Raw genomic sequence first — 57671 nt, forward strand, 5'->3', positions numbered from 1 at the left:
AGGCCACCCGGCCCTGGCCGCCGATGCAGGACGCCTTACAGGATTAACTTGCCTTCCCGCCCCGCGAACAGTCTAAATGAGCAAAAGACTTTCGGGGGATGGGATGAAAGACGTTTCCGCGCGCAGGCGTATCTGGGGATGGTGGGCCTTTGACTGGGCCAGCCAGCCCTATAACACGCTGGTTCTCACCTTCATCTTCGGTCCTTATTTCGCGCAGGTCGTGACCGAGTCGCTTGTGGGTCAGGGGCTTGAAAGCGGCGCTGCCAAGGCCCAGGCCCAGGCCTATTGGGGCTATGGGCTTACCATTTCAGGCGTGATCATCGCGGTCATGGCGCCCGTTCTCGGGGCCTTTGCCGACAGCACGGGCAAACGTATGCGCTGGGTCTGGCTGTTCTCGGTCATGTATGCCTTTGGCGCATGGATGTTGTGGTACACCGCGCCCGGCAGCTTTGACATCACCATGACGCTGATCTTCTTTGGCATCGGCCTGATCGGCATGGAATTCGCCACCATCTTCACCAATGCCATGCTGCCTTCGCTGGGCAATCACGAAGATATCGGCCGGATTTCCGGCACCGGCTGGGCCTGGGGCTATGTCGGCGGCGTGCTGGCGCTGGCGATCATGCTGGTCGCCTTCCAGGCGGGCAGCACCGGCAAGACAATGATCGGCATCGATCCGATCCTGGGGCTGGACCCGGCCACCAAGGAAGACACCCGCGTCGTGGGGCCGCTGACCTCGCTGTGGTACGTGGTGTTCATGATCCCGTTCTTCCTGTGGGTGCGCGAACGCCCCGATCCCAACCATACTCCCTACAAGGTAGGCACCGCGCTGCGCGACCTGTGGGGCACCATCACCGGCCTGCCGCGCCACCCCAGCCTGCTGGCCTATCTGGGCGGATCGATGTTTTATCGCGATGCCCTGAACGGCATGTACACATTTGGCGGCATCTATGCGCTGGGCGTGCTGGAGTGGTCGATCATGGAGGTTGGCATCTTTGGCATCGTCGCCGCGCTGACGGGCGCGCTGTTTGCCTGGATCGGCGGCAAGGCCGATCATGCCTTTGGCCCCAAGCCGGTGATCGTCACCTGCATCCTGACCCTGCTCTTTACCGCGATCCTGGTTGTCGGCATCTCGCGCGAAACCATCTTTGGCCTGAGACTCTCTCCCGGCTCCGCGCTGCCCGATATCCTCTTTTATGTCGCCGGCGGGCTGATCGGCGCGGCGGGAGGTGCGCTGCAATCGGCCAGCCGCACCATGGTCGTGCGCCAATCCAACCCGACCCGCATGACCGAGGCGTTCGGCCTTTACGCGCTGTCGGGCAAGGCCACCACATTCCTCGCGCCTGCGCTGATCGCGCTGGCCTCGGACATGAGCGGAAGTCAGCGGTTCGGCATCACGCCGCTGATCGCTCTCTTCCTAATTGGCCTGATCCTGTTAGTCTGGGTGAAACCGGATGGAGATCCCAGCAAATGGTCCGCCTCTTCCTGATCCTGGGCATGGCCGCGGCGCTGACCGGGTGCAAATCGGACCAGCAGACCCAGTCGCGTGTCTCGTCGCACTCGACCGAGGTTCCGGCAGCCATGAAAGGTGTCGAGGCACGCCGGCTGTTTGCCGCAAAGCCCAATGGCTCGGCCCAGTCCCCCGCCCCCTATGGCGGCTATTCCAAAGGCTGTCTTGCCGGCGGGGTGCAACTGCCGGAAACCGGCCCCACATGGCAGGCCATGCGCCTGTCGCGCAATCGCAACTGGGCCTATCCCGAAACCGTCAGCTATATCCGCGACCTGTCCACCTTTGCCGCCCGGCAGCCGGGATGGAAGGGGCTGTATGTCGGGGATATCAGCCAGCCGCGCGGCGGGCCGATGATGACCGGGCACCGCAGCCACCAGCTGGGTCTGGACATGGACATCTGGATGCTGCCGCCTGACCGGCTCGATCTTTCGGTGGCCGAACGCGAGTCGATCTCGTCGGTCTCGATGCGCCGCGCAGGAGGCGCCTTCGTGAACGACAAGTGGACACGCCAGCATCACGAAATCCTCAAGGCCGCCGCCAGCGACCCGCGCGTGGCGCGTATCTTTGTCTTTCCCGGCGCCAAGGTGCAAATGTGCAACGACGAAAAAGGCGACCGGGCATGGCTGCGCAAGATCCGCCCGTGGTGGGGGCATCATTATCATTTCCATGTGCGGCTGAAATGCCCGTCGGATGCCGCCGGTTGCGTTGATCAGGCGGCACCCCCCGCCGGGGACGGATGCGCCGAAGCCGAAGACTGGGTACAGAACATCCTGAACCCGCCTCCGCCCGATCCCGATGCCCCGAAACCCAAACCACGCCAGGAACTTCAGATGGCAGACCTGCCCCGCCAATGCGTCAACGTCTTGCAATCGCAGTAATCGCCGGACTGGTCATCGTTGGGTTGCAGATGGGCCGCGCCGGCGGACCGGAGCCCGGCGCCCAGCTTGTCTCGGTCTATCGCTGGCAGATCCCCGCCGGCTGGTTCGGCGGGTTTTCCGGGCTGGAACTGTCGCCGGACGGTACCCGCATGGTCGCAATGTCGGATCGGGGTCTGTTCGTGCAGGCCCGGCTGGTGCGCGATGACGGCACCATCACCGATGTCACGGACGTGGTGCAAAAACGCATCCTGAACGAACAGGGCCATTTCGCGCATGGCACCGGCCAGCGCGATTCCGAGGGGCTTGCCCAGTTGCCCAACGGCGAGCTGATCGTGTCCTTCGAGGGCGATCACCGGGTGGAACGCTTTTCCCGGCCCGGTGCGTCGGCACAGCACATGCCCTGGGCGCGCGCCCTGTCCGACATGAAGCCGAATGGCGGCTTTGAGGCATTGGCAGTGGATGCGGCGGGCCGCCTTTATGCCTTTCCCGAAGCCCCCATCGGCCCGCCCGACCGCCTGCACGGCTATCGGCTGGAAGGCGATACCTGGCGCCAGCGGTTTGTCGTGAAACGCGATAAACAGTTTCAGCCCGTGGGCGCGGATTTCGGCCCCGACGGGCGGCTTTACCTGCTGGAACGTGGCTTCAACGGGCTGGGCTTTCGCGTGCGGGTGCGCAGCTTTGCCGTGTCCGGCAACGCGCTGACCGATGAAAAGCTGTTGTTGCGCAAGGGCATAGGCACATATGACAACCTCGAAGCCCTGTCCGTCTGGCGCGATTCACAGGGAAAAATCCGGCTGACCATGATCTCGGACGACAATTTCCGCCTGCTGCAACGCACCGAGATCGTCGAATACGTGCTGCGCGAAACCTCTTGATCTGCGCCTTTTGGCCCTGTAATTGCCGCCCGTCCCGCAAACACGCGGGGCCAAGTCTCCGCTACCTTGCAAAAACGGAAAAACACCATGCAACGTATCCACATTCCCGGCATTCTTGCCATGGCCGCGATCGTCGTCGCGTCCAATATCCTTGTGCAGTTCCTCTTTGGCCAATGGCTGACCTGGGGCGCCTTTACCTATCCGCTCGCCTTCCTTGTCACCGACGTGATGAACCGCGTCTACGGCGTACAGGCCGCGCGCCGCGTGGTGTTTGCCGGTTTCATCGTCGGCGTGATCTGTTCGGTCATCGGCACCCGCATCATGCTGCAGGGCGATGGCTTTACCTATCCGGCGGTGACGCTGCGCATCGCGCTTGGCTCGGGCCTTGCCTTCCTCACCGCGCAGCTCCTGGACGTGGCAATCTTCGACCGCTTGCGCGAGGGCCGCTGGTGGCGCGCACCGCTGGCCTCGACCCTGATCGGCTCGGTCGTGGACACGACCCTGTTCTTCACCATCGCCTTCTCCGACACGCTCGTCTTCCTGGAACCGGGCAACGATGTGTCCTGGGCCGGTGAAATGCTGCCGTTGCTTGGCATGGGCCCGGTTGTGCCGCTTTGGGTCAGCCTGGGTTTTGCCGATTGGCTGGTAAAGCTGTCGCTGGCATTGCTTGCTCTTGTGCCATTCCGCATCATCGTGGGGAAACTGTCGCCTTCGACCACATGATTTTGTTTGACATCTCCCCAACCTGTGGCAGGCTGAGGATACGCGAAACAATCTGAAAGGAGGTGCCCATTGTCTAGAGAACGTATGGAGAGCAGTGTTGGAACAGTTCGGAAGGAGTCCAGCTGAGGCAGCCCTTGGCTGAAACACCACCCGGATTGGTGCTCACCTAACCGATGCACCTCCTATCATCTCGAAGGGCCGCCCCACGCGAGGAGCGGCCCTTTTCGATTCCTCAGGCGGCCACGTCCAGCGCCGCGCGGGTCTTCACAAGGGCCAGCGCCGCCCGCGCCGCCTCGCGCCCCTTTTCCAGGAAATGCGCGGCATAGATCGCCCGGTGATGCGCCGTATCCTGAAACTGATGCGGCGTCAGCGATACCGACAGAACCGGCACGCCCGTATCCAGCCCCACGCGCATCAGCCCGTCCACCACGGCCTGCGCCACGAATTCGTGCCGGTAGATGCCGCCATCCACCACCAGCGCCGCACAGGCAACCGATGCATAGCGCCCGCCGGCCGCCAGATCGCGCGCCAGAAGCGGCATTTCAAACGCGCCGGGCACGTCGAACACGTCCACCTGACCGGCCGGAATGATCTCGCAAAATCCGGCCAGCGCCTGATCCACGATCCCGCCATGCCAGTTGGCCTTGATGAATGCGTATCGGGTGTGTGTCATCACATGATCTCCTTTCGTAACAGACACGTCACCCAAGGCGATCACGAACGGCATCCCCCACCCCTTTCCGGGGTGTGGCATCCGTACGTTCTCTTCCATCCGGACTGTCACCGTCGGCTCCGGCCTTGCACCGGATCTGCTGACACTTTTCATTGGCTCCACGGCCTGGTCCGAAAACCGGGTCCCACTTTTCGGGCCGTGGAAGCGACCAAATCCAAGCCGCTCGCGGGCTCGCGGGCACCGCCCGCATACCGCCGGTGGGGAATTTCACCCCGCCCTGAGAACAGAGCTACCTTGCCATTCCGCCGCGCCGCCTGCAACATCCCGCGCAACGTCATCCAAGGCCCGCCCATGCACCCGAACCCCACCTTTCGCACCGCCACGCGCGACGAAAACCTTGCCTTCGCCGCCGAACGCGGGTTTGGCATCCTGACGATAGCGGGCGACGGCGCGCCGCTGATGTCGCACGTGCCTTTCGTGCTGGACGACGACGGCACCTGTGCCGACCTGCATCTGGTGCGCTCCAACCCGATGTCAACGGCGGTATCCGGCGACATGCCGGCCCGGCTCGCCGTATCGGGGCCGGATGCCTATATCTCACCCGACTGGTATGGCCTGCCCGATCAGGTGCCGACATGGAATTACACCGCCGTGCACCTTGTCGGCTCGCTTTCCCCCCTGCCGGACGGCGATCTGCCGGATCTGCTGGACCGGCTGTCGGCCCATTTCGAAGACCGCCTTCTGCCCAAACCTCCCTGGACCCGCGCCAAGATGGACGGCGACGCATTCCGGCGCATGTGCCGCATGATCCGCCCTTTCCGGCTGTCGATCTCACAGGTGCAGGGCACTTGGAAACTGGGCCAGAACAAACCCGATGCCGCACGCCGCGCCGCCGCCGACGAGATTGACGCACAGGCCGTCGGCAGCGATCCCCGCCTGCTGGCGGCGCTGATGCGCGCGCCGCTTTCAGACCCCAACCAAGGATGACCCCATGCAACTGATCTTCTCGCCCCCCTCGCCCTTCGTGCGCAAGGTGCATGTCACGCTGATCGAAACCGGCCAGCTTGACGATGTCGAACTGGTGAACGTGGCAACCACCCCGCTCAAGACCGATGCAAGGGCCGCGTCGGCCAATCCGCTGGGCCGCATTCCGGCCCTGCTGCGCCCCGACGGGCCGGCCCTCTATGACAGCCGGGTGATCTGCCGCTTCCTGGCCGCGCGGGCCGGGGCCGATCTTTATCCCGACGACATCCTGTGGGAGATTCTGACGCTGGAGGCCACCGCCGACGGGCTTCTGGATTCGGCGGTGTCCATGGTCTACGAACACCGCCTGCGCCCGGCGGAAATGGTCTATGCCCCTTGGGTCGAGGCGCAATGGGGCAAGGTCAGCGGCGCCCTGGATGCGCTGAACGAACGCTGGACGAGCCATCTCAAGGGGCCGCACAACATGGGCCAGATCGCCGTGGGCTGCGCCCTGGGCTATCTCGATTTCCGGCACTCGGATCGCGACTGGCGCAAGGGCCGCGATGCGCTGGCGGCATGGTATGCCGACTATGCTCAACGCGAGGCGATGCAGGCAACCATGCCCTCCTGACAGAAACACCCGGCCCCGGGCCTGATCCGGGGCGGGGGCACCTGCCGCGAGGAAAGCCCGCAAGGGCTTGAGGAGCGGCGCGGCTACTCTGCCGCCACCGCCCCTTCAGCCTTTTCCACCTTCACCGCCGAAAACTTGAACTCGGGGATCTTGCCATAAGGGTCCAGCGCCGCGTTGGTCAGGATATTCGCCGCCGCCTCGACATAGGCAAAGGGCAGGAACACGTTGTTCTCGGCCACCGCCCTGTCGGCGCGCGCCATCACCGTCACCGCGCCGCGCCGCGTGCTCAGCCGTACATACTCTCCCGGTGCCACGCCCAGCGCCCGCAGCGTTTTGGGATGCAGCGAACAATTCGCCTCCGGCTCCACCGCGTCCAGCACCTTCGAGCGCCGCGTCATCGACCCGGTATGCCAATGCTCCAGCTGCCGTCCCGTGATCAACACCATGGGATAGGCCGCATCCGGCACCTCGTCCGGCGCGATCACCTGCGCCGGGGCAAACCGTGCCCGCCCCTCGGGGCGCGGGAATCCGTCGCCAAACACAATGGCCTGCCCCGGATCCTCGGGCGAAAGCGACGGATAGGTCACGGCAGTGTCTTGCAGCCGGTCCCAGGTGATATTGTCCAGCGATTTCATGGTCCGCTTCATCTCGGCAAACACGTCGCGCGGATGGTCATAGGACCAGTCCAGCCCCAACCGTTTTGCCAGTTCCACCTCGATCCACCAATCTTCGCGGGCCTCGCCGGGCGGCGCGCATACCGGCCGCCCCATCTGCACCTGCCGGTTGGTATTCGTCACCGTGCCCGACTTTTCGTACCACGCGCTCGACGGCAGGATCACATCCGCGTAATTCGCGGTTTCCGTCAGGAAAATATCCTGCACCACCAGATGCTCCAGCCTGGCCAGCGCGGCGCGGGCATGATCCACATCCGGGTCCGACATGGCCGGGTTCTCGCCCAGAATATACATGCCACGAATATCGCCATCATGGATCGCGTGCATGATCTCGACCACGGTCAGCCCTTTTTCGGCGCTGAAATCGCCCGATTGCCACAGCTCGCGGAACGCCGAGCGCACCCCGTCATCCGTCACGCTTTGGTAATCCGGCAGGAACATCGGAATCAGCCCCGCATCCGAGGCCCCCTGCACATTGTTCTGGCCCCGCAGCGGGTGCAGCCCCGCGCCGGGTTTACCCACATTGCCTGTCATCAGGGCCAGGTTGATCAGGCAGCGCGCGTTGTCCGTGCCGTGGATATGCTGGCTGACACCCATGCCCCAGAAGATCATACCCGCCTTGCCCGCCGCAAACGTCCGCGCCGCCGCGCGCAATGCGTCGGCGTCGATCCCGCAAACCGGCGCCATCTTCTCGGGGCTGAAATCCTTCAGATGCGCGGTCATCGCCTCCCAGTTCTCGGTGAACCGCGCGATATAGTCGGCGTCATACAATTCTTCCTCGACGATCACATGCATGATCGCGTTCAGCATCGACACGTCGCCCCCGGCCCTGAACTGCAACCGGTGGGTCGCGAACCGTCCCAGCCCCACGCCGCGCGGGTCCATCACGATCAGCTTGCCGCCCCGCTTGGCGAACTGCTTGAAATAAGTCGCCGCGACGGGGTGGTTTTCCACCGGATTGGCCCCGATCACGATCGCCACGTCGGCATTCTCGATCTCGTTGAACGTCGCCGTCACCGCGCCGCTGCCGACATTCTCCAAAAGCGCCGCCACCGACGACGCATGACACAGCCGCGTACAGTGATCCACGTTGTTATGGCCAAACCCCTGCCGGATCAGCTTCTGGAACAGATAGGCCTCTTCGTTGGAACATTTGGCCGATCCGAACCCGGCCACATAGCTGCCCTTCTGATCCCGCAACTTCGCCAGCCCCCCGGCGGCCACGTCCAACGCCTCGTCCCACGACGCCTCGCGGAAATGCGTCATCAGGTTGCCCGGATCCACGTTCAGCCCCTTCGCCGGCGCATCCGCGCGCCGGATCAGCGGTTTCGTCAGCCGATGCGGATGCTCGATATAGTCAAACCCGAACCGCCCCTTCACACACAGCCGGTTTTCATTGGCCGGTCCGTCGATCCCCTCGACATATCTGATCCTGTTGTCCTTGACCTTGAACCGGATCTGACAGCCCACCCCGCAATAGGGGCAAACCGAATCCACCTCGCGGTCATAATCCTTGCTGTCCCCGGCCTGCGCGTCATCTAGCACGTTTGCAGGCATCAGCGCCCCCGTCGGACAGGCCTGCACACATTCACCACAAGCCACACAGGTGCTGTCGCCCATCGGGTCATCCTGATCGAACACGATCCTGGCACCGGCGCCGCGCCCGCCCATGCCGATCACGTCATTCACCTGCACTTCGCGGCAGGCCCGCACACACAGGTTACAGTGGATACAGGCATCCAGATTGACACGCATCGCCACATGGCTCGCATCCAGCAGCGGCACAAACTCCGGCTCTTTCTTCGGAAACCGGCTCTCGTCCACCCCGGTCAGCGCCGCCATGTCCCGGAAATGGCTGGATGCGTCATGCGCCACCTCGGGCTGATCGGCGGCCAGCAACTCCACCACCATTGCACGCGCCTTTTTCGCCCGCGCACTCTCGGACTGCACCACCATACCCTCGGCCACCGGCCGGATGCAGGATGCCACCAGCGTGCGCTCGCCCTCGACCTCCACCATGCAGGCCCGGCAATTTCCGTCCGCCCGATAGCCCTTGGCCGGCTTGTGGCACAGATGCGGGATCACAAGCCCACGCCCATGCGCCGCCTCCCAGATCGAGGTGCCTTCGGGAACCGTCACGTCCTCGCCGTTGAGGGAAAAGGTAACGGTTTTGGTGTCGCTGGCATCAAGCATGGCTGACCTCCGCGCAGAAATTCAAGGTAAGGGGCGCGCCCGACCCTGGGTGGGCGCGGCCCGGCGATGCCGGACCACAAGGCATTGAGCGAGCCATCAAATCTCCTCCCCGAAATGCTTCATCACCAACCTGATCGGGTTTGGCGCTGCCTGCCCCAGCCCACAGATCGAGGCATCGCCCATCACCTGGCACAGCTCCTCCAGCAGCGGCTGGTCCCAACGGTCCGCCTGCATCAGCTTCACCGCCTTCTCACAGCCCGCACGGCACGGCGTACATTGCCCGCAACTCTCATCCTCAAAGAACCGCAGCATGTTCAGCGCCGCCCCGCGCGCCGAATCCCGGTCCGACAGCACCACAACAGCCGCCGACCCGATAAAGCTGCCATGCGGCTGCAACATGTCGAAATCCAGCGGGATGTCATCCATCGACGCGGGCAACAGCCCCGAAGACGGCCCGCCCGGCTGATAGGCCTTGAACACATGGCCCTCCAACATGCCACCCGCCGCCGCGATCACATCCCGGATCGTCGACCCGGCAGGCAACAGGTACACACCCGGCGCCGCCACACGTCCCGACACCGAATAGCTGCGCAGCCCCTTGCGCCCGTTCTTCTCGACCGCGAACACCTCTGGCCCCTCGCGGCAGATGCGTCCCACCCAATAAAGTGTCTCGACATTGTTCACCAGCGTCGGGCGGCCAAACACGCCCACCTGCGCGACAAAAGGCGGACGGTGGCGCGGCAGCCCCCGCTTGCCCTCGATCGATTCGATCATCGCGCTCTCTTCGCCACAGATATAGGCCCCGGCCCCGCGCCGCAGATCGATATAGCCCGGCGCGACAATCCCGGCCTCTTCCAGCGCGCCAATCTCGCGCCGCAAGATCTCCAGAACCGCCGGATACTCATCGCGCATATAGATGAAACAGGTCCGGGCCGCGATCGACCAGGCCGCGATCAGCATCCCCTCCAGGAACAGGTGCGGCGTACGCTCCAGGTAATGGCGATCCTTGAATGTGCCCGGTTCGCCCTCGTCGCCATTCACGGCAAGGTATCGCGGTCCCGGCTCGGCGCGCACAAAGTCCCATTTCCGGCCCGAAGGGAACCCCGCCCCGCCCAAACCGCGCAGCCCCGACTCCAGCACCTTTTGCGCTTCGGCCGCCGGGTCGCCCCCGGCGCGCAGCCGCAACAGCGTGTCATAGCCGCCGTCCGCGCGGTAGCTGGCAAAATCCTCGTATTCCGGCACATGCGCGTGGGTCTCCCCCGCCGCAATCGCCGCCTGCGCCTTTTCAGGCGTGGCATGATCGATATGATGATGCCCGATCTCCAGCACCGGCGCCGTATCGCACCGCCCCATACAGGGCGCGCGCAACACCCGCACCTCCGCCGGGTCCAGCCCGTCCTCCAGCGCCCTGCGCAGCGCCGCCGCGCCTGCCATCTCGCAGGACAGCGAATCGCATACCCGGATCGTCAGCGCCGGGGGTGGTGCCTCGCCCGCGCGCACCACGTCGAAATGCGCATAAAACGTCGCCACTTCGTAGATCTCGGCCTGCGCCAGCCCCATCTCGTCGCCCAGCGCCCGGATATGCGCCGCCGACAGATGCCCATACGCGTCCTGGATCAGGTGCAGGAATTCAATCAGCAAATCCCGCCGCCGGGGCCGATCCCCCAACAGCGCGCGCAGCTCTTCCAACGCAACATCGTCCAGCTGCCGCCCCTTGGGCGTGTGCCGGGACTTGCCCGTACCCTTCTTTTTCCAGATGCCTTTTTGATCGTCCAGCGGTGCCATGGTGCCCTCCCTGCCAGGGCACATGCTGGCATCACCAAATCTGATAATCAATCCAGCAAAACTGAAGGCGCGATCAGCCTTGCTTATCACTCAGCACAACCCGCCGCAACGCCTCGACCGTTCCCAGGCCGGGCGCGCGCACCTGGCTGACCAGGCTCACTTCCTTCTCCACCAAAGGCGCCTCCAGCCGCAGCGCCACCGTCCCGCCAACCCCACCAAGCGACCGCACCAACCCCTCCGGCACCACCGTGGCCGCAACCCCCTCGGCCGCCATCACCACGGACGCCGTGAAACCACTGGTCTCCGCGATCACATTGGGCACCAGCCCCAACTCGCCGAAAACCCGGTCCAGAATGCGCCGGTTCTGCATCCCCGGCTCCAACAGGCTCAGCGGCAATCCCGCGGCCTCGGTCCAGCCGACCGCCCCGGTTGCGCGCGGCGCCAGCGCCCTGGGCACCAACAGCAGGTAGCGCTCATCATACAGCCGCTCCACCCGCAGCATGTCACGCGACACCCCTTCGGAATATGTGATCCCCGCATCGAATGTCCCGTTTTCAAGCCCCTGCTGAATCTTCAGGGAACTGGCCGCCTGGATGTTCAACGTGATTCCGGGATAGACTGTCCGCAACTGCCCCGCCAGCCCCGCCGCATAGGCAATCGCCGTGGGAATCACCCCCAGGGCAAGCTTGCCCGTCACCGCCCCACTGGCCGACCGAAACTCTTCCTCCAGAACCCGCACGCCATCCATGACCTTGCGCGCATGGCGCACCAGCGCCTCGCCCTGCGGTGTGAATCCCTGAAAACGATTGCCCCGCTTGACGATCGCCGTGTCCAGCCGCTCCTCCATCTTGCGGACCCGCATCGAAAAAGCCGGCTGAGTCACGCCACACTCCTCCGCGGCCCGCGCGAAATGCTTGTGCCGCGCCAGTGCCGACAGGAATTCCAGGTCCTTCAAACTGATCAATGTTGCCCCCTTTAAGACCCAAGCCCTACCGCACCGCCTCCCCCCAAACCAGACACCAAACTTCTTTTGGCTCCAAATATCCCGGGGAGTCGCGCCGCGCGCGACGGGGCAGCGCCCCGCACCCCGGCGCAACCGCGCCGGGACATACTGTGCGCCGCAGGCGCCCGATTTGACACCACCCTCCCGACTGCGCCCCAAGCGCGACAGAGGGACGCGACGGGAACGCACACGCGAATGTAAGCTGGACGGCCCGCATCCCCTTCGTTAAATAGCGGCGGGGAGAGGCTGCGGGACACCGCGGCCCTGACGATATTGGCCGGTTGTCGGCTGAAAAATGGAGAGAACCTCGTGTCCCACGCAGAAGATCACGAAGGCACCCGCAGAGACTTCCTCTACTACGCCACCGCCGGCGCAGGTGCCGTAACCGCAGGGGCCGCCATCTGGCCGCTGGTCAACCAGATGAATCCGTCGGCAGATGTCAGGGCGCTGTCCTCGATTCGCGTCGATGTGTCCGGTGTGGACACCGGCACGCAACTGACCGTCAAATGGCTGGGCAAGCCGGTGTTCATCCGCCGCCGCACCCCGGACGAGATCGAAGCCGCCCGGGCTGTGAACCTGGACGAACTGATCGACACGAACGCCCAGAACCGCATGGACATGACGCTGGACGCCTCTGACCAGAACCGGACGCTGGACGAAGCCGGCGAATGGCTGGTCATGATCGGTGTCTGCACCCATCTCGGCTGTGTTCCGATCGGGGACGGCGCCGGCGATTTCGGCGGCTGGTTCTGCCCGTGCCACGGGTCGCACTACGATACCGCGGGCCGCATCCGCAAGGGCCCCGCCCCCGAGAACCTCTGGGTTCCCGTGGCCGAATTCGTCGATGATTCGACGATCAAACTGGGATAAGGAGCGCGCATATGTCCGGTATTCCCCACGATCACTACGAACCCAAGACTCGCGCGGAAAAGTGGCTGCACAGCCGCTTGCCGATCGTTGGCCTTCTCTATGACACCCTGATGATTCCCACCCCCAAGAACCTGAACTGGTGGTGGATCTGGGGCATCGTCCTGGCCTTCTGCCTGGTCCTGCAAATCGTCACCGGCGTCATCCTGGTGATGCACTACACGCCGAATGTGGATCTGGCATTTGCCTCGATCGAGCACATCATGCGCAACGTGAACGGCGGGCACATGATTCGCTACCTGCACATGAATGGCGCGTCCCTGTTCTTCTTTGCGGTCTATATCCACATGTTCCGCGGCCTGTATTACGGCTCTTACAAGGCCCCGCGCGAAGTCACCTGGATCATCGGCATGCTGATTTACCTGCTGATGATGGCAACCGGCTTTTTGGGCTATGTTCTGCCCTGGGGTCAGATGTCGTTCTGGGGCGCAACCGTGATCACCGGCCTGTTTGGCGCGATCCCGTTCGTGGGTGAGGCACTGCAAACCTGGCTGCTGGGCGGACCGGCGGTCGACAACGCCACGCTGAACCGCTTCTTCTCGCTGCACTACCTGCTGCCCTTCGTGATTGCCGCGCTGGTGATCGTTCACATCTGGGCCTTCCACACCACGGGCAACAACAACCCCGCCGGCATCGACGTTCGCAAGGGCTCCAAGGAAGAGGTCAAGAAAGACACCCTGCCGTTCTGGCCCTACTTCGTGATGAAGGATCTGTTCGCGCTGGGCGTGGTTCTGGTGGTGTTCTTCGCTGTCGTGGGCTTCATGCCCAACTACTTCGGACACCCCGACAACTATATCGAGGCAAACCCGCTTGTGACCCCCGCGAATATCGTGCCGGAATGGTATTACCTGCCGTTCTACGCGATCCTGCGTGCCTTCACGTCGGATGTCTGGGTGGTGATGTTCGCAAGCTGGATCACCGGCGGCATCGTCGACGCCAAGTTCTTTGGCGTCCTGGCAATGTTCGGTGCCATCTTCGTCATGGTTCTGGTGCCGTGGCTGGATACCAGCCGCGTACGCTCGGGCAAGTACCGGCCTCAGTTCCGGTGGTGGTTCTATCTCCTGGTGATCGACTTCATCGTCCTGATGTGGGCTGGTGCCATGCCCGCGCAACCCCCGTATTCGATCATCTCGCTGATTGGCGCGACCTACTGGTTTGCCTATTTCCTCGTGATTCTGCCGATCCTCGGCGTCATCGAGAAGCCAACCACACCACCGGCCACGATCGAAGACGATTTCAACGCCCATTACGGCAAACCTGCTGAATAAAGGGAAACAGGATAATGCTCAAGAAACTCAGCATCGCAGCTATTGCCGCCCTGTCCCTGTCGGCAGGGGGCGCCATGTCGGCAGTGGTCGGAACAGAAACCACCGACGTGGACTTCTCGTTCGAAGGTCCGTTCGGCAAGTTTGACCAGGATCAGCTGCAACGCGGCCTTCAGGTCTTCACCGAAGTCTGCGCCTCCTGTCATGGTCTGAAATATGTGCCGCTGCGCACACTGGCCGACGAAGGTGGCCCGCAACTCCCCGAAGATCAGGTGCGCGCCTATGCGGCTCAGCTGGACATCTTCGACAAGGAACTTGACGATGACCGGCCCCGCACTCCGGCCGATCACTTCCCGGAAAGCGGCGATCCCAACGCTCCGGACCTCAGCCTGATGGCCAAGGCGCGCGCCGGCTTCAGCGGCCCCTACGGCTCTGGTGTGAACCAGATGTTCAAGGGGTTGGGCGGGGCAGAGCACATCTACTCGATTCTCACCAGCTATACGGGTGAGGAAAAAGAAGAGGCCGGCACCACCTTCTACAAGAACCCCGCCTTCCCCGGCGGCTGGATCGCCATGGCCCCGCCGCTTTATGGCGAGGATGTCGAGTTTGCCGATGGCAGCTCCAACACGCTGGAAGCCGAGGCAGAAGACATCGCCGCGTTCCTGATGTGGGCCGCGGAACCCAAGATGATGGCGCGCAAGCAGGCCGGTTTCCTGGGGGTGCTGTTCCTGACCATTCTGACCGTGTTGCTCTACCTGACCAACAAAAAGATCTGGGCCCCGATCAAGGGCAAGAAGCTGGAACTCTGATCCGGTCACATCGTGAAATCCAAGGCCCCGCCCGGCATCCGGGCGGGGCTTTTCTTTTGCTTCCGCCAGGCTCTCCCGGGTACAGACGCGAAAGACATCCGGCCAGATGGCTGCCATGCGCTCAATCAAATCAAAAAATGTCGTTTCATGAAAAAGTTGCGGTGAAGCCGCGCCAACCTGCCGGAGATAGGAGTTGTCATGCCCGTCATTCGTTCGCTGATTGCCAGCCTTGCTGTGGTCACCCTGACTGCCATGCCAGTCTCGGCAAATGACTTCACCCTGCGCGATAGCGATGGCTGGTCCTTCGGCGTCGCCGGCGCACTTTACGCGCCGCTCCGGTCGTGGGGGACATCCACGATCGACGGTGTGGGCGCGTCCTTTGATATGGATCTGGGCGAGGCTTTGGAGGTGCTCGATTTCACGCTCGACGGCCGCGCCGAGGCGTGGAACGGACGGTTCGGAATCGTCGCGGAAGGGCACTATCTGGGAATCTCGGCACAAAACGGCAGAACCATCGGCGCGGGCTCGCGGATCGTTCGGGTTGAAGCCACGCAAAGCTGGCTGGGCCTGTTGGGCGCCTATCGCGTGTCTCAGGGGCAACTGGCGAATGGACAACCCTTCGCCTTCGATCTGCAAGGCGGCGCCCGTTATAATCGGATCAAGCAAACCATCGTCGGAACCGGGGGCGCGATCAATCTTGGTGGGACTCAGACATGGTGGGAACCGGTCATCGCGGCCCGCTTTGCCTGGGGTATCGACGACAAATGGTCCGCCAGCGCCCACGCCGATGCCAGCGGATTTTGTGTGAACGGCAATGAACTTGCCTACAGCCTCACGCTGGCTGCAAGCAAGAAGATTAACGACAACACCTCGTTCCTATTTGGGTGGCGCTATTACGCAATCGATTATGCCACCATGTAGCCCAGCGGGCTTTTTGCCTATGACATGCGTCAGAATGGCCCGTTCATCGGTGTCAGCTACATATTCGACTGACGAACCGTTGCATTTGGGCCGATACGCGGCGTTCGCTGTGTTCATCAGGCGATCCGGCCAATCCGAACCGCCGCAATACCGACGCAATACCGACGTAATGCCTACACAGGTTTTTACGTGATTTCAGGGTGTTAAGGTGATTCGGTTGGCAATTTCCGCCGGATGTCGTCATTGACCTCTTTCGCCTGCCTGCTAACCTTGTCGCAATCGTCAAGGAGAGCCACATGTCCAACGCCCTGATCGTGATCGACCTGCAAAACGATTTCTGCCCCGGCGGCGCCTTGGCCGTACCGGATGGCGAGGCCATCGTGCCGGGGGTCAACGCTCTGATGGATGAGTTCGACAGCGTGATCCTGACCCAGGATTGGCATCCCGCCGGGCATTCCTCCTTCGCGTCCAGCCATGCGGGCAAGGCCCCCTACGACATGGTGGACATGCCCTATGGTCCACAGGTCCTGTGGCCCGATCACTGTGTTCAAGGCAGCCCCGGCGCCGCTTTTCACTCGGATCTGGATACCACCCGCGCCAACCTGATCATACGCAAGGGCTACTCCCCTGATATCGATAGCTATTCGGCCTTTTTCGAGAATGATCAGACCACCCCGACCGGGCTCGAGGGGTATCTGCGCACGCGCGGTATCTCCAGGCTGACACTGGTGGGGCTGGCCACCGATTTTTGCGTCAGCTATTCGGCCCGGGATGCCGCAAGGCTTGGGTTTTCCGTGACTGTTCGCCGCGATCTCTGCCGCGCGATCGATCTGGATGGCTCGCTTGCCAATGCGCTCGAAGGCATGGCCGCAAATGGGGTGACGCTGGCGTAGCACTCCGCCCTGTATTGCATTTTTCTTAAGGATTCCAAGCCTAGAACGGGTCATCTGCAAGAAGGGATGACCGCCAGACATGGGCGCCGAGATCCTTGAAATCGACCGTCGGCTCTCGCGCTTCGACCAGCGCAATACGCCTGCCGGATTGCTCTGCCGCTACGCTGCCGGCCGGGTCAAGCATTTCCTCAGCCGCCAGGTATTAACCTTGTCCGGGGCGGTGTCGCTGGTGGTGCTGGCCTCGCCCTCGGTCGGGTTGGTGGCGGTGGCGCTTGCGTTATTGGGCGAGGCCGTGGATTGCCTGTTTCTCCGCCACGTTCCCGCACGGCTGGAAAACGGTGTGCCGTTCCGGCGACTTTGGATCGCCTCCACCATGACCGCCGTTTTCCAAAGCGCCACGATCGGTGCCTGCGTCTATCTGGCCTGGTTCACCGCACCGGGCAATTCCGGCATGTTCTTCAGCCTAGCCTATGCCACGGGCGCGGCCATCAATGGCGGCATTGTCCTGCCGTTTCACAAGGGCGCGGCGCTTGGACGGCTGGCGGTCTATGCCATGACGCTGCTGGGCCTGTTCATGTATGAATTTACCGGATCATCGACAACCACCAGCGAGCTTTCGTACAATGTTTTCGGCGCTGCCATAATGGCTTACATGGTTTGGGTCTTCATTTCTTATGTAAGGTCCGGACACAATCGCGAAACAGCCAATAGCCGAAATCTGCTGGCGCAGGGGCTGCAACTGGCCAAGGCGAACAGTTCTATGAACGCCCAGCAAACCGAGCTTCGCCGCCTCGCTCTGGTCGCCCAGCGCGCCCTGGACAGCGTGATCGTTTCGGACGTGAAGGGGCGCATTCTTTGGGTCAATGACGCGTTTACCCGGATCACCGGCTTCGCCCCCGAAGAGGTCCTTGGCCGCCGCCCTGCCAGCATCCTGAACGGACCGGATACGTCGGAAAAGACCAGCGACGAAATCGCCCACGCAATCCGGGAAGGCCGCACCCATCGCACGGAAATCATCAACTACACCAAGGATGGCCGCCGGATCTGGGTCGAGACGAATCTGGCACCGGTATTCGACGCCTGCGGAAACATGGAGATGGTGATCGCGATCGAACGCGATGTGACCCTGGCCAAACAACATCAGGAAGAACTGGCTCAGGCCAAACGCGCCGCCGAGGAAGGCGAGCGCGCCAAGGCCGATTTCCTGGCCAGCATGAGCCACGAGATCCGAACCCCGATGAACGGCATCATCGGCATGGCCGACTTGCTCAGCGACATGGAATTGAGTGGGGATTCAAGGCTTTATGTCAACACGATCCGCCACTCGGCCGAGGCCTTGCTGACCATCATCAACGATATTCTCGACTTCTCCAAGCTGCGCGCGGGCAAGATGCGGCTGAACCCGGTCGTGTTCGATCTTTCGGAATGTCTTCGCAACGTGACAGACCTTTTGCGCCCCCAGGCCAGCGGAAAGGGCCTGTATCTGGAGCTCGGCCCCGCAGATCTGCCGGGGATTGTTCGCGGGGATGACGTGCGGCTGCGGCAGATCCTGCTGAATGTCATCGGCAACGCCATCAAGTTCACCGAACGCGGCGGCGTAACCGTGCGGGTGTCCACCGATCAGACACCGGATGATATCCTGTGCCGGATCGACGTTGCCGATACCGGCATCGGCATCCCGGCGGACCGGCTTGATCATGTATTCGAGCAGTTTGCCCAGGCGGATGCCGCAACCACCCGCCGGTTCGGTGGGACTGGTCTGGGCCTGTCGATTTCGCGAAAGCTGGCACAGAACATGGGTGGAGATATCGTTGTCACGTCGACGCCGGGCGCTGGCTCGTGTTTCTCCATCACCATAAGGCTGCATACCGCCCGGGCCGAAAACGGCGCGCAAGGAGGCCCAAGCGAGAACGCGTCGCCTTCGGCCCTGAAAGGTCTGACGGTCCTGCTGGCAGAGGACAACAAGACCAACCGTCTGGTGATTGCCAAGTTCCTGCGCGACGCCCCGATCACCCTGAAATCGGCCCATGACGGGCGACAGGCGGTGGACATGGCCGCCCGGCTCAATCCCGATGTCATCCTGATGGACATGAGCATGCCCGAGATGGATGGTCTGGACGCCACCCGCGCCATCCGCGCCCTGCCCGGACCTCAGCCACGGATCATCGCGCTGACCGCCAATGCCTATCACAGCGACCGTGAGGCCTGTCTTGAGGCCGGGATGGATGCCTTCCTGACCAAACCCGTGCGCAAGGCCCAACTGATTCAGCAAATCGCGCAACTGGCGCGACACAAGGCCGATTGATTTTCCGCCTTTCCTGAAAGGGGTTGGAGGTGTCCGCAATAATCGGTATCAACGGCGAAACCGCGCAATCCGGGGACCAAAACACATGGTCGATATCGCCACCCGAGTCTGGAACCACAAGTGGAAGATCGATCCGATTGTGCGTTCTCTGATCGACAATGACTTTTACAAGTTGCTGATGTGCCAGTCGGTGTTCCGCAATCGTCCGGATGCGACCGTCACGTTCAGCCTGATCAACCGGTCCAAACACATAAGGCTGGCCGATCTGATTGACGAGGGCGAGTTGCGCGAGCAACTGGATCACATTCGCTCGTTGTCGCTCAGCCGGGGCGAAAGCACGTTTTTGCGCGGCAACACATTCTATGGCAAACGCCAGATGTTTCGCTCTGACTTCATGGAATGGTTCGAAAACCTGCGCCTGCCGGATTACCATCTGGAAAAACGGGACGGCCAGTACGAACTGACTTTCGAAGGCAAATGGCACGAGGTGATGTTGTGGGAGATCCCCGCGCTTGCCGTGTTGATGGAGCTGCGCGGGCGCGCTGTATTGCACGACATGCGGCGGTTCGAATTGCAGGTTCTCTATGCCCGCGCCATGACCAAGCTTTGGGAAAAAATCGATACGCTTCGCGATCTGCCAAACCTGCGGATCGCGGATTTCGGCACCCGCCGGCGCCATTCCTACCTGTGGCAGGACTGGTGCGTTCAGGCCATGGTCGAAGGGTTGGGCGACAAGTTCGTTGGGACATCGAACTGTCTGATTGCCATGAAGCGTGATCTCGAGGCGATCGGCACCAACGCACACGAGTTGCCCATGGTCTATTCGGCTCTGACCGAAACCGATGCCCAATTGCGTCAGGCCCCCTATCAGGTTCTGGCGGACTGGCACGAAGAACACGAAGGCAATCTGCGCATTATCCTGCCCGACACTTATGGCACCGAGGGCTTTCTGGAACATGCGCCCGACTGGCTGGCGGGCTGGACCGGCCTTCGCATCGATTCCGGCGATCCGGTTGCGGGTGCGGAGACCGCAATTCGCTGGTGGAAATCGCGCGGCGAGGATCCGACTCAAAAGCTGATCATCTTCTCGGACGGGCTTGACGCAACCAAGATCACGGAATTGCACCAGCGGTTTGTGGGGCAGGTCAAGGTGTCGTTCGGCTGGGGCACTCTGCTGACAAACGATTTCCGCGGCTTGACCCCGGATGACGGATTGGCGCCCTTTTCGCTGGTTTGCAAGGCGGTCAGGGCCAATGGGCGCCCCACCGTGAAATTGTCTGACAACCCCAACAAGGCCATGGGTCCGGCGGATCAGATCCAGCGGTACAAGAGGGTCTTCGATGTGGGCCAACAGGCCAGTATGGATGTCATTGTCTGAACACCCCGCCCTGAATTACACGCAGCGGGGCGCCAGAGCGGCCGCCGTGTCGCGCGCGTTCAATTCAGGCGGTTGAGTCAAGCCAACGCTCTGCCATCGCCACCGCGCGGGCCGCATAAGCGCGCGTATCCGGGTGGCCCTTGCGGTATCGGCCAATGACCCAACCGCATGACGCAAGGCCCCGCATCAGCGTAAAGGCTTCCAGCAATGAACCAGCGTTGTCCGGCAGCGACCGAATGCCGGCATAGCCCTTCAGCAACGCGCGCCCAAGCGCCCGGCGATTTGGCTGATCCCAGTTTTGTGACATTGCGACCCCAAGTTCGTACATGCGATAGCCATAAACCCCGTCGTCGAAATCGATCAGGCGCACGGCCTCACCTTCCACCAACACGTTTTCCCGCAGGGCATCGGCGTGAATCAGGCCAAAATCCGCCAAGTCCTGTGAGTGGTCGGCCAGCAATTCGCGCAATCTGTCGCGCGCGGTCAGCAGCAGGTTCGCCTCGTCCCGGTCAAGCGACGGGTTCTCCCAGAAGCGGCCCCAGGCCGGAGAGTCCCCCAGCAAAGCCTCGCCATCAAGCGTGGGCCGTACAAAACCCGCAGGAAACGTGGCGGCGTCACTTGATCGGTGCAGCCGCGCCAGTTCCTCACCCAATGCAAAATGCAGCGCCTCCTGCCGGTCTTCGGGCATTGCCAGTGGTACACCCCCTTCTCCAAGCGGCGCGCCTTTTATCCAGCTGACCATGGAAACAACCCTGCCACCCGGCATTTCAACAAGCAGATCGCCCGCCAAAGTGGGTACGGGGCGGGGCACTAGCATCCCCGCCGTCGCCAGCGCCTCGGCCCACCAAAGCTCGCTGCGGATCGCGGGCGCGGATTGATAACCCCGACGATGCAGCCGCAAGGCCGCCCCGGCGCCATTCGGTGCCACACATTCGAACACGATATTCTCTCGGTTCCTGATCAGACGCGGGGCCACTGCCACGCCCCAGTGCCGCAGGGCCGCCCGGGCCAGTTTCATCGCATCGGCATTGGCGGTCATGCCACGACCTTCAGCGCCGCATCCATCACCTCGGCCAGATGCCCGGCATTATCGCGGTCGAAGACACAGGGCGGACGCACCTTCAGCGTATTGTCATGCCGCCCGACCGAATGCAGCAGCACATGGCGGCGGCGCATTTCTTCCACCATCTTCGCGCACAGGTCAGTGGCCGGTTGTCCATCCCGCCAAAGCTCGACCCCCAGAAACAGCCCGGCCCCCCGCACATCCGCGATCACCTCGTGGCGAGTCTGCACCTCGCAAAGCAGGTCCAGCGTAAAGGATCCAACACTCGCGGCATTCTCGACAAGCGCCTCGTCCTCGATCACTTGCAATACCGCCATCGCCGCGGCGGCGCTTACCGGATTTCCCCCAAATGTGTTGAAATAGCGAAACGATTCCTGAAAGCATGCCAGGATTTCCGGCCGTGTCACAACTGCGGCCACCGGATGCCCGTTGCCCATGGGCTTGCCCAGCGTGACGATATCGGGGCCGATGCCAAGCCGTTCGTGGCCCCACCAGTGGCTACCGATCCGGCCAAAGCCGGGCTGCACCTCGTCGGCGATGATCACCCCGCCCGCCCTGCGCACCGCTGCCACGGCCCGATCCAGAAAGCCGCGCTCCAGTGCGGGAAAGCCTTCGTTTGCGAAATAGGGGCACAGGATCATTGCTGACACGCCATGACCGGCGTCTTGCAACTGGGCGATTGCCCGATCCACGCCATTGGCAAAAGCCTCGGCCTGGCTGGCCAGGTTGCCCTCCGGCGGCGGCATGGTATCGGGGGCTGGTACCTGACGAACATGGCCCAGATAGCCGCCCACAGGCCGCTTCGTGGCGTTCAACTGCGACACGGCAGCGGTATTTCCGTGATAGGTGTTGTCAGTGCCGATCAGCCCGGTGTTCCCGCTCATGGCCTGCGCCATTCGCAGGGCGACATCATTGGCTTCCGAGCCGGAACAGACCATCACCATGCTGTCCAGCCCATGCCCGAATTTCGCTGTCAGCCTTTCCCCGTAGTCCAGGATCAGGTCATGCACATAGCGGGTGTGCGTGTTCAGGGTTGCGGCCTGCCGGCTGATCGCCTCAACGACCCGTGGATGACAATGCCCCACATGCGGGACATTGTTGTAGCAATCCAGATATTTCTGGCCTGACTTGTCCCACAACCACACTCCGCGCCCACGGACGACATGCACCGGGTCGTCGTAGAATGTTGTCATGTGCGGCCCCAACAGCCGTGCACGCCTTTCCATTGTCGTCTTCATCGCGACCATGCTCCTGGGTCTTCACATCCGAACGGGCCGGGCCGAACCATCAGTCATCCTCACCAACCCGCCCCCGCCTTGCCTTGATTTCTCCCCGTTCCTTCTTGGCCTTGATCCGTCGCTGCTGAGACCCCCATGTCGGTTTTGTCCGAACCCGTTTCTTCGGCGCAACCAGCGCCTTGCGGATCAGCTCGGCCAGGCGCGTGCGCGCAATCTCGCGGTTGCGGGATTGGCTGCGGGTTTCGTCGCACTGGATCACGATGGCGCCGTCACGTGTCCATCTGCGCCCGGCCAGCCGTTTGAGCCGGGCCTTGACCTGTGGCGCCAGCGACGGCGAGCGTTCTGCCTCGAACCGCAGTTCAACCGCCGTGGCCACCTTGTTGACATTCTGCCCCCCCGGCCCGCTGGCACGCATGAATTGCTCGGTCAATTCCCAGGACTGCACGCTCAGCTGGTCGTTGATCACAAGGTCGCTCATACATTCCAGCCCGCAACGAATTCACTCACCAGGGAACCCCCTGACCGCCTGTATCCTGCCGCAAACGATATCACGCCGGTTCGAGATCGGCGCATCAATGTATTGCCCTGCAACCGGATGCGTGGCGTCCAGCGCGCCCAACTCGATCAGGAGGGCGGTAATGGCCGCTTCGGAGGCAACCGTTGATCCATCGGCAATCTTGAGCGCCACGCCCAGTTCCGGATCCGGCAGGATCGCAATGAAATACCCGTCGGCGCCGGTTTTCACAGCAACCTTGTGATCCATCGCGCGCATCAGTTCGGTGCAGGCGCGCCCCTCGCCGGCGACGTATTCGGGATGAGCCATCATCGCCGCGCGCAGCCGGGCCGCCGCCGTTGCGCGGGCGCCCTGGCCGTCGCGGGCGCTTGCGAAATACGCCATGGCGCGCGCCATACCGTGCATCGAGCAGGCCAGATTCGGCGCCGAGCAGCCGTCAATGGCAAAACCGGGGCTGGTTTCGTTAGTAACATCCTCGAACGCCTCCCGCACCGCAATCTGCACGGGATGATCCGGGTCAATGTATTCCGGTCCGGCCCCCAGGTGGCGCGAAAGGGTCAGGAAACCGGAATGTTTTCCCGAACAGTAGTTGTGCACCTGACAAACCGGATCGCCACAGCGGATCAGCGCATCACGGGCGGGAATGTCGCGCGGCTCCTGCGGACCGCAGCGCAGATCGGTCTCTCCCAAACCCAAAGCCGCAAGCCATGCCCGCACCATGTCATTGTGGATCTCCGCGCCGTTGTGCGAGGCACAGGCCAATGCCAGATGGCGCCCTGTCAAACCCAGTGCGTCGGCCGCCCCACTTTCCACCAGCGGCAGAGCCTGGATCATCTTGGAAGAGCTGCGCGGCAGCACAATGGCGCCGGGATCGCCCCATGATCGCACGATCTCGCCGCCCGCATTGCACACCACAGCATGGCCGAAATGGGTGGTTTCAAGAAAATCCCCCCTGTGCATTTCGATCATCAAAGCCGGTTGAGTCATGCTTCCTCACAGTTTCACTGGCAATTTTGTGCCAACAGGTCTTTCGTCCCGCATTCAAATCAGGCTAAACTGAGGCTATCGGGATAGAAATGTCCAGCCCACCAAAAAAGGCGACAGGCCGGGGCGGACTGATCGAGGCAAATGACAGCTTGGAGGCTGTGAATTATGGGATCACGTTTCATTGGCGCGATTGCCGCGGTTGGCCTTTCGCTGATCGCATTTGGCGCGACGGCACAACAGGTCAGCGACAACCAGGTTGCCGCCATGACCGACTGGAGTGTGTTTGAATACAAGGATGGCGAGAAGCGCGAATGCTGGGCCGTCAGCACCGCCAAGGAAAGCGTCAACACGCGCGAGGGCCGCGTCGTCGCGGTGCGGCGCAGCGATATCCTGTTGATGGTCAGCTTTCTGCCGCACATGAAGGTCGCGGGCCAGGTCGGATTCACCGGCGGGTATCCGTTTGCCGGCGGTTCCAATGTTGATGTGAAGATAGATGGCCAAAACTTTGTTCTGATCACCGAAGGCGAATGGGCGTGGCCCGCCTCTGCGGGAGATGATGCCAAGATCGTTGCGGCCATGAAGCGCGGCACCGAAGCCACGCTGTCCGCGCGGTCATCCCGCGGCACCAAAACAGAAGACACGTTTTCCCTTCTGGGCTTTACCGCCGCCGTGGAAGACGCCGAGAAACGCTGCAAGTGATGACATCTCGCCCGACAGGGCGAGAATCTGCCCCTGCCAGGGCTCCAAGCTGCCGTGACCACCTGGGGAAGCCGACCGGATAAACCGGGCGGTAAACCGACATGTGGAGCAGATCATGGCGACGCCGAATTTCACACAGATCGGGAGCAAAGGAAGCACCCCGAATACGACCGCCCAGATTGACGAAAACGGCAAACGACCTTGTGCCGACCGGAACGAAGGCACGATCCCCTGTTTTCTGCGCGGCACCCTGATTGCAACGCGTCAGGGTGAAGTCGCCGTGGAAGACCTGCGGCCGGGCGACACGGTGGTGGTCCGTGACGGCGGGTTTGCGCCAATCAGGTGGATCGGTTCTTATCGGGCCAACGCGCGCGGCGCCGGGCGGGAATTATGTGCGCCGGTCCGTATCCCGCAGGGCGCAATGGGGCGCGGTGTTCCGGCGCGCGATCTTTATGTGTCACCCAACCACCGGATCTGGATGCGCGATCCCAGCTTCGAGACACTATTTGAAGAGCGCGAAGTGCTGATCCCGGCCAAACAGTTGGTGGGCTGGAAAGGCATCGAGCAGGTCTGTTATGTACCCGATCCCGAGTATTTTCACCTCTTGTTCGACCAACACCAGATCATCATTTCCGACGGGATGCAGACCGAAAGTTTCCATCCGGGAGAATTGACCTTCGATCAGTTCGAGCATGAAGCACGCGATGAGATTCTTCGCATGTTTCCCGAGTTGATCAACCTGGCCGCCTATGGCGATACCGCGCGACGCTGCTTGAAGAGCCACGAGGCGCAGCAGGCGGTACAGGCCGTATGGGTGGCCTGAGCGGCGGCGCCCCTTGTTTTGTTTGCTTTCGCGGCCAAATGGTGTAATGCACCCGTCTGATTTCCTAGCCCGGACACCAAAGCCATGACCGCCAGCGCCCCTGTCACGCAGGACGTGATCACCGTTCCCCGCAAGCTGCCCGAGGGTGGCAGGATCAACCTTGTCGGCCTGACCCGGGACAAGCTGCGCGCGGTGCTTGTTGAAAACGGTACGCCGGAAAAGCAGGCCAAGATGCGGGTCAATCAGATCTGGCAATGGGTGTACCAATGGGGCGTGCGTGATTTTCATGCCATGACCAACCTGTCCAAGGCCTATCGGGCGCAGCTGGACGAAAAGTTCTGCATCGAAATTCCCGAGATGGTCAGCCGCCAGATCAGCGCGGACGGTACGCGCAAATATCTGGTGCGGATCGCGGGCGGACATGAGGTTGAGGTTGTGTATATCCCGGAAACCGATCGGGGCACGCTGTGCGTGTCTTCGCAGGTCGGGTGTACGCTGACCTGTTCCTTTTGCCACACGGGTACGCAAAAGCTGGTGCGCAATCTGACCGCCGCAGAGATTGTGGGGCAGATCATGATGGCGCGCGACGATCTGGATGAATGGCCCCAGCCGGGTGTCGGCACGGGCGACGCGGGGCCAAGGCTGGTATCCAACATCGTTCTGATGGGCATGGGCGAGCCGTTGTACAACTTTGAAAACGTGCGGGATGCGATGAAGATCGCCATGGACGGCGAAGGCATTTCCCTGTCGCGGCGCCGCATCACGCTGTCCACGTCCGGCGTTGTGCCCGAAATCGGGCGGACCGCCGAAGAGATCGGATGCATGTTGGCCGTGTCATTCCATGCCACCACAGACGAGGTGCGGGATACGCTGGTACCGATCAACAAGCGCTGGAACATCGACGCGCTGCTGGCCGCGTTGCGCGCCTATCCCAGCCTGTCCAACTCCGAGCGGATCACGTTTGAATACGTGATGCTCAAGGGTGTAAACGACAGCGATGCGGATGCACGCCGGCTGGTCAAGCTGATCAGCGGTATTCCGGCCAAGATCAACCTGATCCCGTTCAACGAATGGCCGGGATCACCCTATCATCGCTCGGATTGGGACCGTATCGAAGCATTTGCCGACATCATCTACAAGGCAGGCTATGCCTCGCCCATCCGCACCCCGCGCGGCGAAGACATCATGGCAGCCTGTGGTCAGTTGAAATCCGCGACCGAGCGCGCCCGCAAATCGCGCAAACAGATCGAGGCCGAAGCCGGATTGAAAGAAACCTGACGTTCCGGCTTAACGAAACGTGAAAAACCTGTAGGCTTTGCGCGAGTATTCAAAAGGAAGGACGCGCATGCCCCGGTTTATCATTTCGACAGGCGCTCATCTGATTGCCAATGCCATTGGCCTGCTACTGGCCACAATTTTGCTGGACGGATTTTCCATCGGGCCGCTGGCCCTGATTATCGTGACGGTAATTTTTACCGTGATTCTGATGATCCTGACCCCGATCATCCGCAAGATCTCGGAAAAGAACATGCCGTCGCTGCTGGGCGGGCTGTCCCTTGTGACAATCTTCTTTGGCCTGCTGATTACACAGCCCTTTGTACAGGGCTTTAGCATCGGTGGCACGGCCAACCTTTTGGCGGCGACCCTGCTGGTCTGGCTTGGGGCACTGATTGCCGGTATCCTGCTGCCCAAGTACGTATTTACCTCATTGAATCAGTCAAAATCGTAAACAATCTTTTTCCACGCCCAGAACTTTCCACATTTGAGCGCCAATTTGGCCCCGATCAACAGTCAGTTTCCAATGTGTCAACAAACTCAGAAGGGACTGACAGATGGCACATGCAGATATTGGCGGCGCAATCATTGATACGCCTGTACTGGACATCCTCAAGCGCGAACGCTCCAAGGCGCTGAGCGTGCGGGAATGGAAATTCCGCCTTGCCGGCTATGGCTATGCGATCAAGGACGTAGCGGGCGCCCAGATCGTAACCAAGCTGCCGCAGGGCACCGAGCTGGGCGTTCTGCCAAGCCACATTCACTGAGGGATCAAGGCGATTGCAAAGCGCCTTGAAAGCGATTTCAGAATCGCGTCCTGCACCCGGATTATCGGATCAGCGCCCGGGGATTTCGCCCCGGCGCCCGCAATCCCCCCAAGTGTCGATCACCTCGATCGCCTCTTGCGCGGTTTCGACGAACCGGAACAGTTCCAGATCCTTGGCAGATATTGTGCCGGCCTCGGCCAGCGCCTCCCAGTTGATGATCTTCTCCCAGAATTCGCGGCCGAACAGAAGAAATGGAACACATTCCATGCGTCCGGTCTGGATCAGCGTCAGGGATTCAAACATCTCGTCCATCGTGCCAAACCCGCCGGGGAACACACAGATCGCGCGGGCACGCATCAGGAAATGCATCTTGCGGATAGCGAAATAGTGAAAGTTGAAGCACAACTCCGGCGTCACATACTCGTTTGGCGCTTGCTCGTGAGGCAAGACGATATTCAGCCCGATTGATTTGCCGCCCGCATCCACGGCACCACGATTGGCGGCCTCCATCACGCCCGGCCCCCCGCCGGAAACAATCACGTTTTCACGCCCGTTGCTGCGCTCTGTCATCAGGCGTGCAAAATTGCGGGCCTCTTCGTAATATCGCGACAGACCAGCCAGGGTTTCGGTTCGCGCCGTTGTCTTCTTGGCAGGTTCGGGAATCCGCGCACCGCCAAACAGAACGATCGTGCTTTCGATACCGTGCTCATCCAGGATCAACTGTGGTTTGAGCAATTCCAGCTGCAATCGAACCGGTCGAAGCTCCTCCCGGCACAGGAAATCATCATCCGCAAAGGCCAGGCGATATGCCGACGAGCGCGTTTGCGGCGTATCCGGCACCTGGCTGGCCGCGTCGCGATCACTATGGGCGTCAGACAGGGGATGCAGGCGGTCGTCTTTCATGAGGCATGTCCTTTGATGCGCGTTTTCACACAGACGTACTGTGTTTGGGCGGCAGGTGCCAGTCACGCGATTGCGAGGGTGACGCGGGGGCGCGATGTCGCTATGAAAGCCCGAATCCTCTTTGATCGGAGCAAAAAGACATGTCGAACGCCCAATTGGAAAATGCCATCGAAGCCGCGTGGGAGGCCCGCGATACGATTACGCCTTCGACCGGCGGCGAAACCCGCGAAGCCATCGAAGACACGCTGAACGCGCTGGATTCGGGCGCGCTCCGCGTGGCGGAGAAAATGGAAAACGGCGATTGGCATGTGAACCAATGGGCCAAGAAGGCCGTGCTGCTTGGCTTTCGCCTGAAGGACATGGAACAGCAGGACGGCGGCCCGCAGGGCGGCCATTGGTGGGACAAGGTGGACAGCAAGTTCAAGGGCTGGGGCGATAGCGAATGGACCGGGGCCGGTTTCCGCGCCGTACCCAATTGCATCGTGCGCAAGTCGGCCTATATCGCGCCCGGCGTGGTGCTGATGCCGTCCTTCGTGAATCTGGGCGCCTATGTGGATGAAGGCACGATGGTGGATACCTGGGCCACGGTGGGCAGCTGTGCACAGATCGGCAAGAATGTGCATTTGTCGGGTGGTGTGGGCATCGGCGGTGTGCTGGAGCCAATGCAGGCCGGGCCGACGATCATCGAGGACAACTGCTTTATCGGGGCCCGTTCGGAAGTGGTCGAGGGTTGTATTGTCCGCGAAGGGTCGGTCTTGGGAATGGGCGTGTTCATCGGCCAGTCCACCAAGATTGTTGATCGTGAGACAGGTGAGGTGATGTATGGCGAAGTCCCGTCCGGGTCGGTTGTGGTTGCAGGCTCTATGCCCTCCAAAAACGGGGTAAACCTTTACTGTGCGGTCATCGTCAAACGCGTTGACGCACGGACCCGCTCCAAGACATCGATCAACGAGCTTTTGCGCGATTGATTCAGCACATCGCTTTCGTGCAGAAGGCGCGGTCGGTTGGCCGCGCCTTTTCCTTTCACTGGTCAGGCACCAGCCTGAACCGCACTGACTTTCTTCTTTTCCGTCAGACCTTTGACAGCATCAAACATGCCAGCCTGTCACGCCGCCCGAAACAACGCCTCTGCCTCGTATTTGCGTAAGGATACCCGGGCGGCAGGGCCATAACCATAGCCCATCATCGCATCAAGACTGGGCATCAGGCGCAGGATTTCTTCTCGCGTTTCTGGGTCGAAACTGTCAATGGTTTCCCGGCCCGGATGATAGCTTTCGCTGTCCATACCATTGCCCCGCACGATTTCATGTCGATCAAACAGCAGGTGAACATATGTCACCGGTTCGCGCGTTTCGCGCACAGTGATCGTGGTGCCGTTCACAAGATCCTTGGCCTTTACCAACACTTCGGATTCACCGAACAAAAGGGCCGCCTTGGGCGAATGGAACAGGACACGGTGGTTGGGCGAGAACTCGACAGCGCCGTGATTGCCCAGCGCCCCGGCCTCAAACCGGATAGGCGCGTCTGCGCCGCGTGCGATGCGCGTCGTCTTGCCGATCCAGCGCAAAGGCTGAAATCCGTTATCCCGCGTCAGGATCATATGACCAGGGGTCAAATCCTCCACCCTGACCATACCGGTCTGCGTTACGATTTCGGTTCCGGCGACAAAACAAGGCGCCGTCGCTTCGGTTGTCTCCAACGTGACAAAGCCGACATCGGTGTTCCCTTCGTCATCTTCGACGGTGTAGGTGAAGACATTGCTGCCCACATCGGCATCGGTTTGCGCCGTGATCGTGCCATCGGCATTCAGCGTGATCACTTCGCCGGTAGGCAACGCAACGCTGTCCCCGGCGGAAACAAGCTGACCGTTGATATGGGTGATCGTCAATGTGCCGCCGGAATTGGCATCGTCATTGGCAAGGATGTCGAACGTGTCGGAATCCTCCGCCCCAACGGCGATCTCGTCATCGCCGGCAACAAGAGCACTTTGTACTGAATCCCCGGCGATCAGCAGGTTGGAATCATAATACCGGTCGCCCCCATCCGCGATGGCAATCTTGATCGTGTTGACTTCGCCGGGGGTGACGGGCGCCTTGAGCGTCAGCGTGACGGTGAAGCCATCCATCTCGGTATTGGCGATCTCGGCATTGGCGGGATTGTCGATATAGAGGTTGGAATTCGATGAATCGTTGATGTTGTTGATGGTGATATCGCCATCGCCCACAGTCAGTTCGGCCTGTTCGCCATTGACCCAGATGCCCACGGCATCGTTAAAGCCCGATCCCACATATTCCAGATACTCCTCGGACGAAAACACCACCTGCATCGTCAGCGTGCTGCCATCCGGCACAAACTGCGCTTCGAACACGGCGGCGTCATAGGTGCGCACCCCGGCGATCTCGTCCAGATCGTCATCCCCGGCAGTTCGCATGTTGCCCGACGTGCTGGAACTGTCATTCGCGTCACCGGAACTGTTGGTGATCGAACTGGCGCGCCCGGTCGACAGGATAACGCCGGTATCGGACGGCGTGACACCAGGCGCAACGCTGTCACCACTGGAGAACACTCCCGAGGCAGCGTTGGCACCCGTGTATGTGGCCGACGTAATCTCGATGCCCGAACCAAACATCGCGTTTGCCATGTCCATGGCACTGGCAGATGTGTCAATTGGCAGCTCTGATGCCGTTGGCATATCGATCCCCTTTTCCTTACTAGTCACTCAAAAACACTTATGATCAGGCACCCACTCAATCTTGGGATTCCCGGCCAGAATTTTAGGAGAAAATGCCAATTGCATTCCCCTTTGGGATAGCCGTGACTATCTTGATTCACGAAACCCGGCATCAGGCGCCCGCCCTTCGTGCGTCATCCAAGAGGTAAGCCGAACATATTTGAATTCAGTTTCCGCCAAGGCTCATTCTGCATCGCAATCGAAACAAATTCGCGGGATCAGGAACCGCCCAGGTTGACGGCCCAATACCAAGCGGGATAAGGCCAGCGGCATGGACAAGCCCCCCAAGAAATCCCGCCAGCAAGTTTTCACGCTGCTTGTGCAGGTCGGCCGCAAGGACGGCGATGGTCTGCCTGACGGCGCGACCGGTGGCGCCCTGATGATCTATGCCAGCGGTGTGGACGAGGCCGAGGCCGTGCGCGAAACCGTGGCTATCCTCAAGCAGGCTGAACTGAACCCACTGGATGTCACCGGATACGGAACCATCCAGGAGCGCGAAGCCCAGGGGCACGACATCGACACAGAAGAGCGCGCGCTCATGCAAAGAGCCTTGGATGAAAACTCGGTGGTTGTTGCCCAGTTGACGCCGTTCTTTCATGGCGAGGAAAGCGACACCACAGAACCCCGGCAATAGACCTGGTGTCAGGCTGCCGCTCGGGTCGCGGCCAGAGTAAGCGCCTCGAATTCGCCAAGCACAGGGAAGGCGGTACGCGAGTGTTCCGGTAACATCGCGCGCGGGATGTCGCACAGCAGGCTTTGACGCAGTTCCTCGGGCCGCCGACGCACCCGGCCGATATTCAGCGTTTCCACGAATGTCCCGGCGCACAATACCGCCTCGTGATCGGGCAGCAGTACCTGGCAATAGGTGATCAGCGTATCGCCTGCTTTCGATTGCGCCGCACTACCATGCAGCAGATGGCCGGTAGGCACAAGAACGTGCTCGGCGCCAAACATATACTCGACACGTGATCCACCGATCACAAGGTGTTGCGACGGCGCTGTGGTGATGCTTCGGGTCAACCCGAAATACGGGGTACGCAACCGAATAGGCGCGAACAAACCGGCAGCCGGCACTGTGCGGCGCAAATTGGCCAGAACAGGCACCAGCGATCCATCAAGGGTTTGCACGACATCGCCCCGGCGCAGGTTGCCGACAGGGCGGTACCCGGCGGATGTCATGACCGGCGTCGAGACTGTCAAACTGGGCATTGGCCCAACAGGTTCGATCCGGTTGGACGCAGCAATAAAGGTCACGTCAGGCGCCAGAATCCGTGTCTCCTCCCTGGTGGTCAGGTCGCGGATATCGGCAGGGCTCAGGGGCATCGGATCCGGCATCGAACGGGTTGCAATCCGGCGGCGGCCCGGCTGTTCAACAGTCAAGCGCCCTCGCCGGGCGCGCAAGTCCCAGCAGTAAGTGATACGCAAAGTGTCCGTGCGCCCACCGGAATCAAGGTTCACCGCTGCATGAAAGATTTCGCCACCACGGGTCATCACCAGAACAAGCCCGCCGCCTGGCAACGCCTGAAGCGTCAGGCCCGTAGCGCCGCGTCGCTCAGAGTCAAACCCGATCAACAACTGTGGGCGGTCGTAGGGGGAAACCTGGGTCTCCAGAACAAGGCTTCCGGAAGGCATCGGATATTGCAGGTTTTCATCCTCAACGGTCCGGCCTTGACCAGAACGCGCCAGACCGTCCGCGCAAAACAAGCTGCGCCTCCAGTCGGTCAGGGCGATCCAGCTCATCTTGAGTGACCTTTCTCCCGCATGTCGCCCCTCTTATGCCGCCATGGTCAGGGCCGTCAGGGCCGACGCCTCGAACTGCCGAAGGCCGCGCCGCGCCATTGGCCCATAGCCATGCCCCGTGGCCGGATCCAGTTCTGGAAACAGTGACAGGATTTCGGCAAGGATCTCGGGTTCGAAGACTTCCGAAATCTGCGGCCCGGGCAAAAAGCTTTCTGTCGTCAATTTTTCGGAGAACACAATCTGATGCGTATCGAACAGGATATGGAAATAGGTAACATGCCCTCCTGGCTGACGCGTGACTGAAAGATCATTCACAAGATCACGCGCCGCGATCAGAACTTCATCTTCCCCAAACAGCAATTGCGCCCAGGCATTGTTGATCAGAACCCGATGCAGCGGTGACAGCAACAGCTCGCGGTGATCGCCAAACGTGCCGGGCGCAATCCGAATGGGCGCCAGGCCCCCTTGCGCCTCGACACGGCGGTTCCCGATCCACCGCACCGGCTGTGGGCCATTGTCCAGTGTTTCGACAAGATCCCCAGGCTGCAAATGTTCGACAGGCACTTCACCCTGCGGCGTTCTGATCAAAGTGCCTTGAACAAAGCAGGGCGCCTGTGTCAGCGTCACAAAGCCTACATCCGTGTTCCCGGAACCGTCGGCCACCGTGTAGGTGAAATTCACGGTCTCTTCGTCACCGTCGGATTCGATCGTTACCGAGCCATCCGCATTCAGCGTGATGACCTGACCGTTGGTCAGCGTGATGGGCACCCCAACCCCCGCCGCCTGCCCGTTGATTTGGGTAATGGTCAGGGTACCGGTCCCGATATCGTTGCTCAACAGATCGACCGTGCGCGCGCTGTCCAACCCCATCGTCACCGTATCGGTATTGGCGATCAAGGCAGTCTGCACAGACCCGCCGGCAATCAACAAGGCCGAGTCATAACTGCTGTCGGACACGTCGGCGATGGCAATGCGGATAGTGTTGGCGACACCCGAATTCACCGGGATCGTCAGCGTCATGGTAAGCGTGAAACCGTCCATTTCGGTGTTATAGATGCCGCCGGTATTGTTCACGAACAGGCTTTCGTTTTCTCCACCATTGATATTGCCGGGATCCACATCCCCGTCACCGATCTCCATCGGCACATTCGTGCCGTTGATCGTGACCGCTACAAAATCCTGGAAAACCGAACTGACATATTCCGGGTATTCCTCGGAAGCAAAGACGAACTGCATCGTCATCGTGTCGCCGGTTGGAACAAATTCGACCGTCAGATAGGACGCGTCATAGGTGTTTGCTCCGGCCAGCGCGTTGAACTCGGGGTTGTTGTCTTCACCATTTGTGTTGGTGGACTGGCCAGAACTCTGGTTGTAGCTTCCGTTGCGATTGGTGAAATTCTGCGCGCGCCCCGTCGAGAGAATGACACCGGAATCGCTGGGCGTGGCATCGGGCGAGATGGTGTCGCCGTTGCTGTAGATACCCGAAGATCGGTTGTCGCCCGTATAGGTCGCATCAGTGACAGTCACGCCATCGCCAAAGATTTCGTTCGCCATGTCCATGGCATCAGCATTGGTGTTCACCGGCAATCTTGGCATACTGCTATACCCCTAGGGCGGGGCAGATCGCATCGCAGCACCGGTTTTCCGGTCTGCACGCACACCGATCACGCGACGCATCTCGCGCCGTCGTTCCGGATTTTGGCCATTTCCCCTGGCTCAACTGCTATGTGACCTGCCTCGGTCTTATTGTTTGACCACACTAAACACGAAAAAAGGGCGCCTGTTAAGACACTTGTGGGCGTACCCCTATGATCCGGCCCCATTTGTGACTTTCAGACATCTTTGGCCTGTGCGAGAAACACATCAACCCTCTTTCAGATCGCTGGAATACAGACATGCCCGCAACAGATCCCGCCCAATTGACCGCCAACCTGATCCGCTGCCCTTCGGTCACACCCACCGAAGGCGGTGCACTGGTGCTTCTGGAAAACCTTCTGTCGCAGGCCGGGTTTGAGTGCGCGCGCGTGGATCGCGGCGGGATTTCGAACCTGTTTGCCCGCTGGGGCACCAGGGCACATCCCAAAAGCTTTGGGTTCAATGGCCATACGGATGTTGTCCCGGTTGGCGACGAGGCCGCCTGGACGGTTGATCCCTTCGGCGCTGAAATCCGCGATGGGATCATGTATGGGCGCGGCGCTACCGACATGAAATCCGGGGTTGCCGCCTTTGTCGCCGCGGCCGTGGATTTTGTGCACGAGACCCCGCCAGACGGTGCCGTCGTGCTGACCATCACCGGGGATGAGGAAGGCGACGCTGTGAATGGCACGCTCGCATTGCTGGATCACATGAGCGAACAGGGCGAGCAAATGTCGGTCTGCCTGGTCGGCGAGCCGACGTGCCCGGAAGAGATGGGCGACATGATGAAGATCGGTCGGCGCGGTTCCCTGACCGCCTGGTTCACCTTCACCGGGGTACAGGGCCATTCGGCCTATCCTCACCGCGCAAACAACCCGCTTCCGGCCATGGCCCGGCTGATGGACCAGTTGTCCAGCCATGTGCTGGACAACGGTACGGATCATTTTGATGCGTCCACGCTCGCCGTTGTGACCATGGATACCGGCAACCCCGCCACCAACGTGATCCCGGCCGAATGCCGTGCCACCGTCAATATCCGTTTCAATGATGCCCATTCCGGTGAAACGCTGACCAGCTGGTTGCAATCCATGGCCGACACGGTCGCCACGCAAACAGGTGTTGGCATCGCCATGAAGGTTTCGGTGTCCGGCGAAAGCTTCATCACGCCACCGGGCCCCTTGTCCGATCTTGTTTCGGCGGCGGTCGCCGCGGAAACCAACCGCACTCCGGTGCTCAGCACGTCAGGCGGCACGTCAGATGCACGTTTCATACAGCACCACTGCCCCGTGGTCGAATTCGGTCTTGTCGGAAAAACCATGCACAAGGTCGACGAGAACGTCCCGGTCGCCCAGATACACCAGCTCAAGGCCATTTATGCGCGGATTCTGCGTGACTATTTCGCCTGATCCCCACTATCGCCACCGCCTGGTGGTGATGGTCAAGGAACCACGCCCCGGTCGCGTCAAAACCCGCCTGGGCCACGAGATTGGCATGATCGACGCCGCCACATGGTTCCGGCATCAATCGTGCGACCTGCTGCGCCGCCTGCGCGATCCCCGCTGGGAGTTGCTGCTTGCGGTGACACCGGACAAGGACGGGCTTGAGTCACGCGTCTGGCCCGTTGACCTCCCGCGAGTTGCGCAAGGTCATGGAAATCTAGGCACCCGAATGGCGCGTCAGTTTCGCACCCTTCCGCGCGGTCCGATCTGCATCATCGGCGCCGATATCCCCGGTATCCGGCGTCATCATATCGCACGGGCCTTTGACCGGCTGGGCAATTTCGATGCTGTCTTCGGGCCTGCAACGGATGGCGGCTATTGGCTGATTGGATTGAAACGCACCAAACCGGCGCCGCCTTCCCTGTTCCGGAACGTGCGCTGGTCCACGCAGCACGCGCTGGCCGACACAATCGCCACATTACCCTCTCACCGGATTGCCATGGTCGCCACGCTGGACGATGTGGATACCGCCGCCGATCTTGCGCGACACGCGCCTTCTTTTGGCTGAAAATATCCTGGGGGAGGCGCGAGCTTGCTCGCGACGGGGGCAAAGCCCCCAAACCCCGTGACCCCGCGCGCGGCGCGTGCTAGGGGGGGGCCATGCGCATACCCACAAAAGAGGAAATCCTGGAATGGATTTCCGACAACCCGACCCTCACCTCGAAACGCGACATTGCCAAGGCTTTTGGCATCAAGGGCGCGGCACGCATCGATCTCAAGCGCCTGCTCAAGGAGCTTGAGGCCGACGGACATCTCCGGAAGCGGAACAAGTCTTATCGCGACCCGGACAAGCTCCCTCCGGTTTGCGTGTTGCAGATCACAGGCCCGGACACGGATGGCGATCTGTTTGCCCGCCCGCTTGAATGGCACGGGGACGGACCCGCCCCACGCGTTCTCGTGATCCCGCGCCCAAGCGACCCCGCGCTTGGCGAAGGCGACCGTATCCTTGGCCGGCTCGCCGAAACCACCGGGGAGACACATCAATACGAGGCGCGCCTGATCCGCCGGATCGGAACCAATCCACGCCGCGTTCTGGGCGTTTACCGTCTAACCGCCGAGGGCGGGCGCATTCTTCCCATCGACAAGGGCGACGGCAAGGAATGGCAGGTGCTTTCCGAACATACGGGCGGCGCGAAAGATGGCGAACTTGTCGAGGCAGAGCAAAGTGGACCACGCGGGCGACTGGGCCTGCCGCGCGCCAAGGTGGTCCAGCGGCTGGGCGATCCAAGCGCCCCAAGGGCGGTTTCGCTGATTGCAATCCACCAGCACGGCATCCCCGATACATTCCCGGACGACGTGATCGCCCAGGCCGACCAGGCCAGGCCCGCCCCCCTCGGCAAACGCGACGATTTGCGCGACCTGCCCTTCGTCACCATCGATCCGGCAGACGCGCGCGACCACGACGATGCCTGCTGGGCCCATGCCGACGATGATCCGAAAAACGACGGCGGGCATGTGATCTGGGTCGCGATTGCGGACGTGGCGCAATATGTGCGGCCCGGCACGCCGCTGGATCGCGAAGCGCGCAAGCGGGGCAATTCCAGTTACTTTCCCGACCGGGTTGTGCCTATGCTTCCAGACCGTCTGTCAGGCGATCTGTGCTCTTTGCACGAAGGTGTCCCGCGCCCCACGCTGGCAGTGCGCATTCAGATCGACGCCAAGGGCAAGAAGATCGCGCACCGCTTTACCCGTGCGATGATCCGGTCCGTTGCGTCCCTGAACTATGCCGAGGTTCAGACCGCCCGCGACGGCCAACCGAACCAGGCATGTGCACCCTTGATGCAAAACGTGATCACCCCGCTTTATGCGGCCTATGAGGCCCTGACCAAGGCGCGTGCCGAACGTCAGCCGCTTGACCTGGACTTGCCGGAACGCCGCATTGAACTGAGCGACGCGGGTCAGGTCACTTCCGTGAACTTCCGGGATCGCCTGGATGCGCATCGGTTGATCGAGGAATTCATGATCCTGGCCAATGTCTGCGCCGCCGAAACCCTGATCGCGGCCAGGTCACCGCTGCTGTTTCGCGTTCATGAAGAGCCCAGCCAGGAAAAGCTGGACGCGCTGCGCGAAACCGCCTCTGCCGCCGGGTACTCTCTGGCCAAGGGACAGGTGCTGCAAACCCGCCACCTGAACGCGCTGCTCAACGCAGCGGCCGGTTCGGACGACGCGGAACTGATCAACCTTTCCACGTTGCGCTCGATGACCCAGGCCTATTACAGCCCGGCGAATTTCGGCCATTTCGGACTTGCGCTGCAATCCTATGCGCATTTCACCTCTCCGATCCGCCGCTATGCCGATCTTGTGGTGCATCGCGCCCTGATCTCGGCCCATGGATGGGGCGATGACGGACTTTCGCCCGAAGGCATCGAGATGCTGGAAAATACGGCTACGCATATTTCCGACACCGAACGCCGGTCGATGCTGGCCGAACGCGATACAACCGATCGGTACCTTGCCGCCTACCTGTCCGAACGGATCGGTAACGAATTCACCGGTCGGATCAGCGGCATCGCACGGTTTGGAGTGTTCGTGAAGCTCGACGAAACGGGGGCCGACGGGCTTGTCCCTATGCGCGAACTTGGGCGGGAATACTTTCATTATGATCGCGAAAACAACACCCTGACCGGTAGCGACACCGGTATGGTGATAGGTCTTGGCCAACCTGTGACCGTACGTCTTGCGGAGGCCGCGCCGGTGACGGGTGGGATCGCACTACAACTGCTGTCGCTGGATGGCGCGCCCCTGAAGCGCGCCCCGGGTGGCCGTGGCAAAGGCGGCCCGGTCCGGCGCAAGGCGACCAAGGCCAAGCGCAAGTCCGACAAGATCAAACGCAAGGTTTCGCGGCGCCGTTAAGGCTCTTGGAAAGACTATCTGCTGCACAAGGTTGGAACGCACCGCGAATCGTGACCCTGTGGCAAGCGAACGGCCAGCACATTTGCGGCCTTGTATGGGGCGATTGCATCAGGCGTTTACTGGGTTGTCCCGAGGGTCGTGGTTCCTTGCGCCGGGCAAGCCCCGCGAGTGGTCCCGTCCTTATCTGGTGTCGTTGTGCGCCATTCTGGTGGATCATCTTCGTGTTTCGGCCCTGTTGCACGTCCGGCCAGGGGAACTGCGTGCGCCCATCTCCCCCGAGCCACTTTTCCAGCCCCGGTATTCGCGCTACGATCGCGCAAACATACAAAAGGCACATCATGCGGCTTTTCGGTTCGGCGGTGGCCGGGGTCATTTTGACCATTTTGTGGACTGGGCAACCCGCAATGGCGAATGCACCTGATTCCTCTCCGCGCCCGGCACTACGGCCCCCGGAATCCACACCCCGGGAACCCGGAAACATGGCGTTCCACGCCTGGGTGGCAGAGTACCGGACACGCGCGATTGCAGCCGGCATTCGGCCCGATGTCATTGACCGGGCAATGGCCGGACTACGCTACAATACCGATGTGATTCAAAAGGATCGTACCCAGTCGGAATTCACCAAGACGATTTGGGACTATCTTGATACCGCAGTCTCTGACCTGCGCATTCGAAACGGTCAGGTGGCGCTGAACCGTCATCGTGCCCCGCTGGATCAGATTGAGGCCAAATACGGCGTCGACAAGCAAATCATTGTCGCAATCTGGGGTCTGGAAAGTGCCTATGGTACGTTTCGGGGCACAATCCCCGTCATCGAAGCCATGGCAACACTCGCCCATGACGGACGGCGCGCCGCGTTCTTCGAAAGCCAACTGACAGCGGCGCTTGGCATTCTTCAAAATGGCGATGTCGAATTGGATCAGATGAAAGGCAGCTGGGCTGGCGCGATGGGCCATACCCAGTTCATGCCCACGTCATTCCTTGCACATGCTGTTGATTTTACCGGCGACGGCAAACGCGATATCTGGTCGGACGATGCCCGCGATGCGCTGGCGTCAACTGCGGCCTATCTTGCCGCCAATGGCTGGGCTCCAGGGCAGCCCTGGGGAGTTGAAATACGGATTCCCGACAGATTCGATTATGCGCAGGCACGACGTGAAATCACGAAAATGCCGTCCGAATGGGCGCGTATCGGCGTTCTGGATATGGCGGGCAACCCTGTGCCCAATCATGGCCCCGCATCGGTGCTGCTTCCTGCGGGGGCAAAAGGCGCGGCTTTCCTGATCTTTGCCAATTTCGAGGTTCTGGAAAGCTACAACACCGCCGACGCCTATGTGATTGGCGTAGGTCACCTTGCGGATCGCATCGCCGGTGGACCACCCATTCAGGGAAATTGGCCAAGGGACGATCGCGCCCTTACCTTTGGAGAGCGGATCGAACTGCAAGAACGTCTGACCGGCAAAGGATTTGACACAAGGAAGATTGATGGAAAAATCGGCCCTCTGACGATCGAGGCCGTGCGCCAATACCAGGCATCTGTCGGGCTTGTCGCCGATGGCTATGCTTCGCTTAGCCTGCTTGAAAGACTACGATCATAGGAAGTTTTCCAGGGTCAGACAGTTCTGGCCACGGACCCTGGCCTTTGACGCGGCAAGGAAGCAGCCCCGGTTTCCTTTCAGGGCCGTGTCGATTTCGACTGGTACTTTGCCAGGAAACAGCATGCAGACACCGGCATCGGCCGCTGATACCGCGCGCATTTCCATGACCCCGACTACTAGGGTCAGGACCCATTAATCCTGCGCCACTGGTTTAACAGATTTGCTGTCTGACTACGTACAATGCCGCAGGAATAGTGGTTCTATTTCAAGGCATTGAAAGGACGTCAGGCGGCAAATCCGTCAAATCCGCAGGACGCCAAATCCACTTCATCTCAGCGGCTTGGCACGCTTGGAAATAGAGCCACTATGTCCGGCGCGCGCCAAACCCCCGATATTTCGTGGATTTGGCGCCAGTGGTGCAGGATTAATGGGTCCTGACCCTAGCTTGGCGACATACCGCGCAGCCTTTCGGAGCGGCGGCGCAACAATTCGACAGTTGTCAGCAAACCAATCGAGATCGCCACGAGAATTGTTGCCACGGCAAGGATCGTCGGGCTGATTTGCTCCCTCAGGCCAGTGAACATCTGCCATGGCAGTGTTTTCTGGCTGGCCGAACCGACGAACAGAACCACGACGACTTCGTCAAATGAGGTGATAAAGGCAAACAGCCCGCCAGAGATCACACCCGGCAGGATCAGGGGCATCTGCACCCGGAAGAATGTCGTCACCGGATTTGCCCCCATATTGGCCGCAGCGCGGGTCAGGGACCGGTCGAATCCCACCAATGTGGCCGTGACGGTGATGATCACGAACGGAATGCCCAGCACGGCATGAGCCAGCACAACCTTGATATAGCCAACGAAGGTCTTGTTGAATCCCAATGTGCCTTCCAGCCAGTTGCCGATCTGGCTGTAGAAAAAGAACATGCCCGTGGCCGAGATAATCAAAGGTACGATCATCGGGGAAATCATGATCGCCATGATGGCGCGCCGCCCTGGCACATGGCTCTGGCTCAGGCCAATCGCCGCCAGCGTGCCAAGGCTTACCGAGATGACCGTGGCAATCGGCGCGATGATCAGCGAGTTCTTGAAACTGCGCTGCCATTCATTGTTGGTAAAGAAGTCACGATAATGCTTCAGCGAATACCCTTCGGGATCAAAGCGCAGCATTTCCGGCGTGAAGGTAAAAAAGTCCTGCGCGTTGAACGATAGCGGCATCACCACAAGAATTGGCGTGATCAGGAACACAAAGATCGAACCACAGATCACCCGGAACGCATAATGCCAAAGCACCTGACCCGGAGTCAGATAGGGCAACAGACGCGCGCGATACCGCCCTTCGTAGATCCAGTATATGAACCAGTGAAAGAACCAGCCGAATACGGCGCCCAGAATAACCCCGGGGATGCCCCCAAAAACGATTCCCAACGCCGCGACAAAGGCGATGGAGACCCACCTGGAAACCGGCTCGTTCTTGAGCACGCCTATGAAAAACATCGCCATGACCGTTACCAGCGCCCCACCAAGGACGATACCAAGCCAGCCCGAGCCGTTGGCGGTGCCCACGAACAGGCCCAGAAGGCCGCCCGCGGCGGCGACTGTTGGCAAAACCAGCGAGAGGGGTTTGCGGGAGATGGGTGTGAGTGCAGCCATTTTTCCTTACCCCAGTTTCACGTTGTCGATGCCCACGATCTTGTCATAGGCCCAATAAAGGATCAGCACGACCGCCAGCAGAATGCTGCCCAGCGCGGCGGCAAGGCCCCAGTTGAGCGAGCTGGAGATGTGATAGGCGATCCGGTTCGAGATGAAGACACCCTTGGTCCCACCCACGATTTCCGGGGTGATGTAGTATCCGATGGACAGAATGAACACCAGGATCGACCCGGCGCCGATGCCGGGCACCGACAGCGGGAAGTACACCCGCCAGAACGCTGTCCAATTGGTTGCCCCCATGGACTTTGCCGCGCGCAGGTAACTCGGGTTGATGGTTTGCATGACTGAATACATTGGCAGGATCATGAACGGCAGCAAAATATGGGTCATGGCGACGATGGTGCCGAACTGGTTGTTGATCATGACCAGGCGCGCGTCATCGGCGACAAGCCCGATCCAGACAAGAACATCATTGATCACGCCCTGTTGCTGCAACATCACTTTCCAGGCCGATGTGCGTACCAATAGGGAAGTCCAGAAGGGCAACAGCACCAGAATCATCAGAATATTCGCCGTTCGCGCCTGCAAATTCGCCAGAAGCCACGCCACCGGGTAACCCAAAAGGATACATGACCCGGTAATGATCAAAGACATGATCAGCGTGCGTTGAAACAGCCGGATCAGGATACGTTTGTCTTCCGGCTGCGCCAGGGCACCTTCCGGGGTGCGTTGCATGTCCACGGCATTCAGAAAGTATCCGTTGGTGATCTTGACAGAGTGGGTTTTGATCACGGCCCAAGTCTCTACATCACCAAATTTCTTGTCTATATCGATCACTTTGTCCTTGAACGGCGCATCGGTTGCCGGGTCGAGGTTCTTGATCTTTCGGCCCGATTTCCGAAAAAGTGACGACATACCCGTTTTTTCATAGTTCAGCCGGGTACCAAGGCGGGTATGTTCCTTGTTGGCAATGGCGACGACCATGTCGGCGACGAAAGCCGCGTAAACCGCCTCGTCCGGCAGTTCATTGGATTCCGCATCCCAGTTTTTCAGCTCTGCAACGGTCAACGGAAGTGTCTCCGCGACCATGCCGTTTTCCACCGACCGGAACAGCATCGACCCGATAGGAATGATGAAAGACACCAGCACAAATATGAGAAGTGGGGCGATCAGGGCGAGCGCCCGCATTTTCTGCAAGCGCAGCGCGCGGGCCAGGCTTTTCTTCAGCGGTGTGCCATCCGCGGCAAGCATCGGCCCGCCCGTAGTGGATGCATCGGTCATGTCGTCCCCGTTGGTCTTTGCACTTTGGGTCCATGGCCCAAAACTTTTGGGGAGAGGGCCGTTCCCCGGCCCTCTCCAATTGTATCAAAGCGACTTATTTCGCCAACCACGCCTGGAACTTGGCGTTGATGTCGTCGCGGTAGTCAGCCCAGAACTCGTAGTTGTACAGGAACGTGTTCTTGGCGTTGTTCGGATCGGTCGGCATATGCGGCGCCATGTCGATACCCAGATCCGCATGTTTGCCAACCAGCGGCGCCGAAGAGGCGCGGGCCGGGCCGTACGAGATGTACTTGGCCTGATCAGCAAGACGCTGTGTGTCTGTTGCAAAGTAAATATAGTCCAGCGCACGCTGCTTGCGCTCTTCGCTCAGACCGGCCGGAATGATCCATCCGTCAAGGTCAAACACCTGTGCGTCCCAAAGCATTGCGACGGGCTGTTTCTGTTCTTCGATCACCGAGAACAGACGGCCATTGTAGGTCGACCCCATGATGACTTCGCCATCCGCCAGAAGCTGCGGCGTATCGGCACCAGCAGACCACCAGATCACGTCATCCTTGATCGTATCCAGCTTGGCCAAGGCCTGGTCCTGCCCTTCGGGTGTGGCCAGAACGTCATAAACGTCTTCCTTGGCAACGCCATCGCACAGAAGTGCCCATTCCATGTTGTTGATCGGACGCTTTTCCAGCGACCGCTTGCCGGGATAGGCCGTGGTGTCGAACACATCGCAGATGTCATCCGGCGGTGTGTCGCCCACCAGGTCGGTGCGATAGCCAAATGTGGTCGAGTACACGATTTGCGGGATGAAGCATTCGCTCACCAGCATATCGCCAAAATCTTCCGAAGCCGAAGTGCCGTCAGGCGCCGGGGCCAGTTGGGTATCGGCGTCGATTTCCATGGCCAGGCCTTCGTCGCACAGGCGAATTGCGTCCGAGGCAACCACGTCTACCACGTCCCAGGTGATGTTGCCCGCCTCGTTCATGGCGCGCAACTTGGCCACCGCTTCGTTGGAACTGTCATCATTGATGATGGTGACGCCGGTCTTTTCGGAGTAGGGCTCGTGATAGGCCTTGAGCTGCGATTTGGAATAGGCGCCGCCCCATGACACGATGGTCATTTCCTGCGCCATGGCCGCGGGGGCCATCAGCGCGCCAGCCACGGCAAGAGCTGTGAGTTTGATTTTCATATTCGGTTCTCCTTGTTGAACTTTGCTTGTTGTTAGGCCGGGGCAAACCCCCGGCGCGTCACGCAGACGGTGTTCAGGCGTCAAGCGCGCGGCAATCCTCGGGCAGCCAGCCGATTTCAATCTGCTGCCCGGGCTTCAGACGGTCCACATCCGGCGCGTTTCGGGTTTTGATGATAAACTCGTCATTGCCCGCAACGCTAAGTCGCGTGCGGAAGATGTCGCCCATATAGATGAACTCCTTAACTTCCGCCTTTAGCGTGTGAACGCCTTCTTTCAGTCGATCCTTGTTATACTCAACCCGCTCCGGACGGATCGATACACGGGTGCGCGCGCCGGGTTTGACCGACTCGTGCACGGGTTGGCAATCGATCAGTTCGCCATCATCAAGCTGTACCAGGGCCAGCCCGTTGTTGATCTCCTTGACCATTCCTTCCAGCGTATTGTTCTCACCGATGAACTGCGCGACAAAGCTGTTCTTGGGCTCTTCGTAAAGCGTGTCAGGTGGATCAAGCTGCTGGATACGCCCGTCATCAAACACGGCGACACGATCAGACATCGTCAACGCCTCTGTCTGGTCATGCGTCACATAGACGGTGGTGATGCCCAACTCATGCGCCAGATTTGTGATTTCGAACTGCATCTTTTCGCGAAGCTGTTTGTCCAGCGCGCCAAGCGGCTCGTCCATCAGGACAAGCTCGGGTTCGAACACCAACGCACGAGCCAGGGCGATTCGCTGTTGCTGCCCCCCCGACAATTGCGCCGGGCGTCGCCCGCCAAAGGCGCCCATCTCGACCATATCAAGCGCGCGCTTCACCTTCGCTTCGCGGTCGGACCTGCCGATCCTGCGCACTTCCAACGGAAAACTCAGGTTTTCCGCGATGGTCATGTGCGGGAACAGCGCATAGTTCTGAAACACCATTCCAATACCGCGCTTGTGCGGCGGAATGTTGTTGATCGACGTGCCGCCAAGGCGAATATCGCCATGAGTTGCGGTTTCGAAACCGGCCAACATCATCAGGCAGGTCGTCTTGCCCGACCCGGACGGGCCAAGCATTGTCAGAAACTCGCCCCTTGGCATCGTCAGATTAAGATCTTTGACGACGAGCGTCTCGCCATCATAGCTTTTTTGGACGCGTTCGAACTCTACGAACGCGTCGCTTGCAGTCGCATCGGCCAAAACCGGCTCCCTGTTTTGTAACGGCGGCTGATCCCGCGCTTATGCCTGAATGTAAACACACACACCTATGCGAGTGCAACACATTGGCTCAAAAAGGCAGGTTAACTGGCAATTGAGGGCTTCATGGTCAAATTGCGACACTTCAACGCCGATTGCGCCGGAAGTGGGGATGCTTTCGGGCAGAAAATGCAAGGCACGCCCCCGTTTCCGCCGGGGGCGTGCTGAAATAATAGTCAGGCGTAAAGCCCATCCGCCCTGATCTTGTCCAGGGTCAGATCAAGCGCGCGGGTGGCCCGGGCGATCATCACATCGATTTCGTCGGTCGTCATAACCAGCGGCGGCGCAATAATCATTCGGTCACCGACATGGCGCATGACCAGGTTGTTGGCAAAACAGAATTCGCGACAGATCAGCCCCACAGTACCGGCATCCGCGGCAAATGGGGCACGTGCCGCCTTGTTTGGCGTCAACGCGATCGATCCCATCATGCCCACTATCCTTGCCTCCCCGACCAGCGGGTGATCGGCCAAAGCCTCCCATTTTCGCTTGAGATAAGGGGCCGCCACATCGCGCACATGGCCGATGATGTTTTCTTCTTCCAGGATCCGCAGGTTCTCCAGCGCAACCGCCGCCGCAACAGGATGCCCCGAATAAGTGTAGCCATGATTGAACTCGGTGGCGCCAACCACCTCCGCCACTTCATCGCACACGATCGACCCGCCAATCGGCGCATAGCCCGAGCTCAGCCCCTTTGCGATGGTCATGATATGTGGGCGCCACCCCACCGTTTGCGACCCAAACCAGTTCCCCGTGCGCCCAAAGCCACAGATCACCTCATCCGCGATCAGCAGGATTTCATACTTGTCACAGATGCGTTGGATCTCGGGATAATAGCTGTCCGGTGGTACGATCACGCCACCGGCACCCTGCACCGGCTCGGCGATGAAGGCGGCAACGCGCTCTTCTCCCAGTTCCAGAATGGCCTTTTCCAGTTCCTGAGCGCGCGCCAGGCCGAATTCCTCGGGCGACATGTCGCCACCTTCGGCCCACCAGTTCGGCTGTGAAATATGATGCACGTCCGGGATGGGCAACCCGCCCTGCTGATGCATCGGGATCATACCGCCCAGGCTGGCACCGCCCAGCGTTGACCCGTGATAGGCATTCTGACGCGAGATAATGATACTCTTGCCCGGCTTGCCCTTGGCCGACCAATAATGCCGTACCATTCGGATATTGGTGTCGTTCGCCTCAGATCCAGACCCGGCAAAAAAGACGTGGTTCAGATCGCCCGGCGCCAATTCGGCCAGCCTGGCCGACAATGCGATCGCCGGCACATGAGTGGTCATGAAGAACGTGTTGTAATAGGGAAGCTCGCGCATCTGGCGCGCCGCGACTTCGGCCAGCTCGTCGCGGCCATAGCCGATATTCACGCACCAAAGACCGGCCATGGCATCCAGGATGTCGTTGCCGTCACTGTCGGTCAGCGTCACGCCCTTGGCCCGGGTGATGACCCGCGCACCGCGCCCGGCCAGCTCGGCCTGGTTCGAAAACGGGTGCATGTGATGGGCTGCATCCAATGCCTGAAGCTCGGCAGTTGGCATGTGGTTGGTGATCATGTTCATGGTGATCCTCATCTGACCAGACTCAAAGCCGACCCAAATGGGGCCGCGCATTCACCGGCAGAATATGATCAAATTTTCACGTGTCAATCGGTTCGCCCACAAGTCCGGCATTTTCCATGGCCACTCGCACCTGTTCCATGCCCTGCAAAACATCCTCGCGGATCGCGTTGGCCGTTGCGGTCCCATCGCCCGCACGCAATCCGTCCAGGGCCATCTTGTGATTGTCAGGCAGATTCTGCGTACCCATCCGCCCGCAAACCACGCGCATCGATGGCCCGAACCGAAGCCACAGGCCTTCGGCGACTTCGGTCAGGATCGGTGCCTTGGCAATAGAATAAAGCTTTGCGTGAAACGCATGATTGCAGCGAAGATAAGCGCCGACATCGCCCTGGGCGATCGCATCGTCCAGACCGTCATCCAGGGCTTCCAACTCATCAATGTCCGATTGCGTGGCGCGTTCGGCCGCCAGCGAGGCCAGCTTCGGTTCCAGCATTTCACGCAAAAAGATCAGTTCGTCTATCACATCCACCGTCAACATCGGCACCAACACGCGCCGATTGCCCCGAAACTCCAGCGCGCCTTCACTGGTCAGTCGGCGAATCGCCTCGCGAATGGGGGTCATGCCGGCACCTGTACGTTCGATCAGACCCTGAATCGTCACCGCTTCGCCAGGTGTCAATTCGCCAAACAGAACAGCCTCGCGCAGCTGAAGATACACCTGCTGATGAACCGGAACCCGTTTAAGGGTTTCACCGGTGTATGGGGGCTTTTGCGCGGCCGAAAAACTGCCTTCCATTTGTGCGATCACCCTTCTCCATTTTGCTTCCTGGGCATCATATCCGGTGGCCGCTCTTAATACCATATTGCCATATCGCAAAAACTTGATCAAATTAATCCCACACAAGACCGTCGGCTTCAGGCTGGCACACCAACGGGAGATCCAAATGAAAAAGACCCTTTTCACACTCACGGCGGGCATCGCCCTGAGCGCCTTGGCGGCACAGGCCGAGGAAGTTCGAGTCTACAACTGGTCCGACTATATCGACGAAGAGTTGCTGGCCAAGTTCGAGGATGAGACAGGCATCAAGCTGATCTATGATGTTTTCGACAGCAACGATGTTCTGGAGACCAAGATGCTGGCAGGTAAATCCGGCTATGACGTTGTCGTCCCATCCGGAACCTTCCTTCAGCGCCAGATCGCAGCCGGCGCATTCCAGAAGCTGGACAAGTCCAAGCTCTCCAACATGGGCAACATGTGGGATGTGATCATGAAGCGAACCGCAAAATATGATCCGGGCAACGAATATTCGATCAACTACATGTGGGGCACCACGGGTATCGGCGTGAACATCGAGAAAGTAACGGAAATTCTTGGAGAGGACGCCCCCATCGGCTCGCTTTCCCTGGTGTTCGATCCGGCCAACATGGAAAAGCTGGCCGCATGCGGCGTGCAGTTCCTCGATGCCCCGGACGAGATCATCCCGGCCGCGCTGGCCTATATTGGCGAGGATCCGGATAGTCACGATCAGGACGTGATTGCCAAGGCCGAGCCTGTATTGACCGCTGTGCGCCCCTACATTCAGAAATTCCACAGCTCGGAATACATCAACGCGCTGGCCAATGGCGATATCTGCGTGGCCGTGGGTTGGTCCGGCGATATTCTCCAGGCGCGTGATCGCGCGTGGGAGGCAGAAAACGGTGTCGAGATCGCCTATAATGCGCCCGCCGAGGGGGCCTTGATGTGGTTCGACCAGATGGCGATTCCCGTCGATGCGCCAAACCCGGACGCTGCGCACAAATTCCTGAACTTCATCATGGATGCCGAGAACATGGCGGCGGCATCCAACTATGTCTACTATGCGAATGGAAATATGGCGTCCCAGCCATTTCTGGAAGAGGATGTGATAGGCGATCCTGCCATTTACCCCGACGAGGCGACGCTTGAAAATCTCTACACAACCACACCCTTTCCGCCCAAGACTCAGCGCGTCGTGACGCGGATGTGGACCAAGATCAAGTCGGGCACCTGAACGCGCCTGTGTCGTAACGACCATTCGTTTCCCCGCAAGGTTCCGCTTTGCGGGGAAATTCACGCGGCTCGACTGCTCTCCAGCGCCGCCCGCTCTTCGCGCAAGGCCTCGACATAATCGGGCTGGCCGTTTTCGGTTTGCCATTGGCAATAGGCCGCCATCCGCCAATGATACGCGGGCGCGAGCGCGACATAGCGCGCCCTGATGGTTGCACAATCATACCCTTCGAAAAATCGCTCGATTTCTGCGGCGCTCAGCGGGGCGCCGCGATACACCTTTTGCATGGCCGGCGATAGAAAGACCGCAATGTCCTCGCACGGGTCGCCGATACCCGGGCATTGCCAATCGATCAGACACAAAGCGCTTTCGCTGACAATCAGGTTCCCGGGCACAACATCGCCATGCAAGAAGGCGGTTTTGCCCGAGGGCGACACGTCAAGACTTGGTCGAAGTCGCGCCAGGTCACCGTGCTGCCTGCACCTCGAAAGAATTCGTTTCGCATGATCCAACAGGGCGGCACTTCCGTCCGGGCAACGACGCAGCCCGCCCGGTGGCGCTATTCCGTGCAGGCGTCTGAGAAGGCGGCCTACTTTTCGCGTATCGTGGCGCCACATGTCACCAGGCAAGTACCTGTAGGCAACACAACGACCAATTCCTGACCGGAAGGCGAAAACGGACCGCGGCGCAAAGCCAAGCGGGGCGAGTGCTTCCAGCACTTTCACCTCCGCGTCAGGCTCATTCGGAAACAGCGGGTTGCGCCGCGTTCCGCTGTAGAGTTTCACCACAACATCGCCATTCACGCCCTGACCACGCCAGGTGGCATTCGTGCGCCCGCCTGCCAACCGCCGCCATTCCTTCAATTCGCCTGGCCATTGCTCACAAAGCGCGGCGATAATCTCCGGAGGCGGTGTGGATGTTGGATCGGGGGTCATGACGCTCACGGCAAGTTGGCGCCGCGACGCTAGTGCGTCCCGAAGACCCTTTCAAGGATCAGCTCGGCTCCCGCAAGGAAATAACTTGTGACGACAGGAACTCTACTCCGCCCGCCGCAATCAGCATCATCCCGTTGGAACCGCCGCGCGCTTCGGTAATGCGGGTGTAAACATCGGCCGGATATGTGGCCAGAACCTTGCCATTGGACCAGCTTTCAACTTCAAAACTGTAGTTTCCATCGGGCAAGGGTTGCCCATCGTCTCCCGCCCCTGTCCAGCGCAAAGCCTGGTCCGAGGGATCAATGGCGAACCGTTGTACCTCGTTGCCCGTTTCGTCCAGGACGCGGACAAAGGCCGCATCGGCAAGCGATTCCACACGCGGCACAACATCAATGGGTTCGCCCGAGAAAGCGGCGGGCGCTGTCACGCGGGCCTCCATGCCAACCCAACTTGCCAGCCCACTCATTCCCAAAGACCCCATCTGCGCCGATATCAATGTAAGCAGATCATTGGTGAACACTTGCTGCTCGACGGAAGAGAATGTCGCCAATTGTACAGCGTATTCGCTGGAATCGACCGGGTTAAGCGGATCCTGATTGCGCATCTGCACGGAAAGCATTTGCAGAAACGTTTCAAAATCCGAGCTTATCGCAGTCGCGCCCTGCGTATTCGTTGCCGATGGTTGCCCCGAAGTCGCCGACGGAGTGGTGCCAATTGCTGATATCGTCATCTTCTCTCCTAAACCCGGATATCCACACCCGATACGGCCAGGGTTTCCCGGCTCTGCAACATGATTTCATCATTGGCATCGGGCGCCGCTTCAATGCTGGCCAACTCGAACGCCGGTGGATTGTCCTTGCAATTGTCCTGTCGCCCCTGATCGAAGGCAAAGGAAACGCCGGTGTATCCTAACGCCAAAAGGTCTTGTCGAAGCATCTCCTGATGTCGGCGAATCAAGCTTTGAGTTGTGGATTGATCGGAATCGATCACCACATTCAAAATGCCATTCTGCTCTGACATGGACATTCGAACACGCCCCAGTTCCGGTGGGTCCAAGGTCAGCTCAATACTCTGATCCTTGGCTGCCGCCATTGCATCTGCCACCTGACGGATGACGATTGTCGGGTTTGTCAAAGCCTGCGAGCCGGTGCGCGCGACGCTCGCCGCCTCCAATGGCACCGCAACAGCACTTGTAGCAGGGAAACCCGATTCGTCAGTGGCGATCATGCGTTGATCAAACCCGCCCGGAACAAATTCGATCGCACGCCCGCTCACCGTTGGTGAAACTACCCGGACCGAATGCGCGCTCAGAGCCTGCAATCCGGCAACAAAAGCGCGCGGCTCGCGTGACGCGAGCGCCGGTTGATCACCGGACGCCCCGAAAGGGGCGGTTTCCCTGATCGGCAGGCTTTGATCCGAAAGTTTGGGTGGCACCGCATCTGCTGACCATAGTGAGCCTTGCGACGTTATCCCGGGTCGCGCCATTGCGACCCGAGTCTTGGCGTCGCGCTCCGACGCACCGCCTGCCTCCGGGAGCGTGATATCGTCCGGTGTCGGTCTCGGTGTGGACTGACCGTATTCCGGGACCCCCGCGCGCGCCGGCTTTTCCGAAAAACCTGCCGATCGCGCCCAATTGTTGCGCGCACTTTCATCCTTGGCAGTCTGTTGAGGAGACGGCTGGGCAGGATCGAAAGAGGGTATTCCTTTGATACCCTCCTGTTTGCCTTGCGCGCCCTCAACCAACGCCGCTTCCTTGCCAACTCCTGGGATATCGTCAGGAGCAGCTTTCAACACAAGAGTCTGCAAATCCGCCCCTATCGGCGCCGTAATTGGCGCATCGCCCCGGCCTGGTTGGTTTGTGGTCACGGCGCCTGCCAGAATCTGTGCCGGAATGCCACTCTCGAAACGCCCGCTTGGCTCGGCATCCCGTGTCATACCGCCGCCGTCAGATATCTGAACGGTTGGATCGGGCAACGACCCAAACCGGCTCAACGAAAAGCTGCCAGTGCTGTCAGGAATTGACGCTTGAATTGTCTCTCCCGGCAATCGGGTTTCTGTGTCACCAGACGAGAGGGTGTTCACACTCTGCCCGATAACGGGTCTCGATTCCGATCCGGGCAGCGCCTCGTTCCCTTGTTCTTGAGCTTGGGAATTACCATCGGATACAGAGGTTTCGGCGTCCTGCCCGTTCGCGACTTCCACATCTTCACGCGCTTGAGACGATTCGATTTCGGCATCGCCAGCCTCTTCGTAGACATATCCAAACGCCTGAGTCCCCGTTGCATCCGGTACGGACCCACCCACCGGAACAGACGCCGCTGTTCGGCCATCAGCCGCAACCTGGTAGTGGGGGAATTTGGGGAGGGTTTGCATCGGATCTCCGGGAATTCTTCCTCTGAAGCCACGATCATGCACCTGTCATCCTTACCACTTCTTTACCCGTTTCAAAGCAGACTGGAAAAAATCCTTCAAATTGGAGATTGCCATGATCCTCCCAGTCAACGCGGCTGTGCCGCCAACCCGATCACCCGGACCTTCCGATCAGGTTTTACGCAAAACCGCGCAGGAGCTGGAGACAAACTTTCTGGCTGAAATGCTCAAGTCCGCCGGTCTGGGGAAACCGCGGGATGGATTTGGAGGCGGTGCGGGCGAAGAGCAATTCGCCTCCTTTCTCAGGCTGGAACAGGCGCGCGCCATGGTGCAGTCCGGCGGCTTGGGATTGACCGAAGCCTTTTTCAACGCACTCAAGGAGAAAACCGATGACATTTGACAAGGCCACGCAATTGTTTCGCGACCTGGACACGCTGCTGGATGACGAAAAGGCGGCCTTGATGGATGGGGCTCTGGATAATCTACCGGCTCTTCTGGCCAGGAAACAGGCTCTGCTGGAAAAGGTTACCCAACTTGGGCCTGACGCCGGCGACAATCTTGCTGGCTTGCAACAAAAAACACTGAGGAACCAAACGCTCCTGGATGCCGCGCTCGACGGTATCCGCTCGGTTTCGGAGCGGGTGGCCGCGCTGCGCCGCGTGCGCGACTCCCTGGATACATACGACAGCGAAGGGCAGGTTCTTCGGGTCTCGGCAAAGAGCGCCACCCATCTGGAACGGCGCGCCTAAGAGCGGATTTGTGTCAAATACTCGGTATTTGTCAGGGCAAGTTTAGCACTCCTTTAGCAACTGAAGGACCATGGTGATCCCGCATCCGCAAGGGTGGCGCCACACCGGGCCGATAGCCGGATGGCACATGTCAGAAAGACAGTCTTGAGCGCCTCTCGGCGCGCATTCTGAAACCGGCGCAAAGCGCCGAACCTATCAAGGGAAATGCCATGTCCAGCATTCTGACAAACAACAGCGCAATGGTTGCGCTGCAAACTCTGAAATCCGTGAACGCCAATCTGGCGGACACCCAGAATCAGATTTCAACCGGCAAGCGCGTGTCGGCGGCCAAGGATAATTCGGCTGTCTGGGCGATTTCGAAAGTGATGGAATCCGATGTCAGCGGGTTCAAGTCCATCTCGGAAAGCCTGTCGTTGGGAGAATCGACCGTTGCGGTCGCACGTCAGGCCGCTGAAACGGTCACCGACCTGTTGACCGAAATGAAGACCAAGATTGTCGCGGCCCAGGAAGACAATGTTGATCGCGCAAAACTGAACGCAGATGTCACCGCTCTCAAGGATCAGATCAACTCTGTTGTGGGGGCAGCGCAGTTCAACGGCCTCAACCTGGTAGACGGCTCAACCGCCAGCGCCAGCGTTCTTGCATCTCTCGATCGCGATTCTTCGGGCAATGTCTCGGCATCGTCGATCACTGTCAGCGCCCAGGATCTCTCGACCGGCGGCTATACGGCCAACGACATTTTCGGCTCGTCCGGCGGCACCCCGTCTTCTGACGGCGATACCGTGGTGCTCTCGCTCGATCAGGGGGGGGGTAACGACAATATTGTTATCGACGATTCGGCCGGTTCGGCCTTTGCGGAAGGCGACCGTGTGGAAATCCGCATCGGTGATCAGGTGGCCAGTTACACGGTTACCGCGGATGATGCCGCCGCGACAACGCCCTCAGATCTCGTTGCGGTCGGGCTCAAGAACGCCATCGATTCCCTTGGGATCGCTGATCTTGTGGTCGACTATGACAGCGGCAGCGCAGGAACCCTCGACTTTACCAACAACGGTACCGTCGACCTGGCCGTCAGTGGACAGTTCGTGAATGCCGGTTCCGGTGGATTGGGCGCACTGGCCGCAATCGACGTTTCAAACAGTGTTGGCGCCGCGTCGGCTCTGGCCTCCATCGAAACTCTGATCGACTCGTCCATCGATGCCGCCGCAGCGTTCGGTTCGGTCGAAAACCGCATCACCACACAGTCCGAATTTGTCAGCAAGCTGACCGATTCCCTCAAAACCGGAATCGGTTCGATGGTCGACGCAGATATGGAAGAAACTTCCGCGCGGCTTCAGGCACTTCAGGTGCAGCAACAGTTGGCAACGCAGTCTCTGTCGATCGCCAATCAGGCGCCACAGTCAATCCTGTCGCTCTTCCGGTAACAGAACTACGGGCGCGCGTTCGCGCGCGCCCGAACACCCGTTGAGTTCCAATACCCACAGGAAGGACATTCCGTGACACCCAATACCCTCGCGCAGCGGGCCTATGCCCGCGCCTCTGCCCCGACACGTACGCCGCGCAAGCTCGAATACGATGTGATCGCCCGGGTCACACACCGATTGAAATCTTCGGCCAAGAAGGGCACTTCTGGTTTTTCCGATCTTGTGCATGCGCTGCATGAAAACCGTCAACTATGGACCATTCTGGCGGCTGATGTTGCCGATGTGGCGAACGAACTTCCCACGCCGCTGCGCGCTCAGCTGTTCTATCTGGCAGAGTTCACTCATCACCACAGTCAAAAGGTTCTGGCGGGAAAGGCCTCGGTGCGGCCCCTTCTGGAAGTGAACACAGCCGTGCTGCGGGGACTGCGCGACAACGGAGTCCAAGCAGCATGAGCGGGCTTGTTCTGAAACTCAGCCCCAAGGAGCGCGTTCTGGTCAACGGCGCCGTGATCGAAAATGGCGACCGGCGCAGCCGACTGTCCATCATGACACCAAACGCAAATATTCTGCGGCTGCGCGACGCAATCCACCCCTACGAAGCCAATACGCCCGTCAAACGCGCCTGCTACGCATTGCAGCTTGTTCTTTCAGGGGATTCCAATCCTGACGATGTCGAATTGACTTTGCTCCGGCGGATAGAAGAGTTGAGTCAGGTGTTAACCGACATCGACAGCCGTACGCAGCTGGCGCTGGCCACTCAATCAATCGTCGACGGGCGGCATTACCAGGGCCTAAAGGCGTTGCGCACGCTATTGCCGCGGGAAGAGCGGTTTTTGGCGGTCCGACCGGCATGAGCTTTCAACCCATCATCGCCGGGAACGGGCTGACGGGATGGGCGTTCCTGAAGCGCACCCTCCCAGCACAGTCCGCCGCCTTTGAACAATCACCCGCGCTGCAACGCGACACCGACTACTTTTCCAAAAAGATAGGTGAAATCGACACGGCCGAGCAACTAGTCTCGGATCGCCGCCTCTTGCGCGTCGCCCTTGGCGCATTCGGGTTGGGCGCCGACATCGACAACAGTTTTTTCATACGTAAAATTCTGGAAGAAGGCACGCTTTCCGCCGACGCGCTTGCCAACAAACTGGCGGATACACGATACGCCAAATTCTCGAAAGCGTTCGGATTTGGCGATTTTGCCACACCCTCTACCAAGCTTTCGGATTTTCCGGATCGCATCGTCTCCGCATATCAGGCGCGGCAATTCGAAATTTCCGTGGGTGATCAGGAAGAATCGTTCCGCCTTGCTCTAAATGCCGCGCGTGAACTGGAAGAGATTGCGTCTTCCAGCAGCAGTGACGCGGCCAAGTGGTACACGATCATGGGGTCACCGCCGCTTCGGTCGGTTTTTGAAACTGCTCTGGGCCTGCCGCCGGCCTTTGGTCAGCTTGATCTGGATCGACAGATGCAGGATTTCCGCGATCGCCTGTCCGGCTTTTCCGGAAGCAGCGAGATCACGCAGTTTGACAGCGAAGCTTCCCGCGATGTTCTCATCCAGAGATTTCTTCTCATGTCGCAGATTGACACCAACATCGGCATGAATTCAGGGCAAATCGCCCTCACACTTCTCCAGAGCTGATCATCCGAGAGGCCCCTTGGCTGCCGGCGCGCCGCAGGATCAGACCAAGCCGCGAGAATGCTGTTTCCACCGACACGTGGCCGGCTTCCCCCAGAAATTCGTCCAACTCAGGCCAGGCACGGATCGCCAGATCCAAAGCAGGATCCGAGCCTTCCGAATACAGCCCGGCACGAACCATCGTCGCGGACTGTTCGTAGCTGCCTATCAGCCGTCGCGCTTGACTGATCAGGGCATTTTCCCTGTCTGTTGCGGCAGCAGGAAGGCTCCTGGACACCGACCGCAAAAGATCGACCGCGGGAAACCGGCCTCTCTCGGCGATTTGGCGGTCGAGAACCACATGCCCATCCAATACGCCACGCAAGATGTCGGCAATCGGTTCATCCATATCCGACCCTGCCACCAGAACGCTGAAAATGGCGGTAATATCGCCGTGACCTTCGCGGCCCGGACCGGCGCGCTCGCAAAGCGCCATGATCATGTGAGACGTCGAAGGCGGGTATCCGCGCAGCGCGGGCATCTCGCCAGCGGCAACCGCAACCTCTCGGTGGGCTTCGGCAAACCTGGTGATGGAATCGGCGAGAAACAAAACATGTTTGCCCTGGTCACGAAAATGCTCCGCCACCGCCATCGCAGCCCAGGCACATCGCCGCCGCACCAGGGGAGATTGGTCCGATGTCGCCGCAATCACCACGGATCGGGCCAGCCCCTCCTTGCCCAGGACATTCTCCACAAATTCCCGCAATTCACGGCCACGCTCTCCGATCAGCGCGATCACCGCCACATCAGCCTGCACCTGACGGGCGAAACGCCCCATCAAGCTTGATTTTCCAACCCCGGACCCGGCAAACAGCCCAAGTCGCTGACCGCGTACTACGGGCAGC

General features: G+C 60.4%; 54 protein-coding genes and 1 riboswitch (2 of these 55 cut by a window edge). Of the genes, 32 read left to right on the forward strand and 22 right to left on the reverse strand.

The features are described 5' to 3' along the window. The 5 genes from I3253_RS14590 to I3253_RS14610 form a co-directional block, all read left to right on the forward strand. A protein-coding gene (locus I3253_RS14590; protein WP_197918611.1) for an acyl-CoA thioesterase crosses the window boundary here: on the forward strand, positions 1 to 47 show its final stretch. Its footprint begins 502 nt before the window's first position; 47 of the gene's 549 nt are visible here — the last part of the coding sequence; its start codon lies off the left edge, out of view; its stop codon occupies positions 45 to 47. Between the two features lie 56 nt (positions 48 to 103). Beyond that, on the forward strand, positions 104 to 1489 hold the full coding sequence (locus I3253_RS14595; RefSeq protein WP_197918612.1) for an MFS transporter: 1386 nt from the start codon (positions 104 to 106) through the stop codon (positions 1487 to 1489). A 92-nt stretch (positions 1490 to 1581) separates the two neighbouring features. Beyond that, positions 1582 to 2388 (forward strand): penicillin-insensitive murein endopeptidase, encoded by an 807-nt coding sequence (gene mepA / locus I3253_RS14600; protein ID WP_408647835.1) that lies wholly within the window; start codon positions 1582 to 1584, stop codon positions 2386 to 2388. Beyond that, a complete protein-coding gene (locus I3253_RS14605) occupies positions 2361 to 3263 on the forward strand; it encodes an esterase-like activity of phytase family protein (protein WP_197918614.1) in 903 nt (300 codons plus the stop codon). The genes mepA and I3253_RS14605 overlap by 28 nt, the downstream gene beginning before the upstream one ends. Positions 3264 to 3350: 87 nt before the next feature. After that, positions 3351 to 3986, forward strand: a complete 636-nt coding sequence (locus tag I3253_RS14610; RefSeq protein WP_197918615.1) for a queuosine precursor transporter — start codon at positions 3351 to 3353, stop codon at positions 3984 to 3986. Between the two features lie 232 nt (positions 3987 to 4218). Here I3253_RS14610 and I3253_RS14615 read toward each other — a convergent pair whose 3' ends face one another. Next, the gene (locus I3253_RS14615) at positions 4219 to 4659 is read right to left on the reverse strand and encodes a 6,7-dimethyl-8-ribityllumazine synthase (protein WP_197918616.1); all 441 of its coding nucleotides are present in this window, start codon (positions 4657 to 4659) and stop codon (positions 4219 to 4221) included. Between the two features lie 83 nt (positions 4660 to 4742). After that, positions 4743 to 4948, reverse strand: a riboswitch (FMN riboswitch). A 62-nt stretch (positions 4949 to 5010) separates the two neighbouring features. On the opposite strand from I3253_RS14615, the gene I3253_RS14620 reads away from it, so the two are divergent. Next, on the forward strand, positions 5011 to 5646 hold the full coding sequence (locus I3253_RS14620) for an FMN-binding negative transcriptional regulator (protein WP_197918617.1): 636 nt from the start codon (positions 5011 to 5013) through the stop codon (positions 5644 to 5646). Between the two features lie 4 nt (positions 5647 to 5650). Further along, positions 5651 to 6253: a glutathione S-transferase gene (locus tag I3253_RS14625; protein WP_197918618.1), complete on the forward strand. Its 603-nt coding sequence runs from the start codon at positions 5651 to 5653 to the stop codon at positions 6251 to 6253. Positions 6254 to 6336: 83 nt separating this feature from the next. On the opposite strand, the gene fdhF is transcribed toward I3253_RS14625, so the two are convergent. The 3 genes from fdhF to I3253_RS14640 all read right to left on the reverse strand — a co-directional run bounded on the left by fdhF (position 6337) and on the right by I3253_RS14640 (position 11869). Beyond that, positions 6337 to 9120, reverse strand: a complete 2784-nt coding sequence (gene fdhF / locus I3253_RS14630) for a formate dehydrogenase subunit alpha (RefSeq protein ID WP_197918619.1) — start codon at positions 9118 to 9120, stop codon at positions 6337 to 6339. Positions 9121 to 9216: 96 nt separating this feature from the next. Further along, positions 9217 to 10905 (reverse strand): NAD(P)H-dependent oxidoreductase subunit E, encoded by a 1689-nt coding sequence (locus I3253_RS14635; protein ID WP_197918620.1) that lies wholly within the window; start codon positions 10903 to 10905, stop codon positions 9217 to 9219. Between the two features lie 73 nt (positions 10906 to 10978). Beyond that, the gene (locus I3253_RS14640; protein ID WP_197918621.1) at positions 10979 to 11869 is read right to left on the reverse strand and encodes a LysR family transcriptional regulator; all 891 of its coding nucleotides are present in this window, start codon (positions 11867 to 11869) and stop codon (positions 10979 to 10981) included. Positions 11870 to 12217: 348 nt separating this feature from the next. On the opposite strand from I3253_RS14640, the gene petA reads away from it, so the two are divergent. The 7 genes from petA to pncB all read left to right on the forward strand — a co-directional run bounded on the left by petA (position 12218) and on the right by pncB (position 20406). After that, positions 12218 to 12778, forward strand: coding sequence for a ubiquinol-cytochrome c reductase iron-sulfur subunit (gene petA, locus I3253_RS14645; protein ID WP_197918622.1), 561 nt, complete (start codon positions 12218 to 12220; stop codon positions 12776 to 12778). 11 nt (positions 12779 to 12789) lie between these two features. After that, entirely contained in the window at positions 12790 to 14103 is a 1314-nt protein-coding gene (locus I3253_RS14650; RefSeq protein WP_197918623.1) for a cytochrome b, read from the forward strand. 14 nt (positions 14104 to 14117) lie between these two features. Then, positions 14118 to 14909 carry a cytochrome c1 gene (locus I3253_RS14655; protein WP_197918624.1) on the forward strand — a complete coding sequence of 264 codons (792 nt, stop codon included), beginning with the start codon at positions 14118 to 14120 and terminating at the stop codon, positions 14907 to 14909. Positions 14910 to 15107: 198 nt separating this feature from the next. Next, entirely contained in the window at positions 15108 to 15830 is a 723-nt protein-coding gene (locus I3253_RS14660) for a hypothetical protein (RefSeq protein WP_197918625.1), read from the forward strand. A gap of 296 nt (positions 15831 to 16126) precedes the next feature. Beyond that, positions 16127 to 16723 (forward strand): bifunctional nicotinamidase/pyrazinamidase, encoded by a 597-nt coding sequence (pncA, locus tag I3253_RS14665; RefSeq protein WP_197918626.1) that lies wholly within the window; start codon positions 16127 to 16129, stop codon positions 16721 to 16723. Positions 16724 to 16802: 79 nt separating this feature from the next. Next, positions 16803 to 19028, forward strand: a complete 2226-nt coding sequence (locus I3253_RS14670) for an ATP-binding protein (RefSeq protein ID WP_197918627.1) — start codon at positions 16803 to 16805, stop codon at positions 19026 to 19028. 85 nt (positions 19029 to 19113) lie between these two features. Further along, positions 19114 to 20406: a nicotinate phosphoribosyltransferase gene (pncB, locus tag I3253_RS14675; protein WP_197918628.1), complete on the forward strand. Its 1293-nt coding sequence runs from the start codon at positions 19114 to 19116 to the stop codon at positions 20404 to 20406. A gap of 64 nt (positions 20407 to 20470) precedes the next feature. On the opposite strand, the gene I3253_RS14680 is transcribed toward pncB, so the two are convergent. From I3253_RS14680 to I3253_RS14695, 4 genes are read right to left on the reverse strand one after another with little or no spacing between them, the layout of a single operon-like run. Beyond that, positions 20471 to 21445: a phosphotransferase enzyme family protein gene (locus I3253_RS14680; protein WP_197918629.1), complete on the reverse strand. Its 975-nt coding sequence runs from the start codon at positions 21443 to 21445 to the stop codon at positions 20471 to 20473. Continuing rightward, entirely contained in the window at positions 21442 to 22707 is a 1266-nt protein-coding gene (locus tag I3253_RS14685; protein ID WP_197918630.1) for an aminotransferase class III-fold pyridoxal phosphate-dependent enzyme, read from the reverse strand. Before I3253_RS14685 ends, I3253_RS14680 begins: the two co-directional genes overlap by 4 nt. A 49-nt stretch (positions 22708 to 22756) precedes the next feature. Next, positions 22757 to 23185: an alternative ribosome rescue aminoacyl-tRNA hydrolase ArfB gene (gene arfB, locus I3253_RS14690; protein WP_197918631.1), complete on the reverse strand. Its 429-nt coding sequence runs from the start codon at positions 23183 to 23185 to the stop codon at positions 22757 to 22759. 21 nt (positions 23186 to 23206) lie between these two features. Then, the gene (locus I3253_RS14695) at positions 23207 to 24208 is read right to left on the reverse strand and encodes an asparaginase (protein WP_197918632.1); all 1002 of its coding nucleotides are present in this window, start codon (positions 24206 to 24208) and stop codon (positions 23207 to 23209) included. A 165-nt stretch (positions 24209 to 24373) separates the two neighbouring features. On the opposite strand from I3253_RS14695, the gene I3253_RS14700 reads away from it, so the two are divergent. The 5 genes from I3253_RS14700 (at position 24374) to I3253_RS14720 (ending at position 27772) form a co-directional block, all read left to right on the forward strand. Further along, positions 24374 to 24907, forward strand: coding sequence for an invasion associated locus B family protein (locus tag I3253_RS14700; RefSeq protein WP_197918633.1), 534 nt, complete (start codon positions 24374 to 24376; stop codon positions 24905 to 24907). Between the two features lie 115 nt (positions 24908 to 25022). Then, positions 25023 to 25730: a Hint domain-containing protein gene (locus tag I3253_RS14705; RefSeq protein ID WP_197918634.1), complete on the forward strand. Its 708-nt coding sequence runs from the start codon at positions 25023 to 25025 to the stop codon at positions 25728 to 25730. An 84-nt stretch (positions 25731 to 25814) separates the two neighbouring features. Next, positions 25815 to 27008, forward strand: a complete 1194-nt coding sequence (gene rlmN / locus I3253_RS14710) for a 23S rRNA (adenine(2503)-C(2))-methyltransferase RlmN (RefSeq protein ID WP_197918635.1) — start codon at positions 25815 to 25817, stop codon at positions 27006 to 27008. Between the two features lie 67 nt (positions 27009 to 27075). Next, on the forward strand, positions 27076 to 27459 hold the full coding sequence (locus tag I3253_RS14715) for a phage holin family protein (protein ID WP_197918636.1): 384 nt from the start codon (positions 27076 to 27078) through the stop codon (positions 27457 to 27459). A gap of 103 nt (positions 27460 to 27562) precedes the next feature. Further along, positions 27563 to 27772 carry a hypothetical protein gene (locus I3253_RS14720; RefSeq protein WP_197918637.1) on the forward strand — a complete coding sequence of 70 codons (210 nt, stop codon included), beginning with the start codon at positions 27563 to 27565 and terminating at the stop codon, positions 27770 to 27772. Between the two features lie 69 nt (positions 27773 to 27841). Here the strand turns inward: I3253_RS14720 and I3253_RS14725 are convergent, their stop codons facing one another. Next, positions 27842 to 28675: an LOG family protein gene (locus tag I3253_RS14725; protein WP_197918638.1), complete on the reverse strand. Its 834-nt coding sequence runs from the start codon at positions 28673 to 28675 to the stop codon at positions 27842 to 27844. A gap of 140 nt (positions 28676 to 28815) precedes the next feature. Here I3253_RS14725 and dapD point away from each other — a divergent pair, with 140 nt between their 5' ends. After that, positions 28816 to 29643 (forward strand): 2,3,4,5-tetrahydropyridine-2,6-dicarboxylate N-succinyltransferase, encoded by an 828-nt coding sequence (gene dapD / locus I3253_RS14730; RefSeq protein ID WP_197918639.1) that lies wholly within the window; start codon positions 28816 to 28818, stop codon positions 29641 to 29643. Between the two features lie 137 nt (positions 29644 to 29780). On the opposite strand, the gene I3253_RS14735 is transcribed toward dapD, so the two are convergent. Further along, entirely contained in the window at positions 29781 to 31367 is a 1587-nt protein-coding gene (locus I3253_RS14735; protein WP_197918640.1) for a choice-of-anchor L domain-containing protein, read from the reverse strand. Between the two features lie 310 nt (positions 31368 to 31677). On the opposite strand from I3253_RS14735, the gene I3253_RS14740 reads away from it, so the two are divergent. Next, positions 31678 to 32040 carry a hypothetical protein gene (locus I3253_RS14740; protein WP_197918641.1) on the forward strand — a complete coding sequence of 121 codons (363 nt, stop codon included), beginning with the start codon at positions 31678 to 31680 and terminating at the stop codon, positions 32038 to 32040. A gap of 8 nt (positions 32041 to 32048) precedes the next feature. On the opposite strand, the gene I3253_RS14745 is transcribed toward I3253_RS14740, so the two are convergent. Both I3253_RS14745 and I3253_RS14750 read right to left on the reverse strand, forming a co-directional pair. Next, positions 32049 to 33146 (reverse strand): Hint domain-containing protein, encoded by a 1098-nt coding sequence (locus tag I3253_RS14745; protein WP_197918642.1) that lies wholly within the window; start codon positions 33144 to 33146, stop codon positions 32049 to 32051. 33 nt (positions 33147 to 33179) lie between these two features. Then, the gene (locus I3253_RS14750; RefSeq protein WP_232237078.1) at positions 33180 to 34742 is read right to left on the reverse strand and encodes a Hint domain-containing protein; all 1563 of its coding nucleotides are present in this window, start codon (positions 34740 to 34742) and stop codon (positions 33180 to 33182) included. A gap of 299 nt (positions 34743 to 35041) precedes the next feature. Between I3253_RS14750 and dapE the strand changes: the two genes are divergently transcribed. From dapE to I3253_RS14770, 4 genes are all read left to right on the forward strand, one after another. After that, positions 35042 to 36187, forward strand: a complete 1146-nt coding sequence (dapE, locus tag I3253_RS14755) for a succinyl-diaminopimelate desuccinylase (protein ID WP_197918643.1) — start codon at positions 35042 to 35044, stop codon at positions 36185 to 36187. Between the two features lie 28 nt (positions 36188 to 36215). Then, on the forward strand, positions 36216 to 36788 hold the full coding sequence (locus I3253_RS14760) for a TIGR04282 family arsenosugar biosynthesis glycosyltransferase (protein ID WP_232237084.1): 573 nt from the start codon (positions 36216 to 36218) through the stop codon (positions 36786 to 36788). Between the two features lie 92 nt (positions 36789 to 36880). Then, positions 36881 to 39133, forward strand: a complete 2253-nt coding sequence (gene rnr, locus I3253_RS14765) for a ribonuclease R (RefSeq protein ID WP_197918645.1) — start codon at positions 36881 to 36883, stop codon at positions 39131 to 39133. 404 nt (positions 39134 to 39537) lie between these two features. Continuing rightward, the gene (locus tag I3253_RS14770; RefSeq protein ID WP_408647833.1) at positions 39538 to 40731 is read left to right on the forward strand and encodes a lytic murein transglycosylase; all 1194 of its coding nucleotides are present in this window, start codon (positions 39538 to 39540) and stop codon (positions 40729 to 40731) included. A gap of 440 nt (positions 40732 to 41171) precedes the next feature. Here the strand turns inward: I3253_RS14770 and I3253_RS14775 are convergent, their stop codons facing one another. From I3253_RS14775 to I3253_RS14800, 6 genes are all read right to left on the reverse strand, one after another. Then, positions 41172 to 42383: an ABC transporter permease gene (locus I3253_RS14775; RefSeq protein WP_197918647.1), complete on the reverse strand. Its 1212-nt coding sequence runs from the start codon at positions 42381 to 42383 to the stop codon at positions 41172 to 41174. A gap of 6 nt (positions 42384 to 42389) precedes the next feature. Continuing rightward, the gene (locus I3253_RS14780) at positions 42390 to 43664 is read right to left on the reverse strand and encodes an ABC transporter permease (protein ID WP_197918648.1); all 1275 of its coding nucleotides are present in this window, start codon (positions 43662 to 43664) and stop codon (positions 42390 to 42392) included. A gap of 94 nt (positions 43665 to 43758) precedes the next feature. Continuing rightward, positions 43759 to 44847 (reverse strand): extracellular solute-binding protein, encoded by a 1089-nt coding sequence (locus tag I3253_RS14785; RefSeq protein WP_197918649.1) that lies wholly within the window; start codon positions 44845 to 44847, stop codon positions 43759 to 43761. A 73-nt stretch (positions 44848 to 44920) separates the two neighbouring features. After that, a complete protein-coding gene (locus I3253_RS14790) occupies positions 44921 to 46024 on the reverse strand; it encodes an ABC transporter ATP-binding protein (RefSeq protein ID WP_197918650.1) in 1104 nt (367 codons plus the stop codon). A 233-nt stretch (positions 46025 to 46257) separates the two neighbouring features. After that, complete coding sequence (locus I3253_RS14795; protein WP_197918651.1) at positions 46258 to 47646, reverse strand: aspartate aminotransferase family protein; 1389 nt, start codon at positions 47644 to 47646, stop codon at positions 46258 to 46260. Positions 47647 to 47722: 76 nt separating this feature from the next. Next, complete coding sequence (locus I3253_RS14800; protein WP_197918683.1) at positions 47723 to 48442, reverse strand: GntR family transcriptional regulator; 720 nt, start codon at positions 48440 to 48442, stop codon at positions 47723 to 47725. Between the two features lie 148 nt (positions 48443 to 48590). On the opposite strand from I3253_RS14800, the gene I3253_RS14805 reads away from it, so the two are divergent. Then, positions 48591 to 49676 carry a polyamine ABC transporter substrate-binding protein gene (locus tag I3253_RS14805; RefSeq protein ID WP_197918652.1) on the forward strand — a complete coding sequence of 362 codons (1086 nt, stop codon included), beginning with the start codon at positions 48591 to 48593 and terminating at the stop codon, positions 49674 to 49676. A gap of 59 nt (positions 49677 to 49735) precedes the next feature. Here the strand turns inward: I3253_RS14805 and I3253_RS14810 are convergent, their stop codons facing one another. The 3 genes from I3253_RS14810 to I3253_RS14820 are packed head-to-tail and all read right to left on the reverse strand — an operon-like array spanning position 49736 to position 52981. Continuing rightward, on the reverse strand, positions 49736 to 50608 hold the full coding sequence (locus I3253_RS14810) for a phosphotransferase family protein (RefSeq protein ID WP_197922488.1): 873 nt from the start codon (positions 50606 to 50608) through the stop codon (positions 49736 to 49738). A 58-nt stretch (positions 50609 to 50666) separates the two neighbouring features. Then, positions 50667 to 51338 (reverse strand): flagellar hook capping FlgD N-terminal domain-containing protein, encoded by a 672-nt coding sequence (locus tag I3253_RS14815; RefSeq protein WP_197918654.1) that lies wholly within the window; start codon positions 51336 to 51338, stop codon positions 50667 to 50669. An 8-nt stretch (positions 51339 to 51346) separates the two neighbouring features. Next, positions 51347 to 52981: a flagellar hook-length control protein FliK gene (locus I3253_RS14820; protein WP_197918655.1), complete on the reverse strand. Its 1635-nt coding sequence runs from the start codon at positions 52979 to 52981 to the stop codon at positions 51347 to 51349. A 112-nt stretch (positions 52982 to 53093) separates the two neighbouring features. Here I3253_RS14820 and I3253_RS14825 point away from each other — a divergent pair, with 112 nt between their 5' ends. The 6 genes from I3253_RS14825 to I3253_RS14850 all read left to right on the forward strand — a co-directional run bounded on the left by I3253_RS14825 (position 53094) and on the right by I3253_RS14850 (position 56790). Continuing rightward, the gene (locus I3253_RS14825) at positions 53094 to 53378 is read left to right on the forward strand and encodes a rod-binding protein (RefSeq protein ID WP_197918656.1); all 285 of its coding nucleotides are present in this window, start codon (positions 53094 to 53096) and stop codon (positions 53376 to 53378) included. Then, on the forward strand, positions 53368 to 53727 hold the full coding sequence (locus tag I3253_RS14830) for a flagellar protein FlgN (RefSeq protein WP_197918657.1): 360 nt from the start codon (positions 53368 to 53370) through the stop codon (positions 53725 to 53727). Before I3253_RS14825 ends, I3253_RS14830 begins: the two co-directional genes overlap by 11 nt. A 209-nt stretch (positions 53728 to 53936) precedes the next feature. Further along, positions 53937 to 55151 carry a flagellin gene (locus I3253_RS14835; protein WP_197918658.1) on the forward strand — a complete coding sequence of 405 codons (1215 nt, stop codon included), beginning with the start codon at positions 53937 to 53939 and terminating at the stop codon, positions 55149 to 55151. A 72-nt stretch (positions 55152 to 55223) separates the two neighbouring features. Further along, positions 55224 to 55604, forward strand: coding sequence for a flagellar biosynthesis regulator FlaF (gene flaF / locus I3253_RS14840; RefSeq protein WP_197918659.1), 381 nt, complete (start codon positions 55224 to 55226; stop codon positions 55602 to 55604). Continuing rightward, the gene (flbT, locus tag I3253_RS14845; RefSeq protein ID WP_197918660.1) at positions 55601 to 56005 is read left to right on the forward strand and encodes a flagellar biosynthesis repressor FlbT; all 405 of its coding nucleotides are present in this window, start codon (positions 55601 to 55603) and stop codon (positions 56003 to 56005) included. The genes flaF and flbT overlap by 4 nt, the downstream gene beginning before the upstream one ends. Then, entirely contained in the window at positions 56002 to 56790 is a 789-nt protein-coding gene (locus tag I3253_RS14850; RefSeq protein WP_197918661.1) for a DUF1217 domain-containing protein, read from the forward strand. Before flbT ends, I3253_RS14850 begins: the two co-directional genes overlap by 4 nt. On the opposite strand, the gene I3253_RS14855 is transcribed toward I3253_RS14850, so the two are convergent. Continuing rightward, positions 56771 to 57671, reverse strand: the 3' portion of a protein-coding gene (locus tag I3253_RS14855; RefSeq protein WP_197918684.1) for a FliI/YscN family ATPase. The gene runs 461 nt beyond the window's last position; 901 of the gene's 1362 nt are visible here — the last part of the coding sequence; its start codon lies beyond the right edge, outside the window; it ends in the stop codon at positions 56771 to 56773. The genes I3253_RS14850 and I3253_RS14855 overlap by 20 nt on opposite strands.

The sequence above is a fragment of the Thiosulfatihalobacter marinus genome, assembly GCF_016019955.1.
In the GTDB taxonomy this organism is placed as follows: Bacteria; Pseudomonadota; Alphaproteobacteria; order Rhodobacterales; family Rhodobacteraceae; genus Shimia; species Shimia marinus_A.

Coding starts and splice junctions, on each gene's coding strand:
- I3253_RS14595 (WP_197918612.1), top strand. CDS start 104: ATGAAAGACGTTTCCGCGCGCAGGCGTATCTGGGGATGGTGGGCCTTT.
- mepA (WP_408647835.1), top strand. CDS start 1,582: ATGAAAGGTGTCGAGGCACGCCGGCTGTTTGCCGCAAAGCCCAATGGC.
- I3253_RS14605 (WP_197918614.1), top strand. CDS start 2,361: ATGCGTCAACGTCTTGCAATCGCAGTAATCGCCGGACTGGTCATCGTT.
- I3253_RS14610 (WP_197918615.1), top strand. CDS start 3,351: ATGCAACGTATCCACATTCCCGGCATTCTTGCCATGGCCGCGATCGTC.
- I3253_RS14615 (WP_197918616.1), bottom strand. CDS start 4,659: ATGACACACACCCGATACGCATTCATCAAGGCCAACTGGCATGGCGGG.
- I3253_RS14620 (WP_197918617.1), top strand. CDS start 5,011: ATGCACCCGAACCCCACCTTTCGCACCGCCACGCGCGACGAAAACCTT.
- I3253_RS14625 (WP_197918618.1), top strand. CDS start 5,651: ATGCAACTGATCTTCTCGCCCCCCTCGCCCTTCGTGCGCAAGGTGCAT.
- fdhF (WP_197918619.1), bottom strand. CDS start 9,120: ATGCTTGATGCCAGCGACACCAAAACCGTTACCTTTTCCCTCAACGGC.
- I3253_RS14635 (WP_197918620.1), bottom strand. CDS start 10,905: ATGGCACCGCTGGACGATCAAAAAGGCATCTGGAAAAAGAAGGGTACG.
- I3253_RS14650 (WP_197918623.1), top strand. CDS start 12,790: ATGTCCGGTATTCCCCACGATCACTACGAACCCAAGACTCGCGCGGAA.
- I3253_RS14655 (WP_197918624.1), top strand. CDS start 14,118: ATGCTCAAGAAACTCAGCATCGCAGCTATTGCCGCCCTGTCCCTGTCG.
- I3253_RS14660 (WP_197918625.1), top strand. CDS start 15,108: ATGCCCGTCATTCGTTCGCTGATTGCCAGCCTTGCTGTGGTCACCCTG.
- pncA (WP_197918626.1), top strand. CDS start 16,127: ATGTCCAACGCCCTGATCGTGATCGACCTGCAAAACGATTTCTGCCCC.
- I3253_RS14670 (WP_197918627.1), top strand. CDS start 16,803: ATGGGCGCCGAGATCCTTGAAATCGACCGTCGGCTCTCGCGCTTCGAC.
- pncB (WP_197918628.1), top strand. CDS start 19,114: ATGGTCGATATCGCCACCCGAGTCTGGAACCACAAGTGGAAGATCGAT.
- I3253_RS14680 (WP_197918629.1), bottom strand. CDS start 21,445: ATGACCGCCAATGCCGATGCGATGAAACTGGCCCGGGCGGCCCTGCGG.
- I3253_RS14685 (WP_197918630.1), bottom strand. CDS start 22,707: ATGAAGACGACAATGGAAAGGCGTGCACGGCTGTTGGGGCCGCACATG.
- arfB (WP_197918631.1), bottom strand. CDS start 23,185: ATGAGCGACCTTGTGATCAACGACCAGCTGAGCGTGCAGTCCTGGGAA.
- I3253_RS14695 (WP_197918632.1), bottom strand. CDS start 24,208: ATGACTCAACCGGCTTTGATGATCGAAATGCACAGGGGGGATTTTCTT.
- I3253_RS14700 (WP_197918633.1), top strand. CDS start 24,374: ATGGGATCACGTTTCATTGGCGCGATTGCCGCGGTTGGCCTTTCGCTG.
- I3253_RS14705 (WP_197918634.1), top strand. CDS start 25,023: ATGGCGACGCCGAATTTCACACAGATCGGGAGCAAAGGAAGCACCCCG.
- rlmN (WP_197918635.1), top strand. CDS start 25,815: ATGACCGCCAGCGCCCCTGTCACGCAGGACGTGATCACCGTTCCCCGC.
- I3253_RS14715 (WP_197918636.1), top strand. CDS start 27,076: ATGCCCCGGTTTATCATTTCGACAGGCGCTCATCTGATTGCCAATGCC.
- I3253_RS14720 (WP_197918637.1), top strand. CDS start 27,563: ATGGCACATGCAGATATTGGCGGCGCAATCATTGATACGCCTGTACTG.
- I3253_RS14725 (WP_197918638.1), bottom strand. CDS start 28,675: ATGAAAGACGACCGCCTGCATCCCCTGTCTGACGCCCATAGTGATCGC.
- dapD (WP_197918639.1), top strand. CDS start 28,816: ATGTCGAACGCCCAATTGGAAAATGCCATCGAAGCCGCGTGGGAGGCC.
- I3253_RS14735 (WP_197918640.1), bottom strand. CDS start 31,367: ATGCCAACGGCATCAGAGCTGCCAATTGACACATCTGCCAGTGCCATG.
- I3253_RS14740 (WP_197918641.1), top strand. CDS start 31,678: ATGGACAAGCCCCCCAAGAAATCCCGCCAGCAAGTTTTCACGCTGCTT.
- I3253_RS14745 (WP_197918642.1), bottom strand. CDS start 33,146: ATGAGCTGGATCGCCCTGACCGACTGGAGGCGCAGCTTGTTTTGCGCG.
- I3253_RS14750 (WP_232237078.1), bottom strand. CDS start 34,742: ATGCCAAGATTGCCGGTGAACACCAATGCTGATGCCATGGACATGGCG.
- dapE (WP_197918643.1), top strand. CDS start 35,042: ATGCCCGCAACAGATCCCGCCCAATTGACCGCCAACCTGATCCGCTGC.
- I3253_RS14760 (WP_232237084.1), top strand. CDS start 36,216: ATGGTCAAGGAACCACGCCCCGGTCGCGTCAAAACCCGCCTGGGCCAC.
- rnr (WP_197918645.1), top strand. CDS start 36,881: ATGCGCATACCCACAAAAGAGGAAATCCTGGAATGGATTTCCGACAAC.
- I3253_RS14770 (WP_408647833.1), top strand. CDS start 39,538: ATGGCGAATGCACCTGATTCCTCTCCGCGCCCGGCACTACGGCCCCCG.
- I3253_RS14775 (WP_197918647.1), bottom strand. CDS start 42,383: ATGGCTGCACTCACACCCATCTCCCGCAAACCCCTCTCGCTGGTTTTG.
- I3253_RS14780 (WP_197918648.1), bottom strand. CDS start 43,664: ATGACCGATGCATCCACTACGGGCGGGCCGATGCTTGCCGCGGATGGC.
- I3253_RS14785 (WP_197918649.1), bottom strand. CDS start 44,847: ATGAAAATCAAACTCACAGCTCTTGCCGTGGCTGGCGCGCTGATGGCC.
- I3253_RS14795 (WP_197918651.1), bottom strand. CDS start 47,646: ATGAACATGATCACCAACCACATGCCAACTGCCGAGCTTCAGGCATTG.
- I3253_RS14800 (WP_197918683.1), bottom strand. CDS start 48,442: ATGGAAGGCAGTTTTTCGGCCGCGCAAAAGCCCCCATACACCGGTGAA.
- I3253_RS14805 (WP_197918652.1), top strand. CDS start 48,591: ATGAAAAAGACCCTTTTCACACTCACGGCGGGCATCGCCCTGAGCGCC.
- I3253_RS14810 (WP_197922488.1), bottom strand. CDS start 50,608: ATGACCCCCGATCCAACATCCACACCGCCTCCGGAGATTATCGCCGCG.
- I3253_RS14815 (WP_197918654.1), bottom strand. CDS start 51,338: ATGACGATATCAGCAATTGGCACCACTCCGTCGGCGACTTCGGGGCAA.
- I3253_RS14820 (WP_197918655.1), bottom strand. CDS start 52,981: ATGCAAACCCTCCCCAAATTCCCCCACTACCAGGTTGCGGCTGATGGC.
- I3253_RS14825 (WP_197918656.1), top strand. CDS start 53,094: ATGATCCTCCCAGTCAACGCGGCTGTGCCGCCAACCCGATCACCCGGA.
- I3253_RS14830 (WP_197918657.1), top strand. CDS start 53,368: ATGACATTTGACAAGGCCACGCAATTGTTTCGCGACCTGGACACGCTG.
- I3253_RS14835 (WP_197918658.1), top strand. CDS start 53,937: ATGTCCAGCATTCTGACAAACAACAGCGCAATGGTTGCGCTGCAAACT.
- flbT (WP_197918660.1), top strand. CDS start 55,601: ATGAGCGGGCTTGTTCTGAAACTCAGCCCCAAGGAGCGCGTTCTGGTC.
- I3253_RS14850 (WP_197918661.1), top strand. CDS start 56,002: ATGAGCTTTCAACCCATCATCGCCGGGAACGGGCTGACGGGATGGGCG.